The sequence below is a fragment of the Kitasatospora sp. NPDC058478 genome, assembly GCF_042720345.1.
Lineage (GTDB): Bacteria > Actinomycetota > Actinomycetes > Streptomycetales > Streptomycetaceae > Kitasatospora.
Genome location: NZ_JBHXML010000070.1, coordinates 1 through 56,519 on the forward strand (window position 1 = coordinate 1; position 56,519 = coordinate 56,519).

Annotated in this window: 54 protein-coding genes and 2 tRNA genes (1 of these 56 running past the window's edge); 12 read left to right on the plus strand and 44 right to left on the minus strand. The window is 72.4% G+C overall.

Annotated features, from left to right (window positions below):
- Positions 1–56: 56 nt before the first annotated feature.
- From aroQ to mltG (ACFWPT_RS31770), 6 genes are all read right to left on the minus strand, one after another.
- Positions 57–485, minus strand: a complete 429-nt coding sequence (gene aroQ / locus ACFWPT_RS31745; protein ID WP_063350970.1) for a type II 3-dehydroquinate dehydratase — start codon at positions 483–485, stop codon at positions 57–59.
- Positions 486–493: 8 nt separating this feature from the next.
- Positions 494–1,585, minus strand: a complete 1,092-nt coding sequence (gene aroB / locus ACFWPT_RS31750) for a 3-dehydroquinate synthase (RefSeq protein ID WP_380485993.1) — start codon at positions 1,583–1,585, stop codon at positions 494–496.
- Positions 1,578–2,099 carry a shikimate kinase gene (locus ACFWPT_RS31755; RefSeq protein ID WP_063346780.1) on the minus strand — a complete coding sequence of 174 codons (522 nt, stop codon included), beginning with the start codon at positions 2,097–2,099 and terminating at the stop codon, positions 1,578–1,580. The genes aroB and ACFWPT_RS31755 overlap by 8 nt, the downstream gene beginning before the upstream one ends.
- On the minus strand, positions 2,096–3,280 hold the full coding sequence (aroC, locus tag ACFWPT_RS31760; protein WP_107452826.1) for a chorismate synthase: 1,185 nt from the start codon (positions 3,278–3,280) through the stop codon (positions 2,096–2,098). The genes ACFWPT_RS31755 and aroC overlap by 4 nt, the downstream gene beginning before the upstream one ends.
- A 209-nt stretch (positions 3,281–3,489) precedes the next feature.
- A complete protein-coding gene (locus tag ACFWPT_RS31765) occupies positions 3,490–4,320 on the minus strand; it encodes a shikimate dehydrogenase (protein ID WP_380380713.1) in 831 nt (276 codons plus the stop codon).
- Positions 4,321–4,354: 34 nt separating this feature from the next.
- On the minus strand, positions 4,355–5,872 hold the full coding sequence (mltG, locus tag ACFWPT_RS31770; protein WP_380485997.1) for an endolytic transglycosylase MltG: 1,518 nt from the start codon (positions 5,870–5,872) through the stop codon (positions 4,355–4,357).
- Between mltG (ACFWPT_RS31770) and ACFWPT_RS31775 the strand changes: the two genes are divergently transcribed.
- On the plus strand, positions 5,816–6,373 hold the full coding sequence (locus ACFWPT_RS31775; protein ID WP_380485999.1) for a hypothetical protein: 558 nt from the start codon (positions 5,816–5,818) through the stop codon (positions 6,371–6,373). The two genes, mltG (ACFWPT_RS31770) and ACFWPT_RS31775, sit on opposite strands and share 57 nt — an antisense overlap.
- Positions 6,374–6,533: 160 nt before the next feature.
- Here ACFWPT_RS31775 and mltG (ACFWPT_RS31780) read toward each other — a convergent pair whose 3' ends face one another.
- From mltG (ACFWPT_RS31780) to ACFWPT_RS31800, 5 genes are all read right to left on the minus strand, one after another.
- Positions 6,534–7,796, minus strand: a complete 1,263-nt coding sequence (gene mltG / locus ACFWPT_RS31780; RefSeq protein WP_380380719.1) for an endolytic transglycosylase MltG — start codon at positions 7,794–7,796, stop codon at positions 6,534–6,536.
- Between the two features lie 94 nt (positions 7,797–7,890).
- Positions 7,891–8,379, minus strand: coding sequence for a Holliday junction resolvase RuvX (gene ruvX / locus ACFWPT_RS31785; protein WP_063346786.1), 489 nt, complete (start codon positions 8,377–8,379; stop codon positions 7,891–7,893).
- Entirely contained in the window at positions 8,379–11,048 is a 2,670-nt protein-coding gene (alaS, locus tag ACFWPT_RS31790; RefSeq protein ID WP_380486001.1) for an alanine--tRNA ligase, read from the minus strand. The genes ruvX and alaS overlap by 1 nt, the downstream gene beginning before the upstream one ends.
- Positions 11,048–11,491, minus strand: coding sequence for a DUF6167 family protein (locus tag ACFWPT_RS31795; protein WP_063346788.1), 444 nt, complete (start codon positions 11,489–11,491; stop codon positions 11,048–11,050). Before ACFWPT_RS31795 ends, alaS begins: the two co-directional genes overlap by 1 nt.
- Positions 11,492–11,495: 4 nt before the next feature.
- Entirely contained in the window at positions 11,496–11,975 is a 480-nt protein-coding gene (locus ACFWPT_RS31800; RefSeq protein WP_380486003.1) for a DUF948 domain-containing protein, read from the minus strand.
- 252 nt (positions 11,976–12,227) lie between these two features.
- On the opposite strand from ACFWPT_RS31800, the gene ACFWPT_RS31805 reads away from it, so the two are divergent.
- Together ACFWPT_RS31805 and ACFWPT_RS31810 are read left to right on the plus strand one after the other, a co-directional pair.
- A complete protein-coding gene (locus tag ACFWPT_RS31805; RefSeq protein ID WP_380486006.1) occupies positions 12,228–14,483 on the plus strand; it encodes an ATP-binding protein in 2,256 nt (751 codons plus the stop codon).
- A gap of 56 nt (positions 14,484–14,539) precedes the next feature.
- On the plus strand, positions 14,540–14,860 hold the full coding sequence (locus ACFWPT_RS31810) for a tetratricopeptide repeat protein (RefSeq protein ID WP_380377234.1): 321 nt from the start codon (positions 14,540–14,542) through the stop codon (positions 14,858–14,860).
- 301 nt (positions 14,861–15,161) lie between these two features.
- On the opposite strand, the gene rpsD is transcribed toward ACFWPT_RS31810, so the two are convergent.
- The 3 genes from rpsD to ppk2 all read right to left on the minus strand — a co-directional run bounded on the left by rpsD (position 15,162) and on the right by ppk2 (position 18,342).
- Positions 15,162–15,776: a 30S ribosomal protein S4 gene (gene rpsD / locus ACFWPT_RS31815; protein ID WP_063346792.1), complete on the minus strand. Its 615-nt coding sequence runs from the start codon at positions 15,774–15,776 to the stop codon at positions 15,162–15,164.
- 324 nt (positions 15,777–16,100) lie between these two features.
- Entirely contained in the window at positions 16,101–17,450 is a 1,350-nt protein-coding gene (locus ACFWPT_RS31820) for a replication-associated recombination protein A (RefSeq protein ID WP_363372766.1), read from the minus strand.
- 58 nt (positions 17,451–17,508) lie between these two features.
- Entirely contained in the window at positions 17,509–18,342 is an 834-nt protein-coding gene (gene ppk2 / locus ACFWPT_RS31825; RefSeq protein ID WP_380486008.1) for a polyphosphate kinase 2, read from the minus strand.
- Positions 18,343–18,551: 209 nt separating this feature from the next.
- On the opposite strand from ppk2, the gene ACFWPT_RS31830 reads away from it, so the two are divergent.
- Complete coding sequence (locus ACFWPT_RS31830) at positions 18,552–19,571, plus strand: LysR family transcriptional regulator (protein ID WP_380486010.1); 1,020 nt, start codon at positions 18,552–18,554, stop codon at positions 19,569–19,571.
- Here the strand turns inward: ACFWPT_RS31830 and ACFWPT_RS31835 are convergent.
- From ACFWPT_RS31835 to ACFWPT_RS31850, 4 genes are all read right to left on the minus strand, one after another.
- Positions 19,544–20,053 carry a GNAT family N-acetyltransferase gene (locus ACFWPT_RS31835; protein WP_380377196.1) on the minus strand — a complete coding sequence of 170 codons (510 nt, stop codon included), beginning with the start codon at positions 20,051–20,053 and terminating at the stop codon, positions 19,544–19,546. The genes ACFWPT_RS31830 and ACFWPT_RS31835 overlap by 28 nt on opposite strands.
- Before the next feature lie 92 nt (positions 20,054–20,145).
- Entirely contained in the window at positions 20,146–21,927 is a 1,782-nt protein-coding gene (gene aspS / locus ACFWPT_RS31840; protein WP_063346797.1) for an aspartate--tRNA ligase, read from the minus strand.
- Positions 21,924–23,186, minus strand: coding sequence for a histidine--tRNA ligase (gene hisS / locus ACFWPT_RS31845; RefSeq protein ID WP_063346798.1), 1,263 nt, complete (start codon positions 23,184–23,186; stop codon positions 21,924–21,926). The genes aspS and hisS overlap by 4 nt, the downstream gene beginning before the upstream one ends.
- Before the next feature lie 11 nt (positions 23,187–23,197).
- Positions 23,198–23,905 carry an MBL fold metallo-hydrolase gene (locus tag ACFWPT_RS31850; RefSeq protein WP_063346799.1) on the minus strand — a complete coding sequence of 236 codons (708 nt, stop codon included), beginning with the start codon at positions 23,903–23,905 and terminating at the stop codon, positions 23,198–23,200.
- Positions 23,906–24,179: 274 nt separating this feature from the next.
- Between ACFWPT_RS31850 and ACFWPT_RS31855 the strand changes: the two genes are divergently transcribed.
- Both ACFWPT_RS31855 and ACFWPT_RS31860 read left to right on the plus strand, forming a co-directional pair.
- Positions 24,180–25,022 carry a peptidylprolyl isomerase gene (locus tag ACFWPT_RS31855; RefSeq protein WP_380486012.1) on the plus strand — a complete coding sequence of 281 codons (843 nt, stop codon included), beginning with the start codon at positions 24,180–24,182 and terminating at the stop codon, positions 25,020–25,022.
- A gap of 265 nt (positions 25,023–25,287) precedes the next feature.
- On the plus strand, positions 25,288–26,517 hold the full coding sequence (locus tag ACFWPT_RS31860) for a DUF349 domain-containing protein (RefSeq protein WP_363372779.1): 1,230 nt from the start codon (positions 25,288–25,290) through the stop codon (positions 26,515–26,517).
- Positions 26,518–26,587: 70 nt separating this feature from the next.
- Here the strand turns inward: ACFWPT_RS31860 and ACFWPT_RS31865 are convergent, their stop codons facing one another.
- From ACFWPT_RS31865 to pgsA, 16 genes are all read right to left on the minus strand, one after another.
- Positions 26,588–29,020, minus strand: coding sequence for a RelA/SpoT family protein (locus ACFWPT_RS31865; protein WP_380377203.1), 2,433 nt, complete (start codon positions 29,018–29,020; stop codon positions 26,588–26,590).
- Between the two features lie 175 nt (positions 29,021–29,195).
- Positions 29,196–29,747: an adenine phosphoribosyltransferase gene (locus ACFWPT_RS31870; protein WP_380486015.1), complete on the minus strand. Its 552-nt coding sequence runs from the start codon at positions 29,745–29,747 to the stop codon at positions 29,196–29,198.
- A gap of 25 nt (positions 29,748–29,772) precedes the next feature.
- Entirely contained in the window at positions 29,773–30,870 is a 1,098-nt protein-coding gene (gene secF, locus ACFWPT_RS31875) for a protein translocase subunit SecF (protein WP_380486017.1), read from the minus strand.
- A 4-nt stretch (positions 30,871–30,874) separates the two neighbouring features.
- Complete coding sequence (gene secD, locus ACFWPT_RS31880) at positions 30,875–32,665, minus strand: protein translocase subunit SecD (RefSeq protein WP_380377209.1); 1,791 nt, start codon at positions 32,663–32,665, stop codon at positions 30,875–30,877.
- 146 nt (positions 32,666–32,811) lie between these two features.
- Positions 32,812–33,219: a preprotein translocase subunit YajC gene (gene yajC / locus ACFWPT_RS31885; protein ID WP_380377211.1), complete on the minus strand. Its 408-nt coding sequence runs from the start codon at positions 33,217–33,219 to the stop codon at positions 32,812–32,814.
- 258 nt (positions 33,220–33,477) lie between these two features.
- Complete coding sequence (ruvB, locus tag ACFWPT_RS31890) at positions 33,478–34,554, minus strand: Holliday junction branch migration DNA helicase RuvB (protein WP_063346807.1); 1,077 nt, start codon at positions 34,552–34,554, stop codon at positions 33,478–33,480.
- A gap of 46 nt (positions 34,555–34,600) precedes the next feature.
- Entirely contained in the window at positions 34,601–35,212 is a 612-nt protein-coding gene (gene ruvA / locus ACFWPT_RS31895; RefSeq protein ID WP_063346808.1) for a Holliday junction branch migration protein RuvA, read from the minus strand.
- On the minus strand, positions 35,209–35,751 hold the full coding sequence (gene ruvC, locus ACFWPT_RS31900; protein ID WP_380486020.1) for a crossover junction endodeoxyribonuclease RuvC: 543 nt from the start codon (positions 35,749–35,751) through the stop codon (positions 35,209–35,211). The genes ruvA and ruvC overlap by 4 nt, the downstream gene beginning before the upstream one ends.
- 165 nt (positions 35,752–35,916) lie before the next feature.
- On the minus strand, positions 35,917–36,675 hold the full coding sequence (locus ACFWPT_RS31905) for a YebC/PmpR family DNA-binding transcriptional regulator (protein ID WP_063346810.1): 759 nt from the start codon (positions 36,673–36,675) through the stop codon (positions 35,917–35,919).
- An 80-nt stretch (positions 36,676–36,755) separates the two neighbouring features.
- A complete protein-coding gene (gene pdxT / locus ACFWPT_RS31910) occupies positions 36,756–37,373 on the minus strand; it encodes a pyridoxal 5'-phosphate synthase glutaminase subunit PdxT (RefSeq protein WP_063350971.1) in 618 nt (205 codons plus the stop codon).
- Between the two features lie 90 nt (positions 37,374–37,463).
- Positions 37,464–38,375, minus strand: a complete 912-nt coding sequence (pdxS, locus tag ACFWPT_RS31915; RefSeq protein ID WP_063346811.1) for a pyridoxal 5'-phosphate synthase lyase subunit PdxS — start codon at positions 38,373–38,375, stop codon at positions 37,464–37,466.
- Positions 38,376–38,503: 128 nt separating this feature from the next.
- Positions 38,504–39,004, minus strand: coding sequence for a hypothetical protein (locus ACFWPT_RS31920; protein WP_063350972.1), 501 nt, complete (start codon positions 39,002–39,004; stop codon positions 38,504–38,506).
- 74 nt (positions 39,005–39,078) lie between these two features.
- Entirely contained in the window at positions 39,079–39,444 is a 366-nt protein-coding gene (locus ACFWPT_RS31925) for an isomerase (protein ID WP_363583066.1), read from the minus strand.
- A gap of 96 nt (positions 39,445–39,540) precedes the next feature.
- Entirely contained in the window at positions 39,541–40,725 is a 1,185-nt protein-coding gene (locus tag ACFWPT_RS31930; RefSeq protein WP_063346813.1) for a glycosyltransferase family 4 protein, read from the minus strand.
- Positions 40,726–40,765: 40 nt separating this feature from the next.
- Positions 40,766–41,752, minus strand: a complete 987-nt coding sequence (locus ACFWPT_RS31935; protein ID WP_380486023.1) for a phosphatidylinositol mannoside acyltransferase — start codon at positions 41,750–41,752, stop codon at positions 40,766–40,768.
- A gap of 16 nt (positions 41,753–41,768) precedes the next feature.
- On the minus strand, positions 41,769–42,416 hold the full coding sequence (pgsA, locus tag ACFWPT_RS31940) for a phosphatidylinositol phosphate synthase (protein WP_363583060.1): 648 nt from the start codon (positions 42,414–42,416) through the stop codon (positions 41,769–41,771).
- A 255-nt stretch (positions 42,417–42,671) separates the two neighbouring features.
- Between pgsA and ACFWPT_RS31945 the strand changes: the two genes are divergently transcribed.
- On the plus strand, positions 42,672–44,720 hold the full coding sequence (locus tag ACFWPT_RS31945; protein WP_380486026.1) for an elongation factor G-like protein EF-G2: 2,049 nt from the start codon (positions 42,672–42,674) through the stop codon (positions 44,718–44,720).
- On the opposite strand, the gene ACFWPT_RS31950 is transcribed toward ACFWPT_RS31945, so the two are convergent.
- Positions 44,708–45,133: a thiol-disulfide oxidoreductase DCC family protein gene (locus ACFWPT_RS31950; RefSeq protein ID WP_380486039.1), complete on the minus strand. Its 426-nt coding sequence runs from the start codon at positions 45,131–45,133 to the stop codon at positions 44,708–44,710. The two genes, ACFWPT_RS31945 and ACFWPT_RS31950, sit on opposite strands and share 13 nt — an antisense overlap.
- 207 nt (positions 45,134–45,340) lie before the next feature.
- Between ACFWPT_RS31950 and ACFWPT_RS31955 the strand changes: the two genes are divergently transcribed.
- Positions 45,341–46,981, plus strand: a complete 1,641-nt coding sequence (locus ACFWPT_RS31955; RefSeq protein WP_363372807.1) for a hypothetical protein — start codon at positions 45,341–45,343, stop codon at positions 46,979–46,981.
- A 69-nt stretch (positions 46,982–47,050) separates the two neighbouring features.
- Here ACFWPT_RS31955 and ACFWPT_RS31960 read toward each other — a convergent pair whose 3' ends face one another.
- The 4 genes from ACFWPT_RS31960 to ACFWPT_RS31975 all read right to left on the minus strand — a co-directional run bounded on the left by ACFWPT_RS31960 (position 47,051) and on the right by ACFWPT_RS31975 (position 51,625).
- Positions 47,051–47,611, minus strand: coding sequence for an HIT family protein (locus ACFWPT_RS31960; protein ID WP_380486028.1), 561 nt, complete (start codon positions 47,609–47,611; stop codon positions 47,051–47,053).
- Between the two features lie 148 nt (positions 47,612–47,759).
- Positions 47,760–49,739 (minus strand): threonine--tRNA ligase, encoded by a 1,980-nt coding sequence (gene thrS / locus ACFWPT_RS31965; RefSeq protein WP_380486030.1) that lies wholly within the window; start codon positions 49,737–49,739, stop codon positions 47,760–47,762.
- 87 nt (positions 49,740–49,826) lie between these two features.
- A complete protein-coding gene (locus ACFWPT_RS31970; RefSeq protein ID WP_380377229.1) occupies positions 49,827–51,026 on the minus strand; it encodes a hypothetical protein in 1,200 nt (399 codons plus the stop codon).
- A 44-nt stretch (positions 51,027–51,070) separates the two neighbouring features.
- Complete coding sequence (locus ACFWPT_RS31975; protein ID WP_063346819.1) at positions 51,071–51,625, minus strand: DUF4365 domain-containing protein; 555 nt, start codon at positions 51,623–51,625, stop codon at positions 51,071–51,073.
- A gap of 151 nt (positions 51,626–51,776) precedes the next feature.
- Here ACFWPT_RS31975 and ACFWPT_RS31980 point away from each other — a divergent pair, with 151 nt between their 5' ends.
- Positions 51,777–52,544: an exonuclease domain-containing protein gene (locus ACFWPT_RS31980; protein ID WP_380377232.1), complete on the plus strand. Its 768-nt coding sequence runs from the start codon at positions 51,777–51,779 to the stop codon at positions 52,542–52,544.
- Between the two features lie 88 nt (positions 52,545–52,632).
- Here ACFWPT_RS31980 and ACFWPT_RS31985 read toward each other — a convergent pair.
- The 3 genes from ACFWPT_RS31985 to ACFWPT_RS31995 all read right to left on the minus strand — a co-directional run bounded on the left by ACFWPT_RS31985 (position 52,633) and on the right by ACFWPT_RS31995 (position 53,502).
- Positions 52,633–52,704 (minus strand) — tRNA-Val (locus tag ACFWPT_RS31985).
- Between the two features lie 210 nt (positions 52,705–52,914).
- A tRNA-Val gene (locus ACFWPT_RS31990) sits at positions 52,915–52,986 on the minus strand.
- 78 nt (positions 52,987–53,064) lie between these two features.
- Positions 53,065–53,502: a TIGR02611 family protein gene (locus ACFWPT_RS31995; RefSeq protein ID WP_063346821.1), complete on the minus strand. Its 438-nt coding sequence runs from the start codon at positions 53,500–53,502 to the stop codon at positions 53,065–53,067.
- Positions 53,503–53,697: 195 nt separating this feature from the next.
- On the opposite strand from ACFWPT_RS31995, the gene ACFWPT_RS32000 reads away from it, so the two are divergent.
- Together ACFWPT_RS32000 and ACFWPT_RS32005 are read left to right on the plus strand one after the other, a co-directional pair.
- Complete coding sequence (locus ACFWPT_RS32000) at positions 53,698–54,111, plus strand: SsgA family sporulation/cell division regulator (RefSeq protein WP_030056266.1); 414 nt, start codon at positions 53,698–53,700, stop codon at positions 54,109–54,111.
- A 402-nt stretch (positions 54,112–54,513) separates the two neighbouring features.
- Positions 54,514–55,083 (plus strand): CGNR zinc finger domain-containing protein, encoded by a 570-nt coding sequence (locus ACFWPT_RS32005; protein WP_063346822.1) that lies wholly within the window; start codon positions 54,514–54,516, stop codon positions 55,081–55,083.
- 43 nt (positions 55,084–55,126) lie between these two features.
- Here ACFWPT_RS32005 and ACFWPT_RS32010 read toward each other — a convergent pair whose 3' ends face one another.
- Positions 55,127–55,591, minus strand: a complete 465-nt coding sequence (locus tag ACFWPT_RS32010) for a hypothetical protein (protein ID WP_063346823.1) — start codon at positions 55,589–55,591, stop codon at positions 55,127–55,129.
- 110 nt (positions 55,592–55,701) lie between these two features.
- Between ACFWPT_RS32010 and ACFWPT_RS32015 the strand changes: the two genes are divergently transcribed.
- On the plus strand, positions 55,702–56,202 hold the full coding sequence (locus ACFWPT_RS32015; RefSeq protein WP_380486034.1) for a DsbA family protein: 501 nt from the start codon (positions 55,702–55,704) through the stop codon (positions 56,200–56,202).
- 12 nt (positions 56,203–56,214) lie between these two features.
- Here the strand turns inward: ACFWPT_RS32015 and ACFWPT_RS32020 are convergent, their stop codons facing one another.
- Positions 56,215–56,519 carry the end of a GNAT family N-acetyltransferase gene (locus ACFWPT_RS32020; protein ID WP_380486036.1) on the minus strand. 538 nt of this gene lie beyond the right edge of the window, so only the last 305 of its 843 coding nucleotides appear in the window; its start codon lies beyond the right edge, outside the window — the gene reads right to left on this strand; the stop codon is at positions 56,215–56,217.

Genomic DNA, 56,519 nt, shown 5'->3' on the forward strand with positions numbered 1-56,519 from the left:
GACTACCCGGCGGCCGGGCGGGGGGCACCGTCCGCCGCCGGGCCGCTGACCAGGCGTCAGCGCGTGGTGAGTTGCTCGGCCAGGGCGCGCAGGGCCAGCTCGTACGAGCCGAGCCCGAATCCCGCGATGGTGCCGGAGGCCACCGCGGCGATCACCGAGGTGTGCCGGAAGGTCTCCCGGGCGTACGGGTTGGAGATGTGCACCTCGATCAGCGGCGCGGTGCGCTGCGAGGCGGCGTCCCGCATCGCGTACGAGTAGTGCGTGAACGCGCCCGGGTTGATCACCACGGGCACCTTGCCGTCGGCCGCCTCGTGCAGCCACTCCACCATCTGCTGCTCGGAGTTGGTCTCGTGCACCTCGACCTCGAAGCCGAACTCCTTGCCGAGCGCGGTGCAGCGCTCGACCAGCCCGGCGTAGGAGGTGGCGCCGTAGACGTCCGGCTCGCGGCTGCCGAGCCGTCCGAGGTTGGGGCCGTTGAGCACCATGACCCTGGTCACGCCGAGACCTCCGCGTAGGCGGCGACCAGCAGGGACGGGTCGGGGCCCTCCAGGACGGAGGTCTTGCCGAGGCCGTCCAGGACGATGAAGCGGATCAGGTCGCCGCGCGACTTCTTGTCGATCTTCATGGCGTCCAGCAGCTTCGGCCAGGCGTCCGCCTGGTAGCGCAGCGGCAGCCCGACGGAGGCCAGCACGGTGCGGTGCCGGTCGGCCGTCTCGTCGTCCAACCGGCCTGCCAGGCGGCCGAGTTCGGCGGCGAAGACCATGCCGATGGAGATCGCGGCGCCGTGCCGCCACTTGTAGCGCTCGTTGCGCTCGATGGCGTGGCCGAGGGTGTGGCCGTAGTTGAGGATCTCGCGCCGGCCGGACTCCTTGAGGTCCCCGGAGACCACGTCGGCCTTGACCTGGATGGCGCGGCGGATCAGCTCGACGGTGTGCCGGCCGTCCGGGGTCTTGGCGCCCTCCGGGTCGGCCTCGATCAGGTCGAGGATGGCCGGGTCGGCGATGAAGCCGCACTTGATGACCTCGGCGAGGCCGGAGACGTAGTCGTGCTTGGGCACGGTCGCCAGGGTGTCGAGGTCGGCCAGCACGCCCACCGGCGGGTGGAAGGCGCCGACCATGTTCTTGCCCTCGGCGATGTTGATGCCGGTCTTGCCGCCGACGGCCGCGTCGACCATGCCGAGCAGCGTGGTGGGCATGGAGATCCAGCGGACGCCGCGCAGCCAGGTGGCGGCGACGAAGCCTGCCAGGTCGGTGGTGGCGCCGCCGCCGAGGCCGACGACGACGTCGCTGCGGGTGAAGCCGATCTGCCCGAGCACCGACCAGCAGTACGCGGCGACCTCGGCGCTCTTGGCGTCCTCGGCGTTGGGCACCTGCAGCGCGATCGCCTCGTAGCCCTCGCCGAGCAGGTCCTCGCGGATGGCGTCGGCGGTGGCGGCCAGCGCCTCGGGGTGGATGATCGCGACCCGCCTGGCGCGGGTGCCGATCAGCGGCGCCAGCTCGCCGAGCAGCTGGTGCCCGATCAGCACGTCGTACGGGTCGTGGCCGGCGCTGCCGCCGACGTGAATCCTGACGATGGGGTCAGTCATGGGGGGTCTTCAGCTCCAGTGCTTCCAGTACGGCGTCCGCGACCTGCTCGGGGGTGCGGCCGGCGGTGTCGACGACGGCGGTGGCCACCTCCAGGTAGAGGGGCCGGCGGGCCTCCATCAGCTCGCGCCAGCGGGCCCGCGGGTTGATGGCCAGCAGCGGGCGCGGGGCGTCCAGGCCGACCCGCTTGACCGCGTCCGCCAGCGGGACCTCCAGGAAGACGACCGGCAGCTCGCGCAGCAGGGCGCGGGTGGCCTCGGCCATCACCGCGCCGCCGCCGAGTGCCAGGACGCCGTCGTGCTCCGTGGCGCCCGTGCGCACGGCCCGGACCTCCAGCTCGCGGAAGTGCGGCTCGCCCTCGTCGATGAAGATCTCCGGGATGGGCTTGCCGGCCAACGCCTCGATGTCGGCGTCGGTGTCCCGGAAGCCGACGCCCAGGCGCTCGGCCAGGGCCCGCCCGACGGTGGACTTGCCACTGCCGGGCGGGCCGACCAGCACAACGACCGGAACGGTCATCGGATGATCAGGTTGTCGAGGTAGCCCTGCACGTTGCGGCGGGTCTCGGAGACGTGGTCACCGCCGAACTTCTCGCTCACCGCGTCGGCCAGCACCAGCGCGACCATCGCCTCGGCGACGATCCCGGCGGCCGGCACGGCGCAGACGTCCGAGCGCTGGTGGTGCGCCTTGGCCGGCTCGCCGGTGCGCACGTCCAGGGTCTGCAGCGCCCGCGGCACGGTGGCGATCGGCTTCATGGCGGCACGCACCCGCAGCACCTCGCCGGTGGTCAGGCCGCCCTCGGTGCCGCCGGAGCGGCCGGAGGTGCGCTTGACGCCCTCGGGGGTCGGGACGATCTCGTCGTGCGCCTGCGAGCCGGGCACCCGGGCCAGCTCGAAGCCGTCGCCGACCTCGACGCCCTTGATCGCCTGGATGCCCATCAGCGCGGCGGCCAGCCGGGCGTCCAGCCGGCGGTCCCAGTGCACGTGCGAGCCCAGACCCACCGGCACGCCGTACGCGAGCACCTCGACCACGCCGCCGAGGGTGTCGCCGTCCTTGTGGGCCTGGTCGATCTCGGCGACCATCGCCTTCGACGCGTCGGCGTCCAGGCAGCGCACCGGGTCGGCGTCCAGCCGCGCCTCGTCCGAGGGCAGCGGCAGCACACCGGCCGGGGCCTTGGCGGCGGCCAGCTCGACCACGTGGCTGACGATCTCGATCCCGCAGGTCGCCTTCAGGTACGCGCGGGCGACGGCACCGAGCGCGACCCGGGCGGCCGTCTCACGGGCGCTGGCGCGCTCCAGGATCGGACGGGCCTCGTCGATCGAGTACTTCTGCATGCCGGCCAGGTCGGCGTGGCCGGGGCGGGGGCGGGTGAGCGCCTCGTTGCGGGCCAGACCGGCCAGCACCTCGGGGTCGACCGGGTCGGCCGACATGACCTGCTCCCACTTCGGCCACTCGGTGTTGCCGACCATGACCGCCACCGGGCTGCCCATGGTCTCGCCGTGCCGGACGCCGCCGAGGAACGTCACCTCGTCCTGCTCGAACTTCATCCGTGCGCCGCGACCGTAACCGAGCCGGCGGCGCGCCAGCGCGTCGGCCACCACCGCGGTGGTGACCGGTACACCGGCGGGCAGGCCCTCCAGCGTCGCGACGAGTGCGGGGCCGTGCGACTCCCCCGCCGTCAGCCAGCGCAACGTACCCAACGGAGCTCCTTCATCAGCGGACCGGCCACGGCACCTGCCGGGGCCCGCCCGGGCGTGCCTTTTCCCCTGAATCCTTTCACGTCCCGGCGGCACCCGGAGGCCCAGTCCGCGTGACGGACGGTGGTCGGTCAGTCGGCGGGACGGTGGTCGGCACGATTCCGGCCAGCCGGCCGGGCGGCGGTCGGCGCGATCCGGCCACCGGCGCGGGCTCAGCGCCCGGCGAGGGCCTTCTCGCCCGCCTCGCGCATCGCCGCCAGCGGCCCCGGCGCCCGCCCGGTGAAGGCCTCGCTCTGCAGCACCGCCTGGTGCACCAGCAGGTCCAGCCCGCCCAGGACGGTCGCCCCGCGCGCGGCGCAGGCGGCCGCCAGCGCCGTCGGCCACGGGTGGTACAGCACGTCGAACAGCGCCCCCGGCGCGGCGGGCAGCGCCCCGGCGAACGCGTCGGTCGCACCGACCGGCGTGGTCGAGACGGTCAGCGGCCGAGCCAGCGCCTGCGCGCCGAGCTCCCAGTCGGCGGTGCGCACGGCGACGCCCAGCCGCTCGCCCAGCTCGGCCATCTCCCGGGCCCGCTCCGCACTGCGCACGTAGACGGTCACCTCGCCGGTGCAGACCTGGGCCAGCGCCGCCAGCGCCGAGGAGGCGGTGGCCCCGGCACCCAGCACGGCCGCGGCCGGCACCTCGGTGATGCCGCGCTCGCGCAGCGCGTTCACCAGCCCGGGGACGTCGGTGTTGTCCCCGGTGCGCCGCCCGTCGGCGGTGAACACCACGGTGTTCACCGCGTCCACCGCGCGGGCCGTCGCGCTGACCTCGTCCAGCAGCGGGATGATCGCCCGCTTCAGCGGCATGGTCAGCGACAGCCCGGCCCACTCGGCCTCGTCCAGCCCGGCCAGGAAGCCGGGCAGGCCGGCCTCGTCGACCTCGAAGCGGTCGTAGCGCCAGCCGTCCAGCCCGAGCGCCGCGAAGGCGGCCCGGTGCAGGTCCGGCGAGAGCGAGTGGGCGATCGGCGAGCCGAGTACGGCGGCCCGGTACTTGCTGGTCAACGCTGCTCCTCCGTGAACGGCGGTGCGGTGGCGGCTACTTGGTGGTGCAGTGGAGACCGACCTTGTCGAAGCCCTGGCCCGCCGCCCGGCAGTACGCCTCGACGTTGGCCGCGTGCTCCTTGTCCGTCTCGGCGAACAGGGTCTTGATCGGGGACATCGCGATGAAGTACAGCCACTTGCCGTCCGCCGGGTTGAGCACCGCCTTGAGCGCGTCGTCGCCGGGGTTGGAGATCGGCGTCGGCGGCAGGCCCGGGTTGATGTAGGTGTTGTACTTGTTGGACCCGTCGTTGATGTCCTTCTTGTCCAGGTCCTTGCGGCCCAGCGAGTACTGCAGCGTGGTGTCCATGCCGAGCGTGTGGCGCACGGCATCGCTCGCCAACCGGTTCTGGATGGTCCGGGCCATCTTGCCGAAGTCCTCGACGTTGTTGCCCTCGCGCTGCAGGATGCTCGCCTCGATGACCACCTCGTACGCGTTCTTGAGGCCGGCCTTGGACGCGTCGGCGTCCAGGGTCGCGTACTTGTCGGTGGCGTTCTTCACCATCTGCTTGAGCAGGTCCTCGGGCTTCATGCCGTCGGCGATGTTGTACCGGGTCGGCCAGAGGAAGCCCTCGACGTTGCCGTTCGCGTACGCCGGCAGGCCGAGACTACCGACCTGGGCCTTGGCGACACCCGCCGTGGTGCCCTGCGGCAGCTTCAGCTTCCCGTCGATCAGGGTGTAGATGTCGGCGGCGGTCTTGCCCTCGGGGATGACCAGCGCCGCACCGCCGGCCCCGTTGAGCAGTTCGCTCAGCGCGGTGGCAGCCGGCAGCTCCTTCTTCAGCGAGTAGAAGCCCGGCTGGACGTTCTTGCACTTCGGCTCGGCGTCGCAGGCCTTGCTGAAGGCGTCGACGCTCTTGACCACGCCGGCGCTCTTCAGCGCCAGGCCGATCTGACCGCCGACCGCACCCGACTTGACCTCGACCTGGACGGGGCTGCCGCCCTCGCCCGTGAAGTCCGGCGGCGGGCCGAAGTGGTCCTGGTAGAAGCCGTAGCCCCACCAGCCGGCCCCGCCCAGGGCGCCGACCAGCACCAGCGCGACCAGCAGGCAGGCCCCGCCGTTGCGGCGGCCGGACTTCTTGCCCTTCTCCTTGCGCTTCTTCTGCGCGTCGCGGGAGGAGTCCTCCTCGCCGAGGAAGCCCTCCTGTTCGGCGTGGCCGTCCTCGTCGCGGTACTCGGCGTCCTCGTGGTGGCCGTCCTCGTGACGGCCGTCCTCCTGGAAGCCGTCCGGGTGGCCGTCCCACTCGTCGGTCTCGGGCGCGTGCCCGCCGACCGGATCGGCGCCGGCCTCCAGCGCGGCGGCCTCGGCCTCCCAGTCGATGCCGTCCGGGCCGGGGCCGCTGACGGGCGCGGCCGGCTCGGGTTCCGGCGCCGCGCGACGCCGCCGCCCGGGCTGCGCGCCCTGCTGCGGCACGCCCGGCTGCTGCTGCGCACCGGGTTGCTGAGGCTGCTGGGGTTGGTGGGGCTGCTGGGCCTGCTGGGCCTGCTGCGGGGACATCCCCTGCTGCTGCGCCATGCCCGGTTGCTGCTGACCGTCCGGGAACCCCTGCTGCTGGTACCCCTGCTGGGGCAGCTGCTGCTGGTACCCCTGCGGCGCCATCTGCTGCTGCTGTTGCTGTTGCTGCTGCGGGTACCCCTGCTGCGGCATCTGCTGCTGCGGGTAGCCCTGCTGCGGCATCTGCTGCTGGGGCACCTGCTGCTGCGGGTACTGCTGCTGCCCGCCCGGGAACCCCTGCTGCTGCTGATACCCCTGCGGGTACCCCTGCTGCGGCATCTGCTGCATCTGCTGCATCTGCTGCTGCGGATACCCCTGCTGCTGCACGTCTCCGTACGGCTGCTGGACCGGCTCGCCCTGCTGCTGGGGATACTGCTGGACCGGCTCGCCCTGCTGGGGATACTGCTGCCACTGGCCGTCCTGCTGGCCGGGGACCGGCTGCTGGCCGCCGTACCCGGGGTCACCGGGGTGCCACGGCTCAGAGCCCTGGGGGCCGTAGCCCCGACCCAGATCGGTCATTGATCCCCTTAACCGACGAAGACGGCCGGAGGATCGGACCGGCCGTCCGGGACGCGGTCCCGGCTGATTCTCGAACCGGCGTGCTAGCGCAGCGCCTGGGAGGAGACGTTACCGTACCGCACACGTGCCCCCGGCAGGGCGGACGTGCTGTCAGTGTCCGACCTCACCAGCCCGCGCCCGGCTCGGGCTCCGGCGCCGCCGGCCCGGAGTCGGGGGCCGACGCACCGGCCGAAGCCGACGACGAGGCCGAGGCGCCGGGCTTCGCCGACGCCCGGTTCGCGTTGAACTCGGCGACGTTGCGCTGCTGCACGTCGAAGCTGTCGGTGAAGCGGGTGTCCCCCGGTTTCACGGTGACGAAGTAGAGCCAGTCCCCCTGCGCCGGGTCCAGCGCCGCCGTGATCGCCTGCCGCCCCGGGTTGGAGATCGGCGTGGGCGGCAGCCCCGGGTGCAGGTAGGTGTTGTACGGGGAGTCCAGCCGGGTGTCGGTGACGGTGGTGTTCAGGGTCGACCGGCCGAGCGCGTAGTTGATCGTGGAGTCGAGCTGCAGCGGCATGCCCTTGGCCAGCCGGTTGTAGATGACCCGCGCCACCTTGCCCATGTCCTCGTTGTTGTCGGCCTCGCCCTGGACCATGCTGGCCACGGTGACCAGCCCGTACAGGCTCTGGCCGAGGTTCTGCGCGACGACGTTCGCGTCGTCCCGGCTGAACTCCTTGCCGGCCCGCTCCACCATCTGTTTCAGCAGGTCGATCGCGGTGGTTCCGTCGGTGACGCTGTACGTCGCGGGGAAGAGGTAGCCCTCGGGGCTGCCCTTGGCGAAGTCCGGCAGGCCCAGTTCGGCGCCCTGCTCCTGGGCGGTGCGCTGGGTGGTGCCCTCCGGCAGACGCAGCTTGTGGTCGATGGCCACGTAGATCTGGTAGCCGCGCCAGCCCTCGGGGATGGTCAGGCCGTTGGCGTTGGCCGGGTCGATCAGCACGGTCAGCGCGGCCGCGGCCGACATCCGCTGCTTCAGGGTGTAGGTGCCGGGCTGGATCCGCCCGGCGGCCGCGGCGCTGCCCTTGGCCGCCCGGGTGAAGGCGAGCGAGCTGGCCACCACCCCGTTGCGGACCAGAGTGGACGCGATCTGGGACAGGCCCGCGCCCTCCGGCACCGAGACCTGGACGCTGCCGGTGCCCTGCCCCGCGAAGTCGGCGGCGGCCGGGGGTGTGCGCTGCCCCTGGAGCCAGGCGTACCCGGCGAGACCCGCCCCGCCGAACACCGCGACCAGGGCGAGCGCGGTGAGCGCGCAGGCCAGTCCGTTACGCCGTCGGTGCGGATCGGGCGCATCGGAGCGCGTGCGGGGCGCGCCCGGGGGCCGGCCCTCCGGTTCCAGCACCGGCGCACCCAGGTGCCCGGGCGTGAGCCCCGGGTGGAAGTCCTGGTCGGTCATGGCTCGCGTCCCCTCGGCAGTGCCGAAACGTTCGAAAGGGGTCCGTGCGGACGCGTCCGCACGGACCCCTCGACGGGACGTTAGATCAGGCCGGTCAGCCGACCGCCTCGACGCTCTCACCGGGCGGGTTCCCGCTCACCCGTTCGGACTCAAGGGCGGTCTGCAGGATCACCACCGCGGCGGCCTGGTCGACCACCGAGCGGCCCTTCTTCGCCTTGACGCCCGAGGCGCGCAGCCCGTGGGTGGCGGTGACGGTCGACATCCGCTCGTCGACCAGCCGGACCGGCACCGGGTACAGCCGGTTGGCCAGCCGCGTCGCGTACGCGCGGACCTTCTCCGCCGCCGGGCCCTCCTTGCCGCTCAGCGAGCGGGGCAGCCCGACGATCACCTCCACCGCGTCGTACTCCTCGACGATGGCGGCGATCCTGGCCTGCGACTTCACCCCGGCCGGAACGGTCTCCACGGGCGTGGCGAGCACCCCGTCGGGGTCGCAGGACGCGACCCCGATCCGGGCGTCACCGACGTCGACGGCGATCCGCCGCCCCCGCCGGAAGGGCCGCTCCACCTGAGGCTCCTCGACCATCAGCTGGCGCGCTCCGCGACCAGGCCGCGCACCGCGGCGACGGCCTCGCCGACCGCGGCCGGGTTGGAGCCGCCGCCCTGGGCGACGTCGTCCTTGCCGCCACCGCCGCCGCCGAGGGTCTTGGCGGCGACCCGGACCAGCTCGCCGGCCTTGATGCCGCGGCCGCGGGCGTCCTCGTTGGTGGCGATCACGGTCAGCGGACGGCCGCCGGCCACGGTGAAGGCGGCGACCACGGCCGGGCGCGAGCCGAGGCGGCCGCGCACGTCCAGCACCAGCTTGCGCAGCTCGTCCGCGCCCACGCCGTCGGCGACCTGCGCGGCGACCACCGAGATGCCCTGCACGTCCTCGGCCGAGTCGGCCAGACCCGCCGCGGCGGCCAGCACCTTCTCGGCGCGGAAGCGCTCGATCTCCTTCTCGGCGTCCTTGAGCTTGGCGAGCATGCCCGAGATCTTCTCCGGCAGCTCCTCCGGGCGCCCCTTGACCAGCTCGGTCAGCTGGGACACCACGGTGTGCTCGCGGGCCAGGAACTTGTACGCGTCGACGCCGACCAGCGCCTCGACGCGGCGCACGCCGGAGCCGATCGAGGACTCGCCGAGCAGCTTCACCAGGCCCAGTTGGGCGGTGTTGCCGACGTGCGTGCCACCGCACAGCTCCTTGGAGAAGTCACCGATGGTGACGACCCGGACCTCGTCGCCGTACTTCTCGCCGAACATCGCGATGGCACCGGCCTTGCGGGCCTGATCCATCGTCATGACCTCGGCGGTGACGTCGAGTTCGCGACCCAGCACGTCGTTGATCTTCTGCTCGACGTCGACCAGCACGGTGCCCGGGACGGCGGCGGGCGAGCCGAAGTCGAAGCGGAAGCGGCCGGGGGCGTTCTCGGAGCCGGCCTGGGCGGCCGTCGGGCCGAGCGCGTCGCGCAGCGCCTGGTGGGTCAGGTGGGTGGCCGAGTGGGCGCGGGCGATCGCCCGGCGGCGCTCGGTGTCGATCGTGGCGTACGCCGAGGCGCCGAGCACGACCTCGCCGAACAGCACCCCACCGGAGTGCACGATGACACCCGGGACGGGCTGCTGCACGTCGCGGATCTCCACCACCGCGCCGGACTCCAGCCGGATCCGGCCGTGGTCGGCGAGCTGGCCGCCGCCCTCGGCGTAGAACGGGGTGCGGTCGAGGATGATCTCGACCTCGTCGCCCTCGGAGGCGGCCGGCGCCGGAATGCCGTCCACCAGCAGGCCGACGACGCTGGCCTCGCCCTCGGTGAGGTTGTAGCCGGTGAAGACGCTCGCGCCGGACTTGTCGGCGACCTCGCGGTACGCGGCGACGTCGGCGTGGCCCATCTTCTTGGCCTTGGCGTCCGCCTTGGCGCGGTTGCGCTGCTCCTGCATCAGGCGGCGGAAGCCGGCCTCGTCCACCTGGAGGCCCTGCTCCTCGGCCATCTCCAGGGTGAGGTCGATCGGGAAGCCGTAGGTGTCGTGCAGCTTGAAGGCCTGGTCCCCGGAGAGGACCGCGCCGCCGGCCTGCTTGGTCTCGGTGACCGCGGCGTCCAGCAGGCTGGTGCCGGCCTTGAGGGTCTGCAGGAAGGCCGCCTCCTCGCCGACGACGACCGTCTCGATGCGCTTGCGGTCGCTCTCCAGCTCCGGGTACTGCGGAGCCATCGCCTTGATCGCGATGTCGGTGAGGTCCTTGGCCACCACGCCGGTGGCGCCCAGCAGGCGCATGTTGCGGATGGCGCGGCGCAGGATGCGGCGCAGCACGTAGCCGCGGCCCTCGTTGCCGGGGGTGACGCCGTCGCCGATCAGCATCAGCGCGGTGCGGATGTGGTCGGTGACCACGCGCAGCGAGACGTCCGACTTGTGGTCGGCGCCGTAGGTGTGGCCGGTGAGCTCGGCGGCGCGGTCGAGGATCATCCGGCTGGTGTCGATCTCGAAGAGGTTGTCGACGCCCTGGAGGATGGCGGCGAGGCGCTCCAGGCCGAGGCCGGTGTCGATGTTCTTGCTCGGCAGGTCGCCGAGGATCTCGAAGCCGTCCTTGCCGTCGCCGTGGCCGCGCTCGTACTGCATGAAGACCAGGTTCCAGATCTCCAGGTAGCGCTCGCCGTTGACGGCCGGGCCGCCCTCCTCGCCGTACGCGGGGCCGCGGTCGTAGTTGATCTCCGAGCACGGGCCGCAGGGGCCGGGGACGCCCATCGACCAGAAGTTGTCCTTCATGCCGAGACGCTGGATGCGCTCGGACGGGACGCCGATGACGTCACGCCAGATCAGCTCGGCCTCGTCGTCGTCCTGGTAGACGGTGATCCAGAGCTTCTCCTTCTCCAGGCCGTAGCCACCGTCCGCGACGGAGCTGGTGAGCAGCTCCCACGCGAACTTGATGGCGCCTTCCTTGAAGTAGTCGCCGAAGGAGAAGTTGCCGCACATCTGGAAGAAGGAGCCGTGCCGGGTGGTCTTCCCGACCTCCTCGATGTCCAGGGTGCGCACGCACTTCTGGACGCTGGTGGCGCGCGAGAACTGCGGCTTGACCTCGCCCAGGAAGTAGGGCTTGAACGGCACCATGCCGGCGTTGACCAGCAGCAGGGTGGGGTCGTCGGCGACCAGGGACGCCGACGGAACGACGGTGTGGCCGCGCTCCTCGAAGAAGCGCAGCCAGCGGCGGCGGATCTCAGCCGACTCCATTATTGGTCCTTCCGGTTCGGGGTGCCGCCCCGCTGCGGCAGGGCGCGGCGGGGCGTTTCTTCAATGGCTCGGGTGGTGGTGCGGGCCCCACGGGACACGGGGCGGGGGCCGGACGGGGGCAGGGCGGCGGCCGGGCTGCCGGGCGCCGCCGAGATAGCTCGGTACTGCGGCTCGCCGCGCAGGACCCGTCCGGTGCTCCGGGGTTCGACGACGGCGGTGCCGTGCAGTCCGAGGTCGTCCTTCAGCTGCTCCTCGCGCTCGGCCATGCCGGCCCGCACGTCCTGGGCGAACTGCTTGGCCAGGTCGCCCAGGTGCAGCGCACCGCGCGTGGCGGTGCCGGAGAGGCTGTCCGGGGTGAGCCGGTGCACGGCCTCGTTGGCCTTGTTCATGGCCCACACGGTCGCACCGGCGCCGACCGCCATCCAGAAGACGCGTCGCACCATGCCGTCAGCCCCTCACCGCGCGCCGGACCCGGGAGAGCAGGCCATTCCTGGGCGCGGTCGCGGCGCGCACCTCGGCCCGGATCAGCCGGGCCAGCTCCTCGCGCTCGCCGCTCTGCGACGGCACGGACGGCTGGCCGCCCTGCTGCTTGGAGACGGCCTTGCGGACGCCGTAGCTGAAGGCCGCGACCTTCACCAGCGGCCCGCCCAGGGTGGCGGCGACGGTGGAGGAGAGCGCGTTGGCGTTGGCGGCGGCGTCCTGCACGTTGGCGGTGATCTCGTCCACCCGCTCCAGCTGCTGGCTGGCGCTGCGCACGGCGGCGCCCGCGTCGCTCAGCAGCGGGACGGCCTGCTCGGTGACGGCGGAGACGAGGACGGTGGCCTCCTTCAGCACGCGCGAGAGGCGGACCAGCACCACGGCGAGCAGGGTGACCAGGACCGCCCAGAACACGGCGACGAGCAACCCGGCCAGCTCTCCCACGGACACCTTTGCGCGCTCCCTCGCCTTGCTGTTCTCCAAACGGAACCCTATCGCGCCCACGCCCGGTTTCCGGACCGGGTTATCGCCGGGCCCCGGGGTCCACCGCCGCGTCGGCCCTCGGCCGAACCGGTCGGATGTGCGAACCGCGCGCGTAACCTACCGGCCGGTCACCTCGTTCTGCCAGGCGGGCCGTCGCCCGTACGGCCCGACGAACGTCCGGGCCCCGACGGTCCGGGCCAGGAACACGGGGAGCAACGCTTGGCCGGCGACTGGAGAGCACAGCCCGGGGAACCCGCGGCGTGGCCGCGCGAGCCGCAGCCCGGCCGGCTGCCGGCCGAGGTGACGGGCTTCGTCGGGCGGCAGCGGGAGCTGGCCGAGCTGGCGGGCCTGCTGGCCGGCGCCCGGCTGGTGACGGTGACCGGGCCGGGCGGGGTGGGCAAGAGCCGGCTGGCCCTGCGCGCCGCCGCCCGGGCGGCCGGCGCCTTCCCGGACGGCACCTGGCTGGTCGAGGTGGCCCCGGTGCAGGACCCGCTGCTGCTCGGCCGCGCGGCGCTGGAGGCGCTGCGGCTGACCGACGACACCGCCCGCCCGCCGCTGGACGTGCTCACCGAGCGGCTGTCCGGCCGGCGCACGCTGCTGGTGCTGGACGGCTGCGAGCACCTGGTGCAGGCCTGCGCCGACCTGGCGGACGCGCTGCTGCGGGCACTGCCCGGCCTCCGGGTGCTGACCACCAGCCGCGCCGCGCTGCGGGCCTCGGGCGAGCACCTGCTCACCCTGGCCCCGCTGCCGGTCGACCCTCGGCCGAGCGGTCCGAGCGGTCCGAGCGGTCCGAGCGGTCCGAGCGGTCCGGGCGGGCTGCCGGACGCGGTACGGCTGTTCGCCGAGCGGGCCCGGGCGGTGCTGCCCTCCTTCGCGCTGACCGAGGCCAACGCCGAGGCGGTGAGCCTGCTCTGCCGCCGTCTGGACGGCCTCCCGCTGGCGGTGGAGCTGGCGGCCGGGCGGCTGCGCGCGCTGTCGGTGGAGCAGATCACCGCCCGGCTGGACGACCGGTTCCGGCTGCTCACCGGCGGCTCCCGGACGGCCCTGCCGCGGCACCGGGCGCTACGCACCACGATCGGTTGGAGCCATGAGCTCTGCACCGTGCAGGAACGTTTGCTCTGGGCCCGCCTCTCGGTCTTCGCCGGCAGTTTCGACCTGGAGGCCGCCGAGTACGTCTGCGCCGGTGACGGCCTGGAGGCCGAGGACGTGCTCGACCTGCTCGACGAACTGGTCGGCAAGTCCGTGGTGCTGCGCGAGGACAGCGCCTTCGGCGTCCGCTTCCGGCTGCTGGACACCCTGCGCGACTACGGCGGCCAGTGGCTGCGGGCCGCCGGCGAGGAGCAGCGGCTGCTGCGCCGCCACCGCGACTGGTACCTGGGCGTGGCCACCTGGGGCGAGGTCGAGTGGTTCGGGCCCCGGCAGGCCGAGACCGCCGAACGCACCCGACTCGCCCACCCCAACCTCCGCGCGGCGCTGGAGTTCTGCCTCGCCGAGCCCGGCGAGGAGCAGATCGCCCTGCTGCTGGCGGGCACGCTGTGGTTCTACTGGGTCGGCTGCGGCCACCCCGGCGAGGGGCGGCACTGGCTGGACCGCGCGCTCGCCCTGGACCGCGAGCCGACCGAGGCCCGCGCCAAGGCCCTCTGGGCGACCGGCCACCTGGCCACCCTGCAAGGCGACCTGGAGGCGGCCCGCCCGGCTCTGGAGGAGTGCCGCCGCCAGGCCCTGGACACCGGCGACGACCGGGCGCTCGCCTACGCCGTCCACCGGCAGGCCGGCGCGGCCCTGGTCGGCGACGAGCCGGAGCGCGCCGCCGAGCTGTTCGAGGAGGCGCTCTGGCACTACCGGACCATCGGCGAGCTCAACAGCAACGTCGTGCTGGCCATGGTCGAGCTGGGCCTCGCGTACCTGTTCCAAGGGGATCCGGAGAGCGGCGAGCTCTGGTTCGGCCAGGCCCGCGAGCTGTGCGAGGAGCACGGCGAGCAGTGGGCGTACGCGTACGTGCTGTACGCGACGGCGTACGCGCACTGGCTGGACGGCGCCGTCCGGGCGGCCCGCGCCCTGGCCCGGGAGGGCCTGCGGCTGAACCACCTGTTCCACGACCTGCTCGGCATCGCGCTGGCGATCGACCTGCTGGCGCTGCTGGAGACCGAGCCGGGCGGCCCGGGCGCGCCGGGCGACCTGGGCGAGGCCCGGGTGCTGCAGGGCGCCGCGCACCGGATCTGGCACACGGTCGGCCTGCCCTTCCTGGGCTCGCGGTCCTTCTTCGGCCCGCACCAGGAGTGCGCGGAGCGGGCCCGGGCGGGGCTGACCGCGCAGGAGTACGAGCAGTGCTACCAGGCCGGGGCCCGGCTCGACCTGGACGCGGCGGTCTCCCGGGCGCTGGGCGCCAGCGGGTCGACGGGCGGCCCGGAGCCCGGGTCCGGGCCCTGCTCGGTGCCGTCCGCACCGGCGCCCGCACCGGCCAGGAATAGCTGAAACTTGCCGATTGCTTGAGGAGGCAAGGAACCACCCGGAAGGAGCCCCCCGTGGCCGTGACCACCGCCGCCGACGAGTACCGCCTCGCGACGTTCCACTTCGAGTCCAAGGCCTACGCCGACGCCGCCCGCATGCTGGAGGGCGTGCTCGCCGAGGAGCCGGCCAACCTCTCGGTCCGGCTGCTGCTGGCCCGCAGCTACTACCACTCCGCCCAACTCGGGCGCGCCGAGGCCGAGTTGCTCCGGATCCTGGACACCGACCCGGCCGAGGACTACGCCCGGCTGATGCTCGGCCGCACCCTGGAGCGCCAGGGGCGCGCCGAGGAGGCCCGCCCGCACCTGCGGCTGGCCGCGGCGATGACCGGCGAGAACCGCTAGGGGCTCTCTTTCGGATCACGTCGGATCAGCGCGCGGCGTCGGAGTGCGTGCATCGCAAGGCGGAGGAGGGAGTCCATGCGGTGGGGGCACCTCCCGGCCGGAGGCTGGGGGCCATCGGCGACCGACGACAACGCGGCGAGGTGCGTGCTCCGGCGTCGCGCGCCCGGCGTGATCCGAAAGAGAGCCCCCGGGTCCCGTCCGACCGGCACCGGCAGGCACCACCGGAAAAGGGGCGAGCCCCCGCCGCCTCGAAAGGCGACGGGGGCTCGCTGAGGTACCGCAGATGCGGAACCGCCGCGGGTCAGCGCGAGTAGTACTCGACCACCAGCTGCTCGTCACAGATCACCGGGACCTCCTTGCGCTGCGGCGCACGGTCCAGGCGGAAGGCCAGGGCCTTCAGGTTGACCTCGAGGTACTTCGGGGTCTGGCCCTCACCCGCGTAGCCACCCTCACGGGCGACCTGGAACGGGACCTTCTCCTTGCTGCGCTCGCGGACGGTCACCACGAAGCCCGGCTTCATCTGGTACGACGGCTTGTTGACCTTGCCACCGTTGACCTCGATGTGGCCGTGGACGACCATCTGGCGGGCCTGGTAGATGGTGCGGGCAATGCCCGAACGCAGCACCAGCGAGTCCAGACGGGTCTCCAGCTCGGCGACGAGCGCCTCACCGGTCTTGCCCTCGGCCTTCTTCGCGCGGTCGAACGCGCGCGCCATCTGCTTCTCGCTCAGGTCGTACTGGGCGCGCAGACGCTGCTTCTCGAGCAGACGGACCTTGTAGTCCGAGTTCTGCTTGCGACCACGGCCGTGCTGGCCGGGCGGGTACGGGCGGGCCTCGAAGTACTTGACGGACTTCGGGGTCAGCGGCACGCCGAGCGCACGCGCGATCTTGACCTTGGGACGCTTCTGGTTCGCCATGAACCAAACCTTCCTTGCTTACGAATACGGCTTCACCAGGTGTTGACGGAGGTCGCATCTCGCGACCCGGAGACAACCCATCGCCGAGGCGATGCGGTCAGCCGCTCTCCGGAGCCGGGCACAAAAGTGCTGGTCACACGGAACAGCCCGGAAATCCGGGCCGTCCGCGACACCGAAACGGTGCGCGACGCTCCTGGTGCGGGCCTCCCGGAGGAGGCCTACGGCCGATGCCCCGCTGGTGCGGCCGGTCGGTGGAGTCTCCTCCGCCGCCGTCCCGGGGCATGGCACTTCGACCGATTGTACCGGGTGGTCGAGCGCCCCTTCTCACTCACCCCTGAGCCGACCCCGCGTCCACTCCACGACGTCCGCGTACCGGGCCTCGCCGCCGCGCCGGGTCGGCTGGTAGTAGTCCTTGCCGTGCACCGCGTCCGGCGCGTACTGCTGGGCCGCGATGCCCTCCGGCAGGTCGTGCGGGTACTGGTAGCCCTGGCCGTGGCCGAGCTTGCCCGCGCCGCCGTAGTGCGCGTCCCGCAGGTGCGGCGGCACCGCGCCCGCGAGCCCCTGCCGGACGTCCGCCAGCGCCGCGTCGATCGCCAGGTAGGCCGCGTTGGACTTGGGCGCCAGGGCCAGCGCGATCGCCGCCTGGGAGAGGATGATCCGCGCCTCCGGGAAGCCGATCAGGGCCACCGCCTGGGCCGCCGCGACCGCCGTCTGGAGCGCCGTCGGGTCGGCCAGGCCGACGTCCTCGCTGGCCGAGATCATCAGCCGGCGGGCGATGAACCGCGGGTCCTCCCCCGCCTCGATCATCCGGGCCAGGTAGTGCAGGGTGGCGTCCACGTCGCTGCCCCGGATCGACTTGATCAGCGCGCTCGCCACGTCGTAGTGCTGGTCGCCGTCCTTGTCGTAGCGCACCGCCGCCTGGTTGACGGCCGTCTCCGTGGTGGCCAGCGTGATGCTCGCCTCGCCCTTCTCCAGCGCCGCCCCGGCCGCCGCCTCCAGCGTGGTGAGCGCCCGCCGGGCGTCACCGCCGGCGAGGCGCACCAGGTGGTCCTCGGCCTCCGCCGTCAGCTCCAGCGCGCCCCCCAGGCCGCGCTCGTCGGCCACCGCGCGGCGCAGCAGGGCGCGGACGTCCTCGTCGGTCAGCGACTCCAGGGTGAGCAGCAGCGAGCGGGACAGCAGCGGGGAGATCACCGAGAAGTACGGGTTCTCGGTGGTCGCCGCGATCAGGGTGACCCACCGGTTCTCCACGGCCGGCAGCAGCGAGTCCTGCTGGGCCTTGGAGAAGCGGTGGATCTCGTCCAGGAACAGCACCGTCTCCCGGCCGGACATGCCGACCGCCCGCCGGGCGCCGTCGATCACCGCCCGGACCTCCTTGACCCCGGCGGTGATCGCGGACAGCTCGACGAAGCGGCCCTCCACGGCCTGGCTGATCACGTGCGCCAGGGTGGTCTTGCCGGTACCGGGCGGGCCCCAGAGGATCACCGAGCTGGTCGCCGCGGGCCCGCGCGAGCCCGAGACCAGCCGCCGCAGCGGCGACCCGGGCTTCAGCAGCTGCCGCTGCCCGGCCACCTCGTCCAGGGTGCGCGGGCGCATCCGTACGGCCAGCGGCGCCCGGCCGGGCTCCCTGCTCTGGCGTTCCTCGGCGGCGGCGGTGAAGAGGTCCGGTTCGTCCACACCGGAAGCCTATGCGAGGCCGCCGACACACCCGCCGGAGCAGCCGGCCCCATCGCGCCTACGCCCTGTCCCGCCGATCGAGGCGGGCCGCGTGGTCCGGGACGTACTTCTGCAGGTCGCGCGGGGGCCGCTGGTAGCCGCGCGGGGCCGGGCGGGGCGGCAGGTCGATCTGCGGGGCGGTGATCTCGCGGTACGGCACGGTGGAGAGCAGGTGGGCGATCATGTTGATCCGGGCCCGCCGCTTGTCGTCGCTCTCCACCACGTGCCAGGGCGAGTCCGGGGTGTCGGTGTAGACGAACATCTCGTCCTTGGCCCGCGAGTACTCCTCCCAACGGGTGATCGACTCGACGTCCATCGGGGAGAGCTTCCAGCGCTTCATCGGATCCTCCAGCCGGTCCCGGAAGCGCCGTTCCTGCTCGGTGTCGCTCACCGAGAACCAGTACTTGCGCAGCAGGATGCCCGCCTCGATCAGCATCCGCTCGAAGGTCGGGCACTGGTGCAGGAACTGCCAGTACTGCTCGTCCGTGCAGAAGCCCATGACCCGCTCGACGCCGGCCCGGTTGTACCAGCTGCGGTCGAACAGCACGATCTCCCCGGCGGCCGGCAGCTGCTCGACGTACCGCTGGAAGTACCACTGGGTCTTCTGCCGCTCGGTCGGGGTCGGCAGCGCCGCGACCCGGGCGATGCGCGGGTTCAGGTACTCCGTCACCCGCTTGATCGCGCCGCCCTTGCCGGCGGCGTCGCGCCCCTCGAAGACCACCACCAGTCGGGCGCCCTCGACCCGCACCCACTCCTGCAGCTTCACCAGTTCCTGCTGGAGCCGCAGCAGTTCCCGCTCGTACGGCTTCCTCGCGAGTCGTTCCGGCTTCGCGGTCCGCTGCTCCTCGGCCACCTGGGGTCCTCCGTCCGACTGCTGCTGATGAGCACTCACCGTAGGCGCTGGAGGCCGCCTCCGCAGGTCGGAGGACGGGTGGGCGGCAGCGGCGGCCCCCTGAACCGCCGCTGCCGCGCTCCCCCGTCCGGTCGGCGCGAACGCCGAACGATCAACCTTGGCCCACACCTGCCGGACGGGTCCAATATCCGGTTCCATAACCTTGGGGCATGGATGTCGACACCCGCCTGCTGCGCAGCTTCGCCGCGGTCTGCGAGGAGGGGCAGCTGACCGCTGCCGCGGCCCGGCTGTTCGTCTCCCAGCCGACGCTCACCAAGCAGATCCGCCAGCTGGAATCGCTGCTCGGGGTCGAGCTGTTCGAGCGGTCGCGGCGCGGCATGGCGCCCACCCCGGCCGGGCGGGCGCTGGCGGACTACGCCGGGGCGATGCTGGCCGGCTGGGAGGACGCGCTGCGGGCCACCCGGGCGGCCGCCGCCGAGCAGGGCTCGGTGCTGCGGGTGGGGTTCGAGGGCGGCATCATCAACCTGATGACCCGCAGCACCGTCGCCGACTTCGCCCGGCGGATGCCCGGCTGGCAGGTGGAGCTGCGGCAGAACAACTGGTTCGACCCGACCTCGGGCCTGGCCACCGGCGAGATCGACCTGACGCTCTGGCACGGCCCGGCGTGGCTGGTCGAGCACTACAACGTCGCCGTGCTCGGCGAGGAGGCGCGGGTCGTGGCGCTGCCGGCCGGGCACCGGCTGGCGGACCGGGCCGAGCTGTCCGTCGAGGACCTGCTGGACGAGCCGTTCGTGGCGATACCGCACGAGGCCGGGCACTGGCGCGAGTACTGGCTGGCGGGCCGGGAGCGGGGCGGGCGTCCGGTGCGGATCGGCGCGGTGGCGCACAACACCGACGAGTGGCTGGCCGCGGTGGTGTGCGGTCAGGGCGTCGGCTTCGCACCGGAGACGATGAGCCGGCTGGCCGTACGGGATGACGTCGCGTACCGGCCGGTGCGGGGGCTCAGCCCGAGCCGGGTCGGGCTGTACTGGCCGAAGGACCGCGAACTCACGCCGGCGATGGCCGCGTTCGTGCGCAGCTGCCGGGTCACGGTCCCCTTCGGCCGGCTGGGAAGGTCGGGTGGGACGGAGCCCCTGGTGGAAACGTCGGGTGAAAACGGAGCCCCGGGTGGGAACACGATCGGTGGAACCGATCTGACGGTCTACACCGCCACGAAGGCCTCGGGGTAGCGGCAGAGCCCGCGCGGAGCGCCGTCGTACGCGGGCAGCGGCAGCGCCTGGAAGTAGGCGTCCGGCACCTCGAACGGCCCGCTGATCTCGTGCCGTCCGGCCGCGCTGAAGCCGAACCGCCCGTAGTACTCCGGGTCGCCGAGGACGACCACGAGCTTCTCCCCTGCCTTCTCGGCCGCCGACAGCGCGGCCCGGACGACGAGTTCGCCGACGCCCTTGCGCTGCCACTCCGGCGCGACGGCGACCGGCGCGAGCGCGAGGCCCGCGCCGTCCTCGCCGACCCGCAGCCGGGTCAGCAGCGCGTGCCCGATCACCAGCCCGGCCTCGTCGACCGCGACCAGCGACAGCCCGGGCAGCCAGGCCGGATCGCGGCGCAGCGCGTCGACCAGGTCCGCCTCGTCCGGGCCGGGGAACGCGGCCATGTGGACGCGTCTGGTCGCCGGGACGTCATCCGGACACTCGACTCTTGTGATCACCTGCATGAGTCAACCCTCCTTGTGTCACACGTCATTGTGGACCGGCCCCGGACGGTGGGTGGACCGTCCGGGGCCGTTGAAGGTTAGCGGATCCGGTGTCAGGCGTCGGACTTCGCGGCGTCCTCGCGCAACTTCGGCTTGGCGTCCACGCCGGCCTCCCGGCGCTGGGCCGGGGTGATCGGGGTCGGGGCGCCGGTCAGCGGGTCACCGCCGGTGGACGTCTTCGGGAAGGCGATGACGTCGCGGATGGTGTCGTACCCGCCGAGCAGGGTGACGATGCGGTCGAGGCCGAAGGCGACGCCACCGTGCGGCGGCGGGCCGTAGTTGAAGGCGTCCAGCAGGAAGCCGAACTGCGAGGCCGCCTCCTCCTCGGAGAGGCCGATCGCGTCGAACGCCCGCTTCTGCACGTCGCGCTGGTGGATACGGATCGAACCGCCGCCCAGCTCCGAGCCGTTGAGGACCAGGTCGTAGGCGTTGGACAGCGCCGAGCCCGGGTCGGTGTCGAAGGTGGCGAGCGACTCGGCGGTCGGGGCGGTGAACGGGTGGTGCACCGCGTGCCAGCCCTGGAACTCGCCCTTGTCGTCCTCGATCGGCTCGAACATCGGGAAGTCGACGACCCAGAGGAAGGCCCACTGCGACGCGTCGATCAGCTCGCAGCGGCGGCCGATCTCCAGACGGGCGGCGCCCAGCAGCTCCTGCGAGGGGCGCTGCTTGCCGGCCGCGAAGAAGATCGCGTCGCCGTTCTTGGCGCCCGCGGCGGCGGCCAGGCCGGCCAGGTGCTCCTCGGACAGGTTCTTGGCGACCGGGCCGCGCAGCTCGCCGGTCTCGGCGTCGATGACGACGTAGGCCAGGCCGCGGGCGCCGCGCGCCTTGGCCCAGTCCTGCCAGGCGTCGAGCGCCTTGCGGGGCTGCGAGGCGCCGCCGGGCATCACCACGGCGCCGACGTACGGGGCCTGGAAGACGCGGAACGCGGTGCCCTTGAAGTACTCGGTGAGGTCGGTGAGTTCCTGTCCGAAGCGGACGTCCGGCTTGTCGGAGCCGTAGCGGGCCATGGCGTCCGCGTAGGTCATCCGGGGCAGCGGGTTGGGGAGCTCGTAGCCGTGCACCTCGCGCCAGATCGAGCCGACGATCTTCTCGCCGAGGGCCAGGATGTCCTCCTGGTCGACGAACGAGGCCTCGATGTCGAGCTGGGTGAACTCCGGCTGCCGGTCGGCGCGGAAGTCCTCGTCGCGGAAGCAGCGGGCGATCTGGTAGTAGCGCTCCATGCCGGCCACCATCAGCAGCTGCTTGAACAGCTGGGGCGACTGCGGCAGCGCGTACCAGTGGCCGGGCTGCAGGCGGACCGGGACGAGGAAGTCGCGGGCGCCCTCGGGGGTGGAGCGGGTGAGGTACGGCGTCTCGATGTCGAGGTAGTCGTTCTCCTCCATCACCCGGCGGATGATGTTGCTCACCTTGGAGCGCAGCCGCAGGCCCTTGGCCGGGCCCTCACGGCGCAGGTCCAGGTAGCGGTAGCGCAGCCGGACCTCCTCGTTGACCGTGCCCGGCTCGTACTCGGCGACCGGGAAGGGCAGCGGGGCGGCCTCGGAGAGGACCTCGATCTCGCTGACGACGACCTCGACCGCGCCGGTCGGGATGTCCGGGTTCTCGTTGCCGTCGGGGCGCACCCGGACGTCGCCGACGACCTTGACGCAGTACTCGGCGCGAAGGCCGTGCACCGAGTCGAGGTCGCGGACCACGATCTGCACGGTGCCGGAGGCGTCGCGCAGATCGATGAAGGCGACACCGCCGTGGTCGCGGCGGCGGGCGACCCAGCCGGCCAGGGTGACGGTGGTGCCTGCGTGCTCCGGGCGGAGCGTGCCCGCGTCGTGCGTGCGGATCACAGCTGCTTCTCCTTCAGGGTGGTGACGAGTGCGTCGAGGGCGACGGGGTTCTGCTCGCCGGTGGTCAGGTCCTTGAGCTGGACGACGCCGTCGGCGAGGTCCCGGTCCCCGGCCACGAGGGCGAAGCGGGCGCCGGACCGGTCGGCGGACTTCATGGCGTTCTTGATGCTCTTGACGCCGAAGGCGAGGTCGGTGGCGACGCCGGCCCGGCGCAGCTCGACCACCTTGGCGAACAGGACGTTCTTGGCCTCCTCGCCGAGCGCGACGGCGTACACGGAGGTCGCGGCGGGCAGGTCGAGGACGATGCCCTCGGCCTCCATCGCCAGGAAGGTGCGGTCCACGCCGAGGGCCCAGCCGACGGACGGCAGCGCCGGGCCGCCGATCATCTCGGACAGGCCGTCGTAGCGGCCGCCGCCGCCGATCGCGGACTGGGCGCCGAGGCCGTTGTGCACGAACTCGAAGGTGGTGCGGGTGTAGTAGTCCAGGCCGCGGACCAGCTTCGGGTCGTCGACGAAGGCCACGCCGTTCGCGGTGAGCAGCTCGCGGACCTTCTCGTCGTACGCCTTGCACTCCTCGCACAGGTAGTCGCGCAGCTTGGGCGCGTCGACCAGCTGGGCCTGCACCGACTCGCGCTTGTCGTCCAGGACGCGCAGCGGGTTGATGTCGGCGCGGCGGCGGGTGTCCTCGTCCAGGTCCAGGCCGGCGAGGAACTCGACCAGGGCGGCGCGGTAGACCGGGCGGCACTGCTTGTCGCCGAGGCTGTTGAGCAGCAGCGAGTAGTCGCGCACGCCCAGCGAGCGGAAGGCGTCGTCGGCGAGGATGATCAGCTCGGCGTCCAGGGCCGGGTCCTCGGCCCCGATCGCCTCGGCGCCGACCTGGGAGAACTGGCGGTAGCGGCCCTTCTGGGCGCGCTCGTAGCGGTAGTACGAGCCGGAGTACCAGAGCTTGACCGGCAGGTTGCCCTGCTTGTGCAGGTTGGCCTGGAGGGCGGCGCGCAGCACCGAGGCGGTGCCCTCCGGGCGCAGCGCGAGCTCGTCGCCGCCGCGGGTGGTGAGGTTGTACATCTCCTTGCTGACGATGTCGGTGGACTCGCCGACGCCGCGGGAGAAGAGCTTCACGTCCTCGAAGACCGGGGTCTCGACGTAGCCGTAGCCGGCCCGGCGGGCGGGCGCGGCGATGCGCTCGCGGATCGCCAGGAAGGTCGCGGAGCTGGGGGGCAGCAGGTCGTAGGTGCCCTTGGGGGCGGTGAAGGTGCTCAACTTCTCTTCCGTCACATTCCTCGTCGCGGGAAAGCCTGGGCGCCGGCCGCCCCTGCTGCCTGTCGGAGGTAGGGGTTGGTGGCGCGCTCGTGGCCGATGGTGGTCTGTCCGCCGTGGCCGGAGAGGACCACGGTGGTGTCGTCGAGGGGCAGGCACACCCGGGCCAGCGACCGCATGATCGCCTCGCTGTCCCCGCCCGGGAGGTCGGTACGCCCGATGGAGCCGGCGAACAGCAGGTCGCCCGAGAACAGCACCGGGGGGAGGTCCTCGGCACCGGGCGTCCGGAAGGTCACCGACCCCCCGGTATGGCCCGGGGCGTGGTCCACGGTGAGCTGCAGGCCGGCGAGCTCCAGCACGGCGCCGTCGGTGAGCTCGCGCACGTCGTCGGGCTCGCCGACGGTGAGCTCGCCCATCAGCTGGGTGCCCAGGGCGCGGCCGAGGGCCTTCTCCGGGTCGGACATCATGTACCGGTCCTCGGGGTGGATCCAGGCCGGGACGCCGCGGGCGCCGCAGACCGGGACCACCGAGGCCACGTGGTCGATGTGGCCGTGCGTGAGCACCACGGCGACGGGCTTGAGCCCGTGCTCGCGGACCATCTCCTCGACACCGCGCGCCGCCTGGTGGCCGGGATCGACGATGACGCACTCCTCGCCCGCCGCCGGGGCGACCAGGTAGCAGTTGGTGCCCCAGGCTCCAGCGGGGAATCCGGCGATGAACACGCGCGTCCTTCGTGATGCGGTCGGCAGTGGCGGCTACGGTCGCGGCTGCCGGGTCGGATGCAGCCACCAGTCATGCAGCAAACCAGTGAGGTAAAGGCAGCCTACCGGCGGTGCGGGTGCGGTTGCGAACCAGATAGGGGTGGCGCGCGCGGTTCGCACTGACAGGTTCACCGCGTTCTTACAGGCCCGGTCCCTACACTTGGCCGCCGATGGATGCGATGATCCGCTTCGGTACCCATCCACTTTCCCAGCACATCCGTAGGAGACACGGCCGGTGGTCAGCAGCGAACAGCGGCGGCGGCAGCTCGCCCGAGAGAAGTACGAGCGCCAGATGGAGCGGCGGGTCGCCGCGCGGTCCGCGCGCAGGCGCCGCAACACGATCCTGGGCTCCGCGCTCGCCGTCGTGGTGCTGGCCGGCGGCGGTGCGCTGGTCGGCACCGGGGCGTTCAGCTCGGACAAGGACAAGTCGGCTTCGGCCGCCTCCTCCGCCAAGGCCGCGCCGAGCCAGAGCGCCGAGCCGACCACCCCGACCCGCAAGCCGGTCGAGGGCTGCGCCGAGCCGGCGCCGGGCGCGCCGAACGGCAAGCAGTGGCAGGCCGAGCCGGCGATGGCGGTCGACGCGGGCGGCTCGTACACCGCGACGCTGGACACCAACTGCGGCAAGGTGACGCTCGCGCTCGACGCGGCCAAGGCCCCGCACACGGTGAACTCCTTCGTCTTCCTGGCCGGGGAGAAGTACTTCGACCACACCAAGTGCCACCGCCTCACCACCGACGGCATCTTCGTGCTCCAGTGCGGCGACCCGACCGCCAGCGCGACCGTCCCGGGCGGCACCGGCGGCCCCGGGTACAAGTTCGCGGACGAGAACCTGACCGGCGCGACCTACCCGGCGGGCACCGTGGCGATGGCCAACTCCGGCCCGGGCACGAACGGGAGCCAGTTCTTCCTGGTCTACAAGGACACCCAGCTGCCCCCGAACTACACCCCCTTCGGCAAGATCACCGGGGGCCTGGACGCGGTGCAGAAGATCGCCGCCGCGGGCACCCTGGAGGGCGCCCCGGACGGCCACCCGATGGCCGACGTCACCTTCAACTCGGTGACCACGGCAAAGAGTTGACATTTCCCGGGGCCGCCCACAAGGGGCGCCCGAAGCGCCTCGGCGCGGCCCCGGCCCGAAATCGCCCGGCCCGGATGCGGACAGCACCGGGGCCGGTCGCCTATGTTGGCGTTGTATCAGGGTGCCCGTACCCGCCTGGCCGTCACCCTCGGCAGCAAGTCACGGCGGACGGGGACGGCGGACTCATCGGTCCGCCGCACATCAACTGTGGACGACGGACGCGCGCCGCCCCGGCGCGGGCGCGACGTCATGTGGAGGACGCGCTATGAGCAGCGACCCGTGGGGCCGTGTCGACGAGCAGGGCACGGTCTACGTCAGGACGGCCGACGGCGAACGCGTCGTGGGTTCCTGGCAGGCCGGCTCGCCCGAGGAGGCCCTCGCCTACTTCGAGCGCAAGTACCAGGGCATCGAGGTGGAGATCGGCCTGCTGGAGAAGCGGGTGCGCACCACCGACCTGGCCGCCAAGGACGCCCAGGCCGCGCTGGACCACCTGCGCGCCCAGGTGACCGAGGGGCACGCGGTCGGCGACCTGGCCGCCCTGGCCAAGCGGCTGGACACGCTCGCCGGCGAGATCGAGAGCCGGCGCGAGGAGCGCAAGGCCGCTCGCGCCAAGGCCCAGGACGAGACCCGCACCGCCAAGGAGGCGCTGGTCTCCGAGGCCGAGCAGCTCGCCGAGTCCACCCAGTGGCGGGAGGCCGGGGACCGGCTGCGCGCCCTGGTGGACACCTGGAAGGGCCTGCCCCGGCTGGACCGCAAGAGCGACGACGAGCTGTGGCACCGCTTCTCGCACGCCCGCTCGGTCTTCTCCAAGCACCGCAAGGCGCACTTCGCGACCCTGGACGCCGAGCGCGAGCAGGCCCGGCAGACCAAGGAGGCGCTGGTCGCCGAGGCCGAGGCGCTGTCCTCGTCCACCGAGTGGGGCGACACCGCGGCCGCCTACCGCGACCTGATGGCGCGCTGGAAGTCCGCCGGCCGGGCCCAGCGGGACATCGAGGACGAGCTGTGGGCGCGCTTCCGCGGCGCGCAGGACGTCTTCTTCCAGGCCCGTTCCGCGGTGTTCAGCGAGCGGGACGCCGAGCAGGTGGCCAACCAGAAGCTCAAGGAGGCGCTGGCCGTCGAGGCCGAGGCGATCCTGCCGATCACCGACCTGAAGGCCGCCAAGGCGGCGCTGCGCGAGGTCAACGAGCGCTGGGAGGCGATCGGGCACGTGCCGCGCGACGCCCGTCCGAAGCTGGACGGCCGGCTGAACACGGTCGAGCGGGCCATCCGCGAGGCCGAGGACTCCGAGTGGAAGCGCTCCAACCCGGAGGCCAAGGCGCGCGCCGCCGGCATGGTCGGCCTGTTCGAGGCGAAGGCCGACAAGATCCGGACGGATCTGGACAAGGCCCGCGCCGCCGGGAACGCCGGCCGGATCGCCAAGCTGGAGAACGAGCTGGCCGGCGTGCAGACCCTGCTGGAGCAGGCGCACCGGAGCCAGGAGGAGTTCAGCGGCTGATCCGCCGAACGCACGAGAGAGGGCCCCGGGATCTCCCGGGGCCCTCTCTCGTGCTCTCGTGCTCGGGGCGCTACTTGCGGGCCGAGGTGACGCGGTAGACGTCGTAGACGCCCTCGACGCCGCGCACGGCCTTGAGCACGTGGCCGAGGTGCTTCGGGTCGCCCATCTCGAAGGTGAAGCGGCTCATCGCGACCCGGTCGCGGGAGGTCTGCACCGCCGCCGACAGGATGTTGACGTGCTGGTCGGAGAGCACCCGGGTGACGTCCGAGAGCAGCCGGGAGCGGTCCAGCGCCTCGACCTGGATGGCCACCAGGAACACCGAGGACTGGGTGGCGGCCCACTCGACGTCGATCATCCGCTCGGGCTGCTGGCTCAGCGACTCGACGTTGACGCAGTCGGCGCGGTGCACCGAGACGCCGTTGCCGCGGGTCACGAAGCCGACGATCGGGTCGCCCGGCACCGGGGTGCAGCAGCGGGACAGCTTGACCCAGACGTCCTCGACGCCCTTGACGATCACGCCCGGGTCGCCCTTGGCCCGGCGGCGCACCGCCCGGCGGTTGTCGTGCGTCGGGGTCGCGGTCTCGGCGAGGTCCTCGGTGGCGCCCTCCTCGCCGCCGAGCGCCTGGACCAGCTTCTGCACGATGTTCTGCGCGGTGACGTGGCCCTCGCCGATCGCGGCGTAGAGCGAGGAGATGTCGGGGTAGCGCATCTCGTGGGCCAGGGTGACCAGCGAGTCGCCGGTCAGGATCCGCTGGATCGGCAGGCCCTGCTTGCGCATCGCCCGGACGATCGCCTCCTTGCCGTGCTCGATCGCCTCCTCGCGGCGCTCCTTGGAGAACCAGGCGCGGATCTTGTTGCGGGCGCGCGGCGACTTGACGAAGCCCAGCCAGTCCCGGGACGGGCCGGCGTTCTCCGCCTTGGAGGTGAACACCTCGACGGCGTCGCCGTTCTCCAGCGTCGACTCCAGCGGCACCAGCCGCCCGTTGACCCGGGCCCCTATCGTCCGGTAGCCCACCTCGGTGTGCACCGCGAAGGCGAAGTCGACCGGGGTCGCACCGGCCGGCAGGGCTATCACGTCGCCCTTGGGCGTGAAGACGAAGACCTCGTTGCTGGCCAGGTCGAAGCGCAGCGACTCCAGGAACTCGCTCGGGTCGGCGGTCTCCTTCTGCCAGTCCAGCAGCTGCCGCAGCCAGGCCATCTCGTTGACGGCGCCGGCCTTGTCGTCCTTGCGGACCTGGGTCGGGGTGTCGGTGCGGACCTTGGACGCGCCGGCCACCGCGCGCTGCTTGTACTTCCAGTGCGCGGCGATGCCGTACTCGGCCCGGCGGTGCATGTCGAAGGTGCGGATCTGGAGTTCGACGGGCTTGCCGCCGGGGCCGATCACCGTCGTGTGCAGCGACTGGTACATGTTGAACTTGGGCATCGCGATGTAGTCCTTGAACCGCCCCGGCACCGGGTTCCACCGCGCGTGGATGGTGCCCAGCGCCGCGTAGCAGTCGCGGACGGTGTCGACCAGGACCCGGATGCCCACCAGGTCGTAGATCTCGGCGAAGTCCCGGCCCCGGACGATCATCTTCTGGTAGACCGAGTAGTAGTGCTTCGGCCGACCGGTGACGGAGGCGGTGATCCGGGCGCCGCGCAGGTCCCCCTGGACCTGGTCGATGACGGTCGCCAGGTACTCGTCCCGCTTGGGGGCGCGCTCGGCGACCAGCCGGACGATCTCGTCGTACATCTTGGGGTAGAGGATCGCGAAGGCGAGGTCCTCCAGCTCCCACTTGATGGTGTTCATGCCCAGCCGGTGCGCCAGCGGGGCGTAGATCTCCAGCGTCTCGCGGGCCTTCTTCTCCTGCTTCTCCCGCTTGAGGTAGCGCATCGTGCGCATGTTGTGCAGGCGGTCGGCCAGCTTGATCACCAGGACCCGCGGGTCCTTGGCCATCGCGACGACCATCTTGCGGACGGTCTCGGCCTGCGCGGCCTCGCCGAACTTGACCCGGTCCAGCTTGGTGACGCCGTCCACCAGCAGCGCCACCGAGTCGCCGAAGTCCTTGCGCAGGGTCTCCAGGCCGTAGTCGGTGTCCTCGACGGTGTCGTGCAGCAGCCCGGCCATCAGGGTCGCGGCGTCCATCCCCAGCTCGGCCAGGATGGTGGCCACCGCCAGCGGGTGGGTGATGTACGGGTCGCCGCTCTTGCGCTTCTGCCCGCGGTGCCACTTCTCGGCGACGGCGTAGGCCCGCTCGATGTCCCGCAGCAGCGCCGGGTCGGCCTTCGGGTCGTTCGCCCGGATCGACCGGAACAGCGGCTCCAGCACGGGGTTGAGCACGCTGGAGCGCTGGCCGCCGAGGCGGGCCAGGCGGGCGCGCATGCCACCCGAGGAGGAGCCGCGCCCGGTGGGGGCGGTCGGTCGCGAGGAGGTCGGCGCCGGGCGTGCCGGGGTGGCCCCCGAGGGCGTGGGACGGTTGTCGGGGGCGGCCGCTTCGGCCGTGGGCACAACCTCGTCGGGCAAGGACTCTCCTCGGGGCACCGGGGCCGACCCCTGCCGCGGCCCGTACGGTCGGACGCAACCGGGAGGGGGTGAATCTTCATGGTACCGAGCCGGGCGCCCCGGCGTTCATCCACCCGGGCCGGAAACGGAAGGGCGGCGGTCGGATGATCCGACCGCCGCCCTTCACTCAGGTCCCTCAGACCGTGACCAGCGTCTCCAGCGGGGCGCCGTTCAGGTGCCCGGCCAGCCGTTCCCGGCCGTCCAGGAAGCCCAGCTCCATCAGCACCACGATGCCCACCAGCTCGGCGCCGGCCTCCTTCACCAGGTCCAGCGAGGCGCCGATGGTGCCACCGGTGGCCAGCACGTCGTCCACCACCAGCACCCGCTCACCGGGCGCGAAGGCGTCGCACTGCACCTCCAGCGTCGCCGAGCCGTACTCCAGCTCGTACGAGCGCCGGAACACCTCGCCGGGCAGCTTGCCCTGCTTGCGGATCGGCACGAAGCCGAGCCCGGCCGCGAAGGCCGCCGGAGCCGCCAGCACGAAGCCGCGCGCCTCCAGGCCCACCACCTTGGTCGCCCCGAGCTCCCGCGCCCGGTCCGCCAGCGTCCTGGTGAGGGCGCCGAAGGCCTCGGCGTCGGCCAGCAGCGGCGCGATGTCCTTGAACAGCACACCCGGCTTCGGGTAGTCCGGGACGTCCCGGATCCGGCTGTTCAACAGCTCGGCCAGTGCGGTGTCGGCGGTGGTCACGGCGTGTCCTTACGGTCGGGTCGGTTCAGCGCTTGGTGGACGGACGGCCCTTGGCACGCGTGGTGCCGGCCGCCCGGCCGCGCTGACCGACCATACCCGCAGGCAGGTCCTCGTCCGCGATCTCCTCGTCCGCCGGCACCTCGCCCGCGGCCTTGGCAGCGGCCGCGGCCCGGTGCTGCAGGACCCGCTTGCGCAGCGCCTTCATCTCCGGCTGCTCCTCCTTGAGCTGCGCCAGCAGCGGGGTGGCGACGCAGATCGACGAGTAGGCACCGGCCGCGAGGCCGATGAACAGCGCCAGCGAGATGTCGTTCAGCGTGCCGGCGCCCAGGAGGCCGCCACCGATGAACAGCAGCGCGGCGACCGGGAGCAGGGCGACCACGGTGGTGTTGAGCGAACGCACCAGGGTCTGGTTGAGGCCCGCGTTGGCCGCCTCGCTGTAGGTGAGCTTGTTCTGCTTGGTGAGGTCCTTGGTGTTCTCCTTCACGGTGTCGAAGACGACGACCGTGTCGTAGAGCGAGTACCCGAGGATGGTCAGGAAGCCGATCACCGTACCGGGGGTGACCTCGAAGCCCACCAGGGCGTACACGCCGATGGTGATCAGGAGGTCGTGGATGAGGGCGACCAGGGCCGCCACCGCCATCCGCCACTCGAAGGCGATCGCCAGGTAGACCGTCACCAGGACCATGAAGATGATCAGGCCGGTGAGCGCCTTCGAGGAGATCTGCTTGCCCCAGCTGGGGCCGATCACCTGGGCCTCGACGGTGTCCAGCGGCACGGCCAGCTTCTCGGAGAGCTGAGCGCGGATCTCGTCCGAGCTCTTCGGCTCCTCGGTGCTGACCTGGATGCGGATCTTGCCGTTGTCGGTCGACTGCACCAGCGGGTGCGAGGAGACGATCTGGTCGGACGTCTCCTGCGCCTGCGAGACGGTCAGCCCCGGCTTGGCCACGGTGTAGACCGAGCCGCCCTTGAACTCGATGCCCAGGTGCAGGCCCATCGACAGACCGATCGCCGCGATCAGCACGATCACGCCGGAGATGGAGTACCAGAGCTTACGGCGCCCGACGAAGTCGAAGCTGACCTCGCCCTGGTAGAGCCGGTGTCCCAGATTGGAGAAGCGTGACACGGTGTCAGGCCTCCTTCACGGCGGCAGAGGAGGGGCTACGGCGACGGCTGCTGCGCAGCGGCGGGCGGGCGCCCAGCCGCTTCGGGTCCAGGCCGGACCACGGGTGACCGTTGGCGAAGAACTTGCGCCGGGCCAGCAGCGTGATCACCGGCTTGGTGAAGAGGAAGATCACCACGACGTCCAGCGCGGTGGTCAGCCCCAGGGTGAACGCGAAGCCCTGGACCTTGCCGACCGAGACCACGTAGAGCACGGCGGCACAGAGGAAGGACACGAAGTCCGACACCAGGATGGTGCGCCGGGCGCGCGGCCAGGCCCGCTGGACCGCCGGGCGCAGCGGGGCGCCCTCGCGGACCTCGTCGCGGATGCGCTCGAAGTAGACGATGAAGGAGTCGGCGGTGATGCCGATCGCGACGATCGCACCGCAGACCGCGGGCAGGTTCAGCGCGAAGCCGATCCCGGCGCCGAGCAGGCTCATGATCGAGTAGGTCAGGGCCGCCGAGACGAGCAGACCGGCGATCGAGACCAGGCCGAGGCCGCGGTAGTACACCAGCGAGTAGAGCACCACCAGCAGCATGCCGATCGCGCCGGCGACCAGACCGGCCATGAGCTGGTCGCCGCCGAGCGCCGGGGAGACGGTGGTGATCTCGCCCTTGCTGAATTCCAGCGGCAGGGCGCCGTAGCCCAGCACGTTGGACAGGTCCTGCGCCTCGGCCTGGCTGAAGCGGCCGGTGATCACGGCGCTGCCGCCGGGAATCACGTTCTTGACCTCGGGGTGCGAGACGACCTGGTTGTCCAGCACGATCGCGAACTGGTTGTTCGGCGGGGCCTGGGTGGCGAGCTGGCCGGTGACCTTGGTGAAGGCGTCGGTGCCGGCGCCGTTGAACTGGAGCTGGACCTGCCAGCCGGCACCCGTCTGGTTGTCGAGGCCCGGCTGGGCCTTGGAGACGTCCGAGCCCTTCACGGCGACGGGGCCGAGGGCGAGCTTCTCGTAGTAGCCGTTCTCGGCCTTCTGCGAGCAGGCGACGACGGCCTTGTCCTCTGCGCCGGTCTGGGTCCCGCGGACCTCCGGCTTGGTGCAGTCGAGGGCGGTGAAGGCCGCAGCCAGCTCCGGCGGCACGGTGCCCTGGGTCATCGCGGCGCTGACGTCCGCGGCGCTGGGCGGGGTGGCGGGCGCGGACGGCGTGGTGGCGGCGCTCGGGGCGGTGCTCGCGCCCGTGGCGGCGGCGCTCGGGCTGGCGTCGGCGGCCAGCGCCTCACCGGCCGGGCGGCCCTGCTTGGTGCCGCTCGCGCTGGGCGTGCCGGTGGCGCTCGCGCCGGCCGAGGCGGTGGAGCCGGCGGACGGGGCCGCGCTCGGGGTGCCGGTGGCCGAGGGGGAGCCGGTGGGCGCCGGCGGCGTGAAGCCGCTGGGCGCCACCGCGAGGACCGGGCGGAAGAACAGCTTGGCGGTGGTACCCACCTGGTCCGCCGCGTTCTGCTGGTTGCCGCCCTTGGGGATGTTCACGATGATCGTGTTGTCGCCCTGGGTCTGCACCTCCGCCTCGGAGACACCCATGCCGTTGACGCGGCGCTCGATGATCCCGGTGGCGATGTCCATGTTGGACTTGCTGATCGCCTTGGGGTCGGTCGACTTCGCGGTCAGCGTGATACTGGTGCCACCGGCGAGGTCGATTCCGAGCCGGGGCTTGGTGTGGCCCGTCCCGAACATGAGGGCGACCAGTCCGACGGTGACGACCAGGATGAGGGCCAGCGCCCGCCCTGGGTAGCCGTCGCGCGGGCGCGACTTGGGTGTTGCCACCTTGCTCGTTTCTCCCTGTCCATGCCACTCCCCCAACCGGACCCCCGTCCGGCTTGTGGCGGGACGGGGGCATGGCGGTTCTGCGGCCCTGAGGTCCTGTGGGCTCGCGGCACTGGGCCGCGCGGCCGGGCTGGTGCCCGACCGTACTACTTGCTCGCGGGAGCCCCGCCCTCGACGTCGCCCTTGGCGCCGCCGTCCTTGGTGAGCGTCAGCGGCTTGTCCTCGACCGGCTCGGCGTCGGCGTCCTCGGCCTCCGGCTCGGCCAGCTCGTCATCGGCGGGGCGACCGTTGATGATCGCGTCGTACTCCTGGGGCTCCAGGACAGCGGCGATCGCGCTCTTGGTGAAGTGGGTGACCACGCCGGGCGCGATCTCCAGCTCGATGGTCTCCTCGTTGATCGCCTTCACCGTGGCGTACAGGCCGCCGATGGTGCGCACCCCCGCCCCTGGCTCCAGCGAGGTCTGCATCTGCTGCATCTGCGACTGGCGCTTCTTCTGCGACCGGAACATGAGCACGATCGCGATGATCGGGAGGAGAAGGATGATGAAGTTCACTGCAGCCAGGGTCCTTTACGGGCCGCCGACCGGCGGCCTGTGTGGTATTGGTCGGCCCGTCAGGTGAGCGGGGCGGTCCGGCGGAGTCTAGGCGACCCCGAACTGATCGGACAACGCCAAGCATCGCATCCTGCCGCCGAAAGTGGCGACCCTCCGCCTGCACAGTTTCCCCGGCTTCGCCCCCGGCTCGCACCCGGGCCACTCACCGGGGCGGTGCATCGGACGCCTCCCGGGAACCGTCGGGCGGCGATCACCCGTTCAGCCCTCGTCGGCCCGGAAGAGTTCGGATTGCGCGGGCACGGCGCCCCGGGTGGTCTGGATCGGCGGGGTCAGCCCGAGGTGCTGCCAGGCCGCCGCGGTGGCGATCCGGCCGCGCGGGGTCCGGGCGAGCAGGCCCTCGCGGACCAGGAAGGGCTCCGCCACCTCCTCGACCGTCTCGGACTCCTCCCCCACCGCGACCGCAAGAGTCGACAAACCGACCGGCCCGCCGCCGAACAGCCGCAGCAGCGCGGTCAGCACCGCGCGGTCCAGCCGGTCCAGACCGCGGGCGTCCACCTCGTAGACGTCCAGCGCCCGGGCGGCGATCTCGACGGTGACCTGGCCGTCGTGCCGCACCTGCGCGAAGTCGCGGACCCGGCGCAGCAGCCGGTTGGCGATGCGCGGCGTCCCCCGCGAGCGGCCGGCGATCTCGGCGGCGCCGGCCGGGTCGATCTCCACGTCCAGCAGGGTGGCCGAGCGGCGCACCACCCGTTCGAGCTCGGCCGGGGCGTAGAACTCCATGTGCCCGGTGAAGCCGAAGCGGTCGCGCAGCGGGGGCGGCAGCAGGCCGGCCCGGGTGGTGGCGCCGACCAGGGTGAAGGGCGGCAGTTCCAGCGGGATGGCGGTGGCGCCCGGGCCCTTGCCGACGATCACGTCGACCCGGAAGTCCTCCATCGCCATGTAGAGCATCTCCTCGGCCGGACGGGACATCCGGTGGATCTCGTCGAGGAAGAGCACCTCGCCCTCGGCGAGCGAGGAGAGGATCGCCGCGAGGTCCCCCGCGTGCTGGATCGCCGGGCCGGAGGTGATCCGGATCGGGGCGCCCAGCTCGGCGGCGATGATCATGGACAGGGTGGTCTTGCCCAGCCCGGGCGGCCCGCTGAGCAGCACGTGGTCGGGCGCGCTGCCGCGCTTGCGGGCCGCCTGGAGCACCAGGGACAGCTGCTCGCGCACCCGCTCCTGACCGATGAACTCGTCCAGCAGCTTGGGGCGCAGCGCCGCCTCGACCGCCTGGTCCTCCCCATCGGCGGCGGCCGTCACCAGCCGGTCGCCCGGGTCCGAGTCGTACGGACTCATCAGCACATGCTCCAAAGTCGACAAGAGGACAGATCGCCAGATGGCTTTAGCGGGATCGGTTGAGGCCGCGCAGGGCGAGCCGGAGCAGTGCGCCGACGTCCGGCGTCTGCTGGGCCTCCGCCTCGGGGGTGACGGCCACGACCGCCTCGTCCGCCTCGCGCGGAGCGTAGCCGAGACCGGTCAGCGCCGAGTGCAGCTGCTCGCTCCAGGGGGCCGGACCGCTCGCGATCGGCTTCTGCGCCGGCACCGCGCCGTGCGGGGCGCCCAGCTTGTCCTTGTACTCCAGCAGCAGCTTGGCGGCCTTCGCCTTCCCGATGCCGGGCACGGCCACCAGCGCCTTCTCGTCGCCGCCGGCCACCGCGGCCCGCAGCGCGTCGGGGCTGTGCACCCCGAGGATCGCCTGCGCCAGCTTCGGGCCGACGCCCGGCGCGGCCTGGAGGATCTCGAAGACGGCGCGCTCGTCGTCGTCCGCGAAGCCGAACAGGGTCAGCGAGTCCTCCCGGACCACCAACGAGGTCGCGAGCCGGGCGGGCTCACCCAGCCGGAGCCCGGCCAGCGTGTTCGGCGTGCACTGCACGGCCATGCCGACCCCGCCGACCTCGACCACGGCGAGTCCGGAGGAGATGGCCGCCACGGGCCCTTGCACGAAGGCGATCACCGGCTGCTTCCTTTCAGGGGGGTGGCGCGGGCCGCCCGTACCGCGGCTTCCAGGCGGTTGACCGCCCCGCCGCGCCAGATGTGGCAGATGGCCAGCGCCAGCGCGTCGGCGGCGTCGGCGGGCTTGGGCGGGGCGTCCAGCCGCAGCAGGCGCTGCACCATGGCCGTGACCTGCGCCTTGTCGGCCCGGCCGGAGCCGGTGACGGCGGCCTTGACCTCGCTCGGGGTGTGCAGGGTGACCGGGATGCCGCGCCGGGTGGCGCAGAGCATCGCGACCGCGCTGGCCTGGGCGGTGCCCATCACCGTCCGGACGTTGTGCTGGGCGAACACCCGCTCGACGGCGACCAGCTCCGGCTCGTGCTCGTCGAGCCAGGCCTCCATGCCCTGCTCCACCAGCAGCAGCCGCCGCCCGATCTCCTCCTCGGCGGGGGTGCGCACCACGCCGACCCCGACCATCCGCAGCGGCCGCCCCGGCGCACCCTCGACCACGCCGATCCCGCACCTGGTCAGCCCCGGGTCCACGCCCAGTACCCGTACCACAGCCCCGCCTCTCGTTGATCGCCGCTCGCCTCCGGGCGCTCCGGCCCGGGCAGGCCCTCCGGCCCACGGCGGGCGACCTGCGAAGGCTACCGTCCGGGTCCGACAGCGCCCGCAAAGACACCGGCCCGGCGGTCGGGAGACCGCCGGGCCGGGGAGTGAGAACGATCACTCGGCGTCGAGCTGCGCACCGACCTCGTCGGAGATGTCGAAGTTGGCGAAGACGTTCTGCACGTCGTCGCTGTCCTCCAGCACGTCGATCAGCTTGAGGATCTTGCGGGCGCCGTCGACGTCCAGCTCGACCTGCATGCTCGGGAGGAAGTTGGCCTCGGCCGAGTCGTAGTCGACACCGGCGTCCACCAGCGCGGTGCGCACGGCGACCATCTTGGTGGCCTCGGAGACGATCTCGAACGCGTCGCCGAGGTCGTTGATCTCCTCGGGCTCCTGGTCGAGGACGACCTCGAAGAGCTTGTCCTCGTCCACGCCGTCAGCCTTGGGGACGATCACGACGCCCTTGCGGGTGAACAGGTACGACACCGAGCCCGGGTCGGCCATCGAGCCGCCGTTGCGGGTCATCGCGACGCGCACGTCGGAGGCGGCGCGGTTGCGGTTGTCGGTGAGGCACTCGATCAGGACGGCGACGCCGTTCGGGCCGTAGCCCTCGTACATGATCGTCTGGTAGTCGGCGCCGCCGGCCTCCAGACCGCCACCGCGCTTGACGGCGCGGTTGATGTTGTCGATCGGGACCGAGCTCTTCTTCGCCTTCTGGATGGCGTCGTAGAGGGTCGGGTTGCCGGCCGGGTCGGAACCGCCGGTGCGCGCCGCCACCTCGATGTTCTTGATCATCTTGGCGAAGAGCTTGCCGCGCTTGGCGTCGATCACGGCCTTCTTGTGCTTGGTGGTAGCCCACTTAGAGTGGCCGGACATTCGCCAGCTCCTTTACGTCGCCAAAGGGAAATGAAACAGATGAGATCTTACCGGTGTCGTCACCGGAAAGGCGCACACGGTCAGCGCCGTCCCAGGTGCTCCTCGACCATCGCGACGAAGTAGGCGTGCACCCGGTGGTCGCCGGTGAGCTCCGGGTGGAAGGAGGTCGCCAGCAGGTTGCCCTGGCGCACGGCCACGATCCGGCTCTCCGGACCGTCCGCGGCGGGCAGCTCGGCCAGCACCTCGACACCCGCGCCGACGCCCTCGACCCAGGGGGCCCGGATGAAGACGCCGTGCACCGGCGCGTCGCCCAGGCCCTCGAAGGCGACACCGGACTCGAAGGACTCGTTCTGGCGGCCGAAGGCGTTGCGGCGCACGGTCATGTCGATGCCGCCGACGGTCTCCTGGTCGTCCCGGCCGTCCAGGATCTTGTCGGCCAGCATGATCATGCCCGCGCAGGTGCCGTACACCGGCATCCCGGCGGCGACCCGCTCGCGCAGCGGGTCCATCACGCCGAACAGCAGCGCCAGCTTGGACATGGTGGTGGACTCCCCGCCGGGGATCACCAGCGCGTCGACCTCGGCCAGCTCCTCGGCACGGCGCACCGGGCGGGCGAGCGCGTCGGCCTCGGCCAGCGCGACCAGGTGCTCGCGGACGTCACCCTGGAGGGCGAGGACGCCGATGACTGGAGTGCTCACGGTCTTCAACCTCGTTCGATCGTTCTACGGATGTACGTGACGCGGCCCGCCGCGCGCCAAGGCGCTGCGGCGGGCCGGCACAGGGGGCGACTACCAGCCGCGGTTGGCGTAGCGCTCGGTCTCCGGCAGGGTGTCGCAGTTGATGCCGACCATGGCCTCGCCGAGGTTGCGGGAGGCGTCCGCGATGATCTTCGGGTCGTCGAAGAAGGTGGTGGCCTTCACGATGGCGGCGGCGCGCTTGGCCGGGTCGCCCGACTTGAAGATGCCCGAGCCGACGAAGACGCCCTCGGCACCGAGCTGGCGCATCAGCGCGGCGTCGGCCGGGGTGGCCACGCCACCGGCGGAGAACAGCACGACCGGCAGCTTGCCGAGCTCGGCGACCTCCTTGACGAGCTCGTACGGAGCGCGCAGCTCCTTGGCGGCGGCGTACAGCTCGTTGTTGTCGAAGCCGCGCAGCTTGGCGATCTCGTTCTTGATCTGGCGCAGGTGGCGGACCGCCTCGACGACGTTGCCGGTGCCGGCCTCGCCCTTCGAGCGGATCATGGCCGCGCCCTCGGCGATGCGGCGCAGGGCCTCGCCCAGGTTGGTGGCGCCACAGACGAAGGGGGTGGTGAAGGCCCACTTGTCGGAGTGGTTGACCTCGTCGGCCGGGGTCAGCACCTCGGACTCGTCGATGTAGTCGACGCCGAGCGACTGGAGGACCTGGGCCTCGACGAAGTGACCGATCCGCGACTTGGCCATCACCGGGATGGAGACCGCCTCGATGATCTCCTCGATCATGTTCGGGTCGGACATCCGGGCCACGCCGCCGTCCTTGCGGATGTCGGCCGGAACCCGCTCCAGCGCCATGACGGCCACCGCGCCGGCGTCTTCAGCGATCTTGGCCTGCTCGGCGTTGACCACGTCCATGATCACACCGCCCTTGAGCTGCTCGGCCATGCCGCGCTTCACCCGGGCGGTACCGATCTGCGGCTGGTCTGCGGTGGTGGGGGTGGTGGACACGTGAGACCTCACTCGAAGATGAACCAGTGCTATCGCCCTATGGTAGGCGGAACGGGTGACGCAACCATGCGCCACCAAGTCCAGCCCGGACGACGGGATGCGACAAACGGGCCGTATCCGAGCACAGCCTAGGCGGGTGCCCCTTCGGGCGTGAGCGCGGGCGGCGGAGCATCGTCCATCTCGAACGCCAGCGGGAACGGCGCCTTCCCCGCCAACCGGAAGTACCGCACCAGACGGTGCTCGCGCACCGCCCGGGCCGCCCGCACCGCGTCGTTGTGGAACCGGCGCGCCATCGGCGCCCGGCGCACCGCCGCCGTCAGGTCGCGCACCGCGTCCTCGCCGCCCGGCTCCGCCACCAGCGCCGCCACCTGCTCCGGCTCGGCGAACACCGCCCGCAGCGCCAGGCTCAGCTGGCTCTCCGCCACCTCACGCTGGTCGTCCTCGGCCTGCCGGGCCGCGTGCGCCGCGTCCAGCAGCAGCAGCGAGGCCGCCGGGTCCAGCAGCGAGGACGTGGCCAGCTCCATCGCCACCGAGGCCCGACGGACCAGCTGCGCGTCCAGCGCCGCCCGCGCGGCGTCGATCCTGGCGTGCAGCCGGTCCAACCGACCGGCCGTCCAACTCAGGTACATGCCGAACAGCACCACGGCCACGCCGGCCCAGATCCAGGTAGTCACGGGGCGCAACGCTACCGGGTGTCACCGGCTCAGCCCTCCGCGCTCGCGCTCCGGTAGGACCCGCGGTCGATGTCGGAGACGTTCACCGCGGTGTGCAGCCGGGTGCCCGGCGCCGGCGCGACGTGCTCGGCCAGCAGCGCCAGCACGCCCTCGCTGAGCGCCGCCTTCGCCTCCGGCGTACGGCCCGGGAAGATCTGGAACTCGACGTACACCTGCGCGGCGGCCCCCTCGCCCTCCCCCACCACGAAGTCGTCGTTCTGCCGGAACAGCGTCTTGCACGCCTCCGGCTTCGCGTCGATCGTCCCCACCGCGAGCCGGTTGATCGCCACGCCCAGCGCCCGGCGGTCGAAGGAGCCGGCCAGGCTCGGCGAGTAGTCGACGGAGATCTGCGGCATCGGTGCCCCCATGCGTCGTGCCCGAATACGGTCGACCGACCCTAACGCCGCCGGCACCCCGGAAAAGTCCCGGGCCGGCCGGGCTCGGTCCCGCGCTCAGTCCCGCGCCAGCCCGAACCGGCCGCGCCGGCCGCTGCGCACGTCCTCCTCGACCACCGCCGCGGCCCCCGCCGCCACCGTCTCGTACACCGCCAGGATGTCCGCACCGACCGTCGACCAGTCGAACCGCCGCACGTACCGCGAAGCGGCCTTGCTCAGCTCCCCCAGCCGCCCCGGATCGCCCAGCAGCCGCAGCGCCGCAGCGGCCAGCGCGTCCGCGTCCTCCACCGGGAACAGCTCGCCCGCGTCCCCGCCGTCCAGCACCTGCTTGAACGCGTCCAGGTCGCTGGCCAGCACCGGGGCGCCCGCCGACATCGCCTCGACCAGGATGATCCCGAAACTCTCGCCACCGGTGTTCGGCGCCACGTACAGGTCCACGCTGCGCAGCAGCCGGGCCTTGTCGCGGTCGCTCACCATGCCGAGGAACTCCACCTGCCGGCGCACCTCCGGCGCCAGGCCGGCGACGGCCTCCTCCTCGTCCCCCTTGCCCGCCACCAGCAGCCGCACGCCCGGCCGCTCGGCCAGGATCTTCGGCAGCGCCGCCAGCAGCGTCGGCAGGCCCTTGCGCGGTTCGTTGATGCGGCCGACGAAGCCGATCGTGCCCGGCTCCCCCGCCGCCGCACCACCGCGCCAGCGCTCGTCCGGCTCGGCGTCCGCGAAGAAGCCGACGTCCACGCCGTTCGGGATCACCACCGCGTCGCCGCCCAGGTGCTCCACCAGCGTCCGCCGGGCGTACTCCGACACCGCGATCCGCGCCCGCATCTTCTCCAGGCCGGGCTGCAGGATCGGCGAGGCCGCGATCATCGCCCGCGAGCGCGGGTTGGAGGTGTGGAACGTCCCCACCATCGGCCCGGACGCCGACCAGGCGGCCAGCATCGACACGCTCGGCGCGGCCGGCTCGTGCACGTGCAGGATGTCGAACCGGCCCTCGTGCAGCCACCGCCGCGTCCGCGCCGCCGACAGGACGCCGAAGCTCAGCCGCGCCACCGACCCGTTGTACGGCACCGCCACCGCCCGCCCGGCACCGACCACGTACGGCGGCAGCGCCTCCTCGTCCTCGGCCGGCGACAGCACCGAGACCTCGTGGCCCAGACCGATCAGGTGCTCGGCCAGGTCCCGGATGTGGAACTGCACCCCACCGGGGACGTCCCAGTCGTACGGGCAGACGATGCCGATCTTCACGGGTTCCTCATGCTCCTTCGGGTACTCCTGCTGTCCGGGATCAGGCCCCGGAGGCCTCGGCCGCCGGCTCGCCGGCCGGCTCCGGCGCGGCCGCCCGGGCCGCCTCGGAGTGCGGCGCGGCCGCCTCCTCCACCGTCTCACGGACCGGGAGGTCGGCCAGCCAGAACCGCTGCAGCATGTGCCAGTCCTCGGGGTGCTCGCGGATCGCCTGCTCCCACACCTGCGCCAGCGCCTGCGTCATCGCCTGCGTCCGCTCCTTGCGGTCGCCCTCCTGCGGCACCGGCACCTCGGGGTGGATCCGCGCCCGCATCACCGGGCCGTCGTACCAGAGCGTCACCGGCAGCAGCGCCGCCCCGGTGCGCTGGCACAGCGCCGCCGGACCGGCCGGCATCCGGGTCGCCTCCCCGAAGAACGACACCTCCACGCCCGCCTCCGAGAGGTCCCGGTCCCCCACCAGGCAGACCAGTCGGCCCTCGCGCAGCCGTCGCGCGAGCGTGCCGATCACGTTCACCCCGCCCCCGGTCAACGCCAGGACCTCCATGCCCTGGCCCTCCCGGAACTCCACGAACCGGTCGAACAGCCGCTCCGGCTTCAACCGCTCCGCGACCGTGGTGAACGGGAAGCCCAGCTGCGCCACCCAGGTGCCCGCCAGGTCCCAGTTGCCCATGTGCGGCAGCGCGATCACCGCGCCCCGACCTGCCTCGATGTGCTCTCGCAGGTTCTCCAGGCCCTCCGACCGGACGTCCCGGGCCACCCGCTCCCGGCTCCAGACCGGCAGCCGGAACGACTCCATCCAGTACCGCAGGTACGAGCGCATCCCGGCCCGGGACAGCGCCCGCAGGCCCGCCTCGTCCAGCCCTGGACGGACCCGGCGCAGGTTCGCCTCCAACTGGAGCACCCGCTTGCCGCGCCGGCGCCAGGCGTAGTCCGCCAGCCGGTCGAACAGGCCCCGCGCCACCCGCTCCGGCAGGTGCTTCAGCACCGCCCAGCCCAGCGCGTACGCCCAGTACACCAGTCGGTCCGTCACCGCAGGACGCCCCCCATCAGCTCCCGGCCGCCGCTCGGTCGGCCTCGAACGCCTCCCGGCGCACGGTCAGCATGCGCTGGAACACCGTCACCAGACTGCCCACCGCCACCAGCCACAGCGCCACCGGCAGCAGCCACTCCACGTACGGCACCCCGAACTTGTGCAGACCCGCGACCCCGGCCGCCACCAGGCTGGCCACCAGCCGCTCGGCCCGCTCCACCAGCCCCGACACGTCGCACGGCAGCCCCTGGCTCTGCGCCCGCGCCTTGGTGTACGACACCACCAGCCCGCTCGCCAGGCAGCAGATCGCCACCGCGCACAGCAGGTTGTCGTCACCCTTGCCCGCGTACCACATCGCCAGACCACCGAAGATCGCCGCATCCGCGACCCGGTCCAGCGTGGAGTCCAGGAACGCCCCCCACCTGGTGCTCCGGCCCAGCTGGCGGGCCATGTTCCCGTCCACCAGGTCCGAGAAGATGAACAGCGTGATCGTGATGGTGCCCCAGAAGAACTCCCCGCGCGGGAAGAACACCAGCGCACCGGCCACCGAACCGGCCGTACCGATCAGCGTCACGGCGTCCGGGCTCACGCCCAGCCGGATCAGGAACGCGGCGAACGGGGTCAGAACACGTGTGAAGAAGGCACGCGCGTATTTGTTGAGCATGGCCTTCCCGACCGCTCCGATCTCCCTGGTACCCGCCTGGCGCAACACGCGCGGCAGACGGCCGGACGGATCAGCCCGTCCGGCCCACCCATCGTAGCCAGGCCGGAGGCACGCTCCGTCGCACGCACCGCCCGACGACACCCCGGCCACGTCCCACACACGGACGGTCACCGCCCACCCGTACGACACGCGCCGCCGCAGCACCCGCACCTACACTTTCGAAGGACAGCCCCGGCGCGACGGGAGGAGACCCCGATGCCCGACCGCAGCACGGCACGAGCCGCCCAGGCGCCCGCCGTCACCGCCCCCCGGGACCTGCGCAACGTCGTCCTCATCGGCTCCAGCGGTGTGGGCAAGACCACCCTCTCCGAATCCCTCGCCCTCGCCTCCGGCGCCACCGGCCGGGCCGGTCGCGTCACCGACGGCACGACCGTCTCCGACCACGAGGACATCGAGCACCACCAGCAGCGCTCCGTCCAGCTCTCGCTGCTCCCGCTCGAATGGAAGGGCGTCAAGATCAACCTGATCGACCCGCCCGGCCACCCCGACTTCACCGCCGACCTGCGCGCCGCCCTGCACGCCGCCGACGCCGCCGTCTTCGTCGTCTCCGCCACCGACCCCGTCACCGCCCCCACCCGCGCACTCTGGCGCGAGTGCGCCGCCGAAGGCATCCCGCGCGCCATCGCCGTCGCCAAACTCGACCTCGCCCGCACCGGCTTCGACGACATCCTCACCGCCTGCCACGACGCCTTCGACCTGGGCCCCGACACCCTCCGCCCGCTCTTCCTGCCCGTCCTCCACGACGGCCGCCCCGACGGCAGCGTCGACCTGCTCACCGGCGACACCTACGGCCGGGCCACCCCGCTGCCCGACACCGGGCCCGCCCACGACAGCCTCGTCGAGGCCATCTCCGGCCAGGACGACACCCTCATGGAGCGCTACCTCTCCGGCGACACCCTCGACACCGACGCCCTCGAAGCCGGCCTGCGCCGCGAAGTCCTCGGCTGCGCCCTCCACCCCGCCGTCCCCACCAGCGAGAACGGCCTCGGCGCCACCGAACTCCTCGACCTGATCGTCCACACCTTCCCCGACCCCAGCGAACGCACCCGCCCAGCCCCCGACTGCGACCCCGACGCCCCGCTCGCCGCCCAGGTCGTCCGCGTCACCGGCGACACCTACGTCGGCCGGATCAGCCTGCTGCGCCTGTACGCCGGCACCCTGCGCCCCGACACCCGCATCCACCTCGCCGGCCCCGCCCACAGCGCCGACCAGAACGGCGACGAACGCGTCACCGCCCTCAGCAGCCCCTTCGGCAAGCTCCAGCGGCCCGTCCCGCACGCCGTCGCCGGCGACCTCGTCTGCATCGCCAAGCTCACCACCGCCCGCGCCGGCGACACCGTCCACGACCCCGGCCACCCCGTCGACCTCGACGGCTGGAGCCTCCCCGAGCCCCTGCTCCCGATCGCCGTCGAAGCCCACAGCAAGGCCGACGACGACAAGCTCTCCCAGGCCCTCACCCGCCTCACCGCCGAGGACCCGGCCCTACGCCTCGAACAGAACCCCGCCACCCACCAGCTCGTCCTCTGGTGCACCGGCGAGGCCCACGCCGAGGTCGTCCTCGACCGCCTGCGCACCCGGCACGGCGTCCACGTCGACACCGTCGAACCCCAGGTCGCCCTCCGCGAGACCTTCGGCACCGCCGCCGCCGGCCACGGCCGGCTCGTCAAGCAGTCCGGCGGCCACGGCCAGTACGCCATCTGCGACCTGGAGGTCGAACCCCTCCCGGCCGGCTCCGGCTTCGAGTTCCAGGAGCACGTCGTCGGCGGCGCCGTCCCCAAGCACTTCATCCCCTCCGTCGAGAAGGGCCTGCGCGCCCAGCTCGCCAAGGGCGTCGCCACCGGCCACCCGCTCGTCGACGTCCGGGTCACCCTCACCGACGGCAAGGCCCACTCCGTGGACTCCTCCGACGCGGCCTTCCAGGCCGCCGCCGCCCTCGCCCTGCGCGACGCCGCCGAACACGCCGTCATCCGGCTGCTCGAACCCGTCGCCGCCGTCACCGTCCTGCTGCCCGACGACTACCTCGGCGCCGTCCTCGGCGACCTCTCCGCCCGCCGCGGCCGCGTCCTCGGCACCGAGACCGGCGGCCCCGGCCTGACCCTGCTGCGCGCCGAGGTCCCCGAACTCGAACTCGTCCGCTACCCGGTCGACCTGCGCTCACTCACCCACGGCACCGCCGAGTTCTCCCGCGCCTACCTGCGCCACGAACCCATGCCGACCGCCCTGGCCACCCGCTACACCGACTGAGCGCCCTGGCGCCGAGGCAGCGCGCACGCCGCCGTACCCCCCGGCATCCGGTGCCGGTTGCGCGCCACCCAGCGGTACGCCAGGCCCGCCACCGGCCGCACCGGCGCCGACGCCAGCACCGCCCCCAGGTACGCCCACGCGCCGCCCGAACGCATCAGCAGCCGCGCCACCGCCTGCGCGCCCCCGTACACCCGGCCCGCCGGCGTCACCCACAGCACCTCGCGCTCGGCCCGCTCCGCGGTCACCTCGCCCCGCCCGCCCGCGCGCGTGTCCAGCGCCGCCAGGTCCTCGAACTGGAACGGCACCGCGTCCCAGCCCCCCGAGGCCAGCGTCTGCCGCAGGTAGCGCTCCGCCCACCGCACGCAGGACGAGCAGAACGAACAGTCCCCGTCGAACACCAGCACCGGATCCATCGCCTGGGCTCCCTTCCTCGCCGTCACGGCCATCCTGCCCCACCCCGACGACCCGCCGCAGACCGGGTATCGACCAGCCCGAAGCTGGGCATCATGCCTCTCAAGCCCGGGCGCGGCCCGATCGTGACGGCACTTCAGACGATCATGCGCGCGGCGACACCACGGCACGATAACCTGCCGCTGACAAGGGGAGGAGGGGACGCCACCGTGACCACACTCGACATGACTCCGGGTGCGCAGATACCCCGCACCGACGCCGGGCCGCAAACCGGAGTCACCCCGGCGCTCTCCTCGGTCGCGTACCGCGACGGCAAGATCGAGGACTTCGTCGGCAAGGTCACCACCGCGACCCACAAGAAGCCCCGGTTCAAGCTCTTCGAGGCGAACCTCGGCGAGGCGTTCAGCGCCGCCGTCATCTCCCGCACCGTCGGTGCCGGGCGCAAGCCGATCGTGCCCTCGTTCGGCACCGACACCCGCCAGATCGTCGAACACTGCCTGGCCGCACAGGAGTTGCGGGCCGCACGGGACCGCAAGCTCACCGTGGTCACCGTGCTCTTCGGCCTGCTCGCCCTGCCCGGCACCCTGATCTGGATCGGTGCGTTCTACCTGCGCATCTACCTCATGAAGGGCAAGGCCCTCCAGGACGAGCTCTACGGCGCCCTCGCGCTCCTGGCCGCCGCCGTGGTCTCCGTCCTGTTCCTCGTCAAGCCCCCCGTCAACGGCCCGCTCGGCATCTACCTGCGCGTCGCCATGATCCCGCCGATCATCGGCGGGATCCTCGCCCGGCGCATCGTGCTGCGCTCCACCAAGGAGCTCCGCGAACGCTGGCTCGCCCTCGCCGAGGGCAGCTCCGTCGCCGCCACCGTCTCCAAGGCCGTCCCCCGCGACGACCTCGACAAGAAGGCCGTCGACCTGCGCGACAAGCTCGCCCGCATGGAGGCCGAGCAGGAGACCAACGTCCAGCACTACGCCGGCCCCAAGGGCATCCTCGGCGTCGGCAAGCGCTGGGGCGAATGGCGCCTGGTCGACGTGATGCGCCCCGCCGCGGGCCACTCCGACTTCCGCGCCTTCCACCCCTGGGACCTCGTCCGGAAGATCTCCTCGCACCTCAAGGGGCTCGCCGTCAGCGAGGTCGCCAACAGCGGGATGACCAACATCACGGTCAAGCAGTGGGCGGTCCTCGAAATCGGCGAGAACGCCGACGAGATCTCCCGCCCCGGCAACGCCGACATGGACGGCGACCGGATGCGCGACTTCGCCCTCCAGACCATCGCCGACAAGCAGACCTTCGCCGGCGGCGGTCCCCGGCACTACCTCGCCACCCAGTTCATCACCTTCGACGGCAAGCTGATCATCACCTTCACCGTCACCGTCACCCTGCTCGCCAACACCCTCACCGTCACCGTCGCCGGCTACGCGCTCGGCCCGGTCAACGGCGTCTTCTCCGACAAGCCCTCGGCCAAGGAGAAGACCGTCCAGAAGACCGGCAAGTTCTGGGAGGAGCGCACCGTCAAGCTCCCCCTGATCGACAACGACGAGGTGGTCCGCCAGGCCCTGCGCGCGCCGCTCACCCGCGCCCCCGGGCTGCTCTCCTGGCTCGGCGGCGGCCTGGGCCTGCCCGAGCCGTTCGGCTTCCGGCACGCCTGGGCGAGCCCGCCGTGGGGCAGCCGGTTCATGACCGACAACGCGCTCAACGCCTCCGTCCCGGTCCTCGGCGCCGTGCACGCCGCCACCCTGGAGTTCCTGGAGGAGCACGACCTGGACACCGACCGCTTCAAGAACCGCGCGTCGATCATCAAGTCCGAGGCCCAGGGCACCCGCCCGTACAAGGTCGACCAGTTCGAGTAACCCCGGCCCGCGCACGCCGGAGGGGCCCGCCACCGACTCAGCGGTGACGGGCCCCTCCGGCGTTCCCGATCAGTCCTGCGGCCAGGCCTCGGCCAGCATCTTCCGGGTGTCCGCCAGCAGTTGCGGCAGCACCTTGGTGTGGCCGACCACCGGCATGAAGTTGGTGTCCCCGCCCCAGCGCGGCACCACGTGCTGGTGCAGGTGCGCCGCGATCCCGGCACCGGCCGCCGTGCCCTGGTTCATCCCGATGTTGAACCCGTGCGCCCCCGAGGCCGCCCGCAGCGCGGTCATCGCCCGCTTGGTGAAGTCGGCCAGCTCGGCCGTCTCCGCCTCGTCCAGGTCGGTGTAGTCCGCGACGTGCCGGTACGGGACCACCATCAAGTGGCCGCCGTTGTACGGGTACAGGTTCAGCACCGCGAACACGGCGCTGCCCCGGGCGATGACCAGCCCGTCCTCGTCGCTCAGCGAGGGGATCGAGCAGAACGGACAACCGTCGTCCGGAGCCGGACCGGTGGGCTTGTTCTCACCCTGGATGTACGCCATCCGATGGGGGGTCCACAGGCGGCGGAAGCCGTCCGGCTCCCCGACGCCCCGCTGCAGTTCCGGCTCAGTCGTCATGCTGATCAGCATATTCGCCCAGCGCTGCTTGCAAAGCCGCGCGGGGCGGACTCATGAAGAGCCCGCCCCGCGCACCCCCGCCAGGGCGGGGCCAATGCCGATCCACCTGGACTTCAAGCTTCCGGAGCGCGGAAAACCCCCGGTTCATGCGGGGCCAACGTCACACCTGGATACGACGCGCCACAGCGTCAACGATCTCAGCGATCGCCTGGTCACGGGGTACGCCGTTCTTCTGCTCGCCGTTGCGGTAGCGGAAGGACACCGCGCCCGCCTCGACGTCGTCGTTGCCCGCGATCAGCATGAACGGCGTCTTGGACCTCTGCGCGTTGCGGATCTTCTTCTGCATGCGGTCGTCCGAGGTGTCCACCTCGACCCGGATCCCGTGCTTCTTCAGCTCGGCCGCGACCTCCAGCAGGTACGGCACGTGCTCGTCGGTGATCGGGATGCCCGTCACGGTGACCGGGGCCAGCCACGGCGGCATGGCGCCGGCGTAGTGCTCCAGCAGCACCGCGAAGAACCGCTCGATGCTGCCGAACAGCGCGCGGTGGATCATGACCGGCCGCTGACGCGAGCCGTCCGCCGCCGTGTACTCAAGATCGAAACGGATCGGGAGGTTGAAGTCGAGCTGGATCGTCGACATCTGCCAGGTCCGGCCGATCGCGTCGCGTGCCTGGACCGAGATCTTCGGGCCGTAGAAGGCCGCGCCGCCCGGGTCCGGCACCAGCGGCAGCCCCTGCTTCTCGGCCACGCTGGCGAGGACGGCGGTGGCCTCCTCCCAGGTCTCGTCCGAGCCGACGTACTTGACCGGGTCCTTGGTCGACAGCTCCAGGTAGAAGTCGGTCAGACCGTAGTCGCGGAGCAGGTTGAGCACGAAGGTCAGCGTCGAGTCGAGCTCCTCCGCCATCTGCTCGCGGGTGCAGTAGATGTGCGCGTCGTCCTGCGTGAAGCCGCGGGCGCGGGTCAGGCCGTGCACGACGCCGGACTTCTCGTAGCGGTACACCGTCCCGAACTCGAAGAGGCGCAGCGGCAGTTCACGGTACGAGCGGCCGCGCGCGTCGAAGATCAGGTTGTGCATCGGGCAGTTCATCGGCTTGAGGTAGTAGTCCACGCCCTCGTCGAGCTGCATGGGCGGGTACATACCGTCCGCGTACCAGTCGAGGTGGCCGCTCTTCTCGAAGAGCTTCCCCTTGGTGGCGTGCGGGGTGTAGACGAACTCGTAGCCCTCTTCCTCGTGCCGCTTGCGCGAGTAGTCCTCCATCGCCCGGCGGATGATGCCGCCCTTGGGGTGGAAGACGGCGAGGCCGGAGCCGATCTCCTCGGGGATGGAGAAGAGGTCCAGCTCGTTGCCGAGCTTGCGGTGGTCGCGCTTCTCGGCCTCGATCAGGAAGTCGAGGTGGGCCTTGAGCTCGTCCTTGGTCGGCCAGGCGGTCCCGTAGATGCGCTGCAGCATCGGGTTCTTCTCGCTGCCGCGCCAGTAGGCGGCCGCGTTGCGCATCAGCTTGAACGCCGGGATGTACCGGGTGCTGGGCAGGTGCGGGCCGCGGCAGAGGTCGCCCCAGCACTGCTCGCCGGTCTTGGCGTCCAGGTTGTCGTAGATGGTGAGCTCGCCGGAGCCGACCTCGACGTCGGCGCCCTCGCCGGCGGTGGCGGCGGAGCCCTTGAGGCCGATCAGCTCCAGCTTGTACGGCTCGGCGGCCAGCTCCTCGCGGGCGGACTCGTCGGTGACCACGCGGCGGGAGAACTTCTGCCCGCGCTTGATGATCTCCTGCATCCGCTTCTCGATGGCCTTGAGGTCATCGGGGTGGAAGGGCTTCTCGACGTCGAAGTCGTAGTAGAAGCCGTCCTTGACCGGCGGGCCGATGCCGAGCTTGGCCTCGGGGTAGAGCTGCTGCACGGCCTGCGCCATGACGTGCGCGGTGGAGTGGCGCAGGATGTCCAGGCCGTCCTTGCTGCCGATCGCGACCGGCTCGACCTCGTCGCCGTCCTGGACGGCGTACGCGAGGTCCTTGAGCTGGCCGCCGACGCGGGCGGCGATGATCGAGCGGTCGTCGGCGAAGAGCTCGGCGGCCGTAGTGCCCGTGGTCACCACGCGCTCTTCCCGATCGGGTTCGCGGTTGATGATTACCCGGACGTCCGTCACCGGTCTCTCCTGACGTGCTGGATTCAGAGGACGCAACACTGCGCTGCGCGTGACGATGGTACCGAGCGCGTCGACCCGGCCGCGCACCTACGCCCCCTCCCCCCCTTCCCCGAGGCCTCCGTCGAGCTCTTCGCCGAGTTCTTCGCCGAGTCCCTCCCCGAGGGACTTCAGCAGCCGCTCGCGGTCGGCGTCCTCCCAGCCGCACAGTTCCAGGCCCTGCGGCCGGGTGAGCCGGCGGAAGCCGCCGCGGCTCTCCAGCCGGCCGGCGACCCGGACCGGCAGGCCCGCGAGGTGGGCCTCGGCGGCGAGCCGGTAGTCGGGGTCGGGCAGGCGGAGCTTGAGTTCGCGGACTTCGGCGCCGCCGAGGACGCGCAGCCGCACCGCGCCCGGTCCGGCCGGGTCTGCGCGCTTGAGCCGGACGACCACGCCGACGACGGTGACGGCGACGGCGGGCTCGATCCGTTCGAGCAGTTCGGCGGCCTCGGTCAGGGCGGGCAGGTCGCCGGGCGAGAAGTCGAGGACGACCCGGCGGTCCCCGAAGCCGCCCGGGGTCCCGGCGGCGGCGGACCAGGCGACGGTCAGCCTGGTCGCCGTCGCGCCGCGGACCAGGTCCTCGACGGACTGGACGAGTTCCCGGCTGACTCCGGCCTGGACGGCGTTCTCGAAGGCCTCGGGCCCCCCGCTGACCCGGCGGTAGTCGACGGCGTCGCGCAGTGCCTCCAGGGCGCGGACCAGGGTGGTGACGGCGGCCCGGCCCTCGGGCGCGGGGGTGTAGGCGGTGAGGGCCGCGCCCTGCTCGACGACCAGGACGCGGTCCAGGAAGTCCCCGGCGTGGGCGTCCAGCCGGGCGCCGAAGTAGGCGGCCGTGGCCCGGCCGGCCTTGGCCCCGGCGGCGAGCATCGCGCGGGCCGCCCGTTGGAGCCGCTCGGCGTCGTCCCAGGTGGCGGCCTCGGCGGGGCCGGCCGGCTCCCGGTGCCAGCGCAGTTCGTCGCCGGGGACGGCGAGTGCGAGCAGGATGGCGCGGGCGGACGGGGTGGAGGAGCGGGACAGCGCGGTGACGGCGTCGGCGAGGAGGTCGACGGCGTCGTCGAAGCCGTCCCCGGCGGGGACGAGGACGCTGGTGCCGGACTCGTCGTCGGGCGGCGTCCAGCGGCCGTAGCGGGCGGCGGGGCCGCCGCGCCGGACCCAGCCGTGCCGGGCGAGCAGGGTGGCGAGCACCGCCGGGTCGACGGCGGCGGGGTCGGGCAGGGCCTGGACCGGCTCGCCGGGTGCGTGCGGCGGTGTCATGGGTGCTGCTCCTCGCTGCCGGGGGCCGGGACCGGGGCGGGCGGTCACGGGCTGCCACCCGCGCCGACCCGGGCCATGATGTCGCAGAGCGCGCGGTCGTCGAAGACCTTGCCGGTGGGGACCCGCACGTTGGTGCGCCGCTGTCCGGTGACCGGGTGGCCGGCCAGGTTGACCCAGTAACAGCAGTGCCGCAGTTCCAGCGCGTCCGGGCGGGCGTGCAGCCAGCGGTCGACCCGCCGCGGCAGCAGCATCACGACCAGGATGCGCGGCACGGCGACCCTCGCCCGGGCGAGCTTGCGCAGGTGGTCGTTGTCGAGGGTGAAGCTGAAGAACGGCCCGGTCGGATCGGCCGCGATCTGCTGGGTGGCCTTCAGCTGGATCTTGATGGTGACCTCGTCGTCCACCTCGTGCGCCCGGGAGCCGTGGCTGACCTGCCAGTCGATCCCGTTGTCCGGGAACGGCTGGGAGAGCGAGCAGCCGGCCGCGGCGGCGACCGCGTGCAGGTAGCCGACCTGCAGCGTCTCCATGCAGGCGGTGACCGCCAGGTTCCCCCGTAGAACGGCCGCCGCTCCCTCGGGCTGCGGCTGCGTCAGTGCCATCGCCCCGTGGCCTCCCCCTGCTCCGGGCCCGTCCGGATCGGAACGACGGGCCCACGGGCAGGATCCCCGGTCGGGCTTGCGCCAAACGGTTGAACGGGTGTCAGAACCGGGTATCAACCGGGCGCGCGGAACGCTCGCCTGAGGGGCAGTCATGCAGCAGCACTGGTACACCGGCCCACTCGCCTCCTTCGACACCGAGACCACCGGAGTGGACGTCGAGACCGATCGGATCGTCTCGGCCGCCCTGGTCGTCCAACTCGCCCCGGGTCGGCCGGTGCAGACCACCACCTGGCTCGCCGATCCGGGCGTCCCGATCCCGGACGGTGCCCGGGCGGTGCACGGCATCACCGACGAACACGCCCGGACGCACGGGCGCCCGGTCGGCGCGGTGGTGGCGGAGGTCACCCGCGCGCTGGCGGACCAGGCGAGGGCCGGGCGCCCGGTGGTGGTGATGAACGCGCCGTACGACCTGACGCTGCTGGACCGGGAGCTGCGCCGCCATCACGGGCTGACGCTGACCGACGGGGTGGGCACGGCCGGGCTGGTGGTGCTGGATCCGCGGGTGCTGGACAAGCACGTGGACCGCTACCGCAAGGGCCGTCGGACGCTGACCGACCTGTGCGCGCACTACGGCGTGGAGCTGGCCGGGGCGCACGACGCGGCGGCGGACGCGACGGCGGCGCTGGCGCTGACCCGGCGGATAGGCGCCCGCTACCCGGCGGCGCTGGGCGGGCTGACGGCGGCGGAGCTGCACCTGCGGCAGGCGGTCTGGCACGCGGCGCAGGCGCGGGGGCTGCAGAACTGGTTCGACCGGTCGGGGACGCCGGAGCGGGTGGACCTGTCCTGGCCGCTGCGGCCGGCCCGGTGCGGCTGCGGCCGCCGGCTGGAGCCCGAGCACGGCTGCGAGGCGGCGGCGTAGCGGCGGCCGGCGCATGCCCGCGAGCGCCGGCCCCGAACGCGCCGCAGGCCCTGACCGGTTTCCTGGTCAGGGCCTGCGTGCTGTCCGGTGGGCGATACTGGGATCGAACCAGTGACCCCTTCGGTGTGAACGAAGTGCTCTCCCGCTGAGCTAATCGCCCGGGCAACGAGAAGAACAGTAGCACCATTTGGCGGTCGTCGTACAACTCGCCCCTTCCGGGTACTGCTGGCGCATCCGCAGAACTCGCGCTCCACGCGGAAGATGACTGAGCCTCAGCCGCATTCCGGATGGCTCTTCGGATGGATTCCGGAAATACACGTGAGGCCCAGCCGATAATCGGCTGGGCCTCACGTATCACAATGCATTCCGGTGGGCGATACTGGGATCGAACCAGTGACCCCTTCGGTGTGAACGAAGTGCTCTCCCGCTGAGCTAATCGCCCGGGTGCAGGGAAAACATTACCGCATCCCGGAGGGTGGTCCGAACACCCTGGTCACGGCGGCCCCCGGCCCCGGGCGGCTCAGCTCTCGCCCGCCGTCCAGGGGACGGCCAGGCCGTAGCGGGCGAAGTACCAGCCGCCGATCCCGACGACCGCGGCGAGGCCGATGGCGGTGACGGTGAGGTTGCGGCGACGCACCCGCGGGTCCATGGCCCGCCGGGCGGCCTCGGCGACCTTGCGGCGGCTCCACCGCAGCACCAGCCGGGCCCAGTCGAACTCGGTGGCCCAGACCCCCATGCCCAGGAAGATCACCACCCAGCCGGGGCCGGGCAGCGGCAGCATGATCACGCCGAGGACGACCACGGCGAGGCCGGCCAGGAAGATCGCCACCTGCCAGGTGAGGTGCAGCGGCCGCGAGCGGCGGACGAACGCCGGGGCGCGGGAGCCGGCCGCGTCATCCGACGTGACCGGTTCACCCGATCCCGTGTTCTTGGCCGTCTTGTCGTTTCGCACAGTCATGCCAGGAAACTAACCAAGAAGCGGCCCGGTAATGCCCGACCGGGCCACTCCGGGATGATTCCGCAATGCGCCGTAAGGGGTACGACTCGCGCCCGAATCGGGACAGAGGGGTTTACATCGGGCTTGGGGGTGGGATGGTCCGTTCGCCGACGTGCGATTCCCCGAGCGCACACTGAGCGAAAGGCCATGGCGCTTATGAACACCACGGTCAGCTGCGAGCTGCACCTGCGCCTCATCGTGTCCAGCGAGTCCTCACTGCCCGTCCCCGCGGGCCTGCGCTACGACACCGCCGACCCCTACGCCGTGCACGCCACGTTCCACACGGGCGCCGACGAGACCGTGGAGTGGGTGTTCGCCCGAGATCTCCTCGCGGAGGGGCTGCACCGACCGACCGGTACCGGCGACGTCCGGGTCTGGCCGTCCCGCAGCCACGGGCAAGGGGTGGTCTGCATCGCGCTGAGCTCTCCGGAAGGAGAAGCCCTGCTGGAAGCCCCGGCCCGGGCGCTTGAGTCATTTCTCAAGCGGACGGACGCCGCGGTGCCACCCGGCACCGAACACCGCCACTTCGACCTCGACCGGGAGCTGTCCCACATCCTCGCCGAAAGCTGATCCCGCCCGGAGGCGGTCACGCCCCGCCATCGGCGGGGTGGTACCTCCTGCCGTCACCGCTGCCGTCCTACTCGGGGGCACGGCAGCACTCAGCCGCGCGCGACGCGGCCTCGGGGCCGGTGGGCGGCCCGATCCCATCGGAGCGGGTCCGCGACACCGCAGGCGCCCGGCAACGAGGCCGGCCATCCATACGGGTGGCCGGCCTCGCTGCCGGGCGCCGTCGGCATTTCGGGGGGTCCTTCGCGGGCCCGGCCGCCCGGACGCCGTCCGCTCCACGGCACTCTGACGGAATCCGTACACACCTTCGAAAGAACCCACCGCCCTTCCGCCGCAAGGCCCGGTATGGTCTGGGGTAACCGTGGACGCGGGGTTCCGGAGTCCCCTGCGCGAGGAGTCCCCAACGTGCTGATCACCCATGACACCGAGTGCGCACTGAGCATCCTCGTCGAGCTGCTCAACACCGCGCCCGAGGTGTGCGGCACCGAGCGGCTGCCGGACGTGGCCGCACTGGACGCCTTCGTGGTCGGCCAGGAGATCAGCGAGATCGACTCGCTGACCGAGAACGACCTGCGCAAGGTGCACGAGCTGCGCACCCGGCTGCGCGAGGTGTTCGGGACGGAGTCCACCGCCGAGGCCGCCGAACTGGTCAACCGGATCGTCGCGGCCGCCGGCACGACGCCGCGGCTGACCAACCACGACCACCACGACTGGCACATCCACTACTTCGCGCCGCACGCCGCGCTCGGCGACCACCTCGCCGCCGAGCTGGGCATGGCGCTGGCCTTCATCCTGATGGCGGGCGAGCGGGAGCGGTTGCGCCGCTGCGAGGCGCCGGACTGTGCCCGGGTCTTCGTGGACCTCTCCCGCAACCGCTCCCGGCGCTACTGCGACAGCCGCACCTGCGGCAACCGGCTGCACGTCGCCGCCTACCGGGCACGGCAGCGCTCGGCGGAGGCCGTGCCCTCCGCCTGACGCCGACCCCCGCAGGGGTTCGAGTGCCGCGTTCGGATGCCGCTCAGATGCCGCGTTTGCGGAGGATCTCCTCGATGTCGGAGAAGTCGCCGAGGCCGTCGTCCCGCTTGCCCCCCGCGGGCTTGCCCGTCGCCGGCTTCTTCGGCGGCGTGGCGGCCACCGCCGGGCGCTCGGGCGCGGCACCGGCGGCCGCCGGGCGGTCCGGCGCGGCGTCCACGGCGCCCCGGCGGCCCAGCCAGCGCGTCGTCACCAGCAGGAGCGCGGAGAGGCCGAGCAGCACGATGCCGGTCCAGACCCGGGGGTCGAACACCAGCCTCGTCGCCCAGTCGGCGAACTCGCTGCCGATCGTCCGGGCCACCGGGAACAGGCCGGTCAGGTAGAGCCCGGCGGGCACCAGGGCCACCGCGAACCAGCGGGTCGCGGACAGGAACCGCCGCCGGTAGGCCCGCAGGCCGGCCACGGCCACCCCGCCCGCCGTGAGCGCGAAGCTGATCGCCGCCGTCAGCACGGCAGCACTCCTTCGCTTCCGGTCGTCCTGGTCATCACTGCCTCCCTGTCGGCCTTCGCAGGGGCGCACCGTCGGCCGGAGCGGGCGCCCACTAGTGAAACACTGGGGGAATGATCGATGGTTCCCTCCCCCGGCTCGAGTTCTGGTGCGACCTCCAGTGTCCGGACTGCCGCACCGCGCTGGACGACGTACGGGCACTGCGCGCGCGGTACGGCGACGCGCTGCCCGTCGAGGTCCGCCACTTCCCGCTGGAGAAGCACAAGCACGCCTATGCGGCCGCGGAGGCCGCCGAGGAGGCGTTCGCGCAGGGGCTGGGCTGGCCGTTCGTGGAGGCGCTGCTGGCCCGGGCCGAGGAGTTGGACGCCCGCGGGCAGCAGGTGCTGCTGGAGGTGGCCCGGGCGGTCGGGGTGGACGCCGAGGAGGTCGACACCGCGCTGATCGACGGCCGGCACATGCTCACCGTGGACGCCGACCAGGCCGAGGGCCGGGCGATCGGGGTCACCGGCACGCCGACGTACGTGATCGGCGGGCAGCGGCTGGACGGCGGGCAGAGCCAGGACGGCCTGCGGGACCGCATCGTGGCCGCCATCGAGGCGGCGGCGGGTTCCTGACGTCACGTCGGGTCACAGCGGCTTTCCGTAGATGCGGTTGGTGACCCGGTAGCCGAGCGAGGCGTAGAGGCGGATCGCGACCTCGTTCCCGGCGAACACGTTGAGGCCGAGGTCGCGCACGCCGGCGGCCAGGCACTCGCGTTCGGCGAGCAGCATCAGCGTGCGGCCGTGTCCCCGGCCCCGGTGGGCCGGGGACACCTCGACGGTCATCACCCAGGCGAGCGGCCCGCCGTTCGGCAGGTCGCGCCGGTGGAAGTCCACCCAGAGCGAGCCGAGCGGCTCGGCTTCGCCGTCCGCGCGCAGGCGGCGCAGGGCGA

Excerpts from the sequence above, each read along its gene's own strand:
- mltG (WP_380380719.1), bottom strand. The coding sequence starts at position 7,796 with ATGACCGACCAGGACTTCCACCCGGGGCTCACGCCCGGGCACCTGGGT.
- ruvX (WP_063346786.1), bottom strand. The coding sequence starts at position 8,379 with ATGGTCGAGGAGCCTCAGGTGGAGCGGCCCTTCCGGCGGGGGCGGCGG.
- ruvB (WP_063346807.1), bottom strand. The coding sequence starts at position 34,554 with ATGAGTCCGTACGACTCGGACCCGGGCGACCGGCTGGTGACGGCCGCC.
- aroB (WP_380485993.1), bottom strand. The coding sequence starts at position 1,585 with ATGACTGACCCCATCGTCAGGATTCACGTCGGCGGCAGCGCCGGCCAC.
- ACFWPT_RS31980 (WP_380377232.1), top strand. The coding sequence starts at position 51,777 with ATGCAGCAGCACTGGTACACCGGCCCACTCGCCTCCTTCGACACCGAG.
- ACFWPT_RS31925 (WP_363583066.1), bottom strand. The coding sequence starts at position 39,444 with ATGCCGCAGATCTCCGTCGACTACTCGCCGAGCCTGGCCGGCTCCTTC.
- mltG (WP_380485997.1), bottom strand. The coding sequence starts at position 5,872 with ATGGCGCAGCAGCAGGGGATGTCCCCGCAGCAGGCCCAGCAGGCCCAG.
- aroQ (WP_063350970.1), bottom strand. The coding sequence starts at position 485 with ATGGTGCTCAACGGCCCCAACCTCGGACGGCTCGGCAGCCGCGAGCCG.
- ACFWPT_RS32000 (WP_030056266.1), top strand. The coding sequence starts at position 53,698 with ATGAACACCACGGTCAGCTGCGAGCTGCACCTGCGCCTCATCGTGTCC.
- ACFWPT_RS31835 (WP_380377196.1), bottom strand. The coding sequence starts at position 20,053 with ATGCAGGTGATCACAAGAGTCGAGTGTCCGGATGACGTCCCGGCGACC.
- pgsA (WP_363583060.1), bottom strand. The coding sequence starts at position 42,416 with ATGCTCAACAAATACGCGCGTGCCTTCTTCACACGTGTTCTGACCCCG.
- ACFWPT_RS31860 (WP_363372779.1), top strand. The coding sequence starts at position 25,288 with ATGAGCAGCGACCCGTGGGGCCGTGTCGACGAGCAGGGCACGGTCTAC.
- ACFWPT_RS32015 (WP_380486034.1), top strand. The coding sequence starts at position 55,702 with ATGATCGATGGTTCCCTCCCCCGGCTCGAGTTCTGGTGCGACCTCCAG.
- ACFWPT_RS31830 (WP_380486010.1), top strand. The coding sequence starts at position 18,552 with ATGGATGTCGACACCCGCCTGCTGCGCAGCTTCGCCGCGGTCTGCGAG.
- ACFWPT_RS31795 (WP_063346788.1), bottom strand. The coding sequence starts at position 11,491 with ATGGTGCGACGCGTCTTCTGGATGGCGGTCGGCGCCGGTGCGACCGTG.
- ACFWPT_RS31920 (WP_063350972.1), bottom strand. The coding sequence starts at position 39,004 with ATGTACCTGAGTTGGACGGCCGGTCGGTTGGACCGGCTGCACGCCAGG.
- ACFWPT_RS31970 (WP_380377229.1), bottom strand. The coding sequence starts at position 51,026 with ATGACACCGCCGCACGCACCCGGCGAGCCGGTCCAGGCCCTGCCCGAC.
- ACFWPT_RS31995 (WP_063346821.1), bottom strand. The coding sequence starts at position 53,502 with ATGACTGTGCGAAACGACAAGACGGCCAAGAACACGGGATCGGGTGAA.
- ACFWPT_RS31960 (WP_380486028.1), bottom strand. The coding sequence starts at position 47,611 with ATGCTGATCAGCATGACGACTGAGCCGGAACTGCAGCGGGGCGTCGGG.
- ACFWPT_RS31975 (WP_063346819.1), bottom strand. The coding sequence starts at position 51,625 with ATGGCACTGACGCAGCCGCAGCCCGAGGGAGCGGCGGCCGTTCTACGG.
- ACFWPT_RS31905 (WP_063346810.1), bottom strand. The coding sequence starts at position 36,675 with ATGTCCGGCCACTCTAAGTGGGCTACCACCAAGCACAAGAAGGCCGTG.
- rpsD (WP_063346792.1), bottom strand. The coding sequence starts at position 15,776 with ATGGCGAACCAGAAGCGTCCCAAGGTCAAGATCGCGCGTGCGCTCGGC.
- ACFWPT_RS31945 (WP_380486026.1), top strand. The coding sequence starts at position 42,672 with ATGCCCGACCGCAGCACGGCACGAGCCGCCCAGGCGCCCGCCGTCACC.
- ACFWPT_RS31755 (WP_063346780.1), bottom strand. The coding sequence starts at position 2,099 with ATGACCGTTCCGGTCGTTGTGCTGGTCGGCCCGCCCGGCAGTGGCAAG.
- ACFWPT_RS31950 (WP_380486039.1), bottom strand. The coding sequence starts at position 45,133 with ATGGATCCGGTGCTGGTGTTCGACGGGGACTGTTCGTTCTGCTCGTCC.
- alaS (WP_380486001.1), bottom strand. The coding sequence starts at position 11,048 with ATGGAGTCGGCTGAGATCCGCCGCCGCTGGCTGCGCTTCTTCGAGGAG.